Source organism: Rhizobium mongolense USDA 1844 (assembly GCF_000419765.1).
GTDB lineage: Bacteria > Pseudomonadota > Alphaproteobacteria > Rhizobiales > Rhizobiaceae > Rhizobium > Rhizobium mongolense.
The window spans coordinates 55,470-105,365 of sequence record NZ_ATTQ01000021.1 but is presented as its reverse complement, the minus strand read 5'-3'; the positions used below and the strand labels follow the sequence as shown (position 1 = coordinate 105,365).

Here is a 49,896-nt window from a genome sequence, read left to right as displayed (position 1 = left end):
TCGATCGTCTGCAGGCCGCCATCGACTTCGCGGGTGACGGTCGCTTTGCCGTCGGTAATCTCGATCTTCGAGGCGAAGGTTGCCTGGGCAGTCCCTAGAAGGGCGGCGAGCATCTGGCCGGTCTGGTTCGAATCGTCGTCGATCGCCTGCTTGCCGACGATGATGAGGCCGGGCTGTTCGGCGTCAGCCACGCCCTTGAGGATCTTGGCAACGGCAAGCGGCTCGACCGTCTCGTCGGTCTCGACCAGGATCGCCCGGTCGGCGCCCATGGCGAGCGCGGTGCGCAGCGTCTCTTCGGCCTTGGCCGGACCGATCGACACGACGACCACTTCCTCAGCCTTGCCGGCTTCCTTGAGCCGCAGCGCCTCTTCCACCGAGATCTCGTCGAACGGGTTCATCGACATCTTCACGTTGGCAAGCTCGACGCCCGTGCCATCCGGCTTGACGCGGATCTTCACATTGTAATCAACCACCCGCTTCACGGGGACCAGAATTTTCATGGGGTCCTTCCTTTTTCACGTCATCTCCGGCCGCTTGAGCGCGGAAAATATTGAAGAATTGAGCCGTGCGACCATGGCGCATTGGTGAGCGATCAGATGCTGCAAACGGCGTATCCACAACCATCCAGGCTTCGACGGCCCTGCCCGACGGCACTGCGTGAAGGTTGGCCGTCCGACATTTCGGACCGCCTTTTCGTCAGATATCCTTGGCGATCCGCAACCCATCGTAGATGGCAGCATGGGTGTTGCGAGCGGCCACAGCATCACCAATCCGGAAGAGCTGGAACTTCCCTTCAGGATTGCGCACGACAGTCTGGGGTTCGCCGGCGACCAATTGCTGCTGCGAAATTTCGCCGAGATTGGTGGAAAAGGGTTTCAGCTCGAAATAAAGCTCATCGAGCGGGATTGTCCCGTGGTTGATGACGACCTGGTCGACTCTGCGCTGCTTCGCAACACCGCCGTAATCGCTGCCGACGTGGGCAATAAGCTGATTGCCGTTCTTTTCGACCGCTTCAAGCCTGAAGGTTACGGTGAAGGTGACGTCGAGGTTCTGCAGCGAACGCATATAGGGCACGAGGTTCATCGCCATGACTTCCGGGGCGAAGGAACGGTCAGGTGTCATGATTTCCACCTTGGCGCCCGCCTTGGCAATGAACTCGGCAGCCTGCAGCCCTGCGTGGTCGCCCGCGTCATCGAAGATAAGAACGTTCGTTCCTGGTTTCACGTCACCTGAAATGATGTCCCAGGCCGAGACGACCAGTTCATTACCCGTGGAGAGGACGTCTGTATGCGGCATGCCACCGGTGGCGATGATCACCACGTCGGGCCTCTCCGCCTCCACCGTGTCGGCTTCCGCCCAGGTGTTGAAACGGAAGCCCACACCGTACTTTTCGCACTGGTTCATCCGCCAGTCGATGATGCTGATCATTTCCCTCCGGCGCTCGCTTTGGGCCGTCAAGCGGATTTGGCCGCCGGGATCGTTGGCCGCCTCGAATACAACGACGTCATGTCCGCGCTCGGCTGCAACCCTTGCGGCTTCGAGCCCTCCTGGGCCTGCGCCGACGACGACAACTTTCTTACGAATGTCCGCCTTTTTGACCACATGTGGCATCGTCAGCTCGCGGCCGGTCGCGGCATTGTGGATGCAATAAGCCGCCCCACCCTGGTAAATGCGGTCCAAACAGTAGTTGGCGCCGACGCAGGGACGGATGTCCTCTTCGCGCTTCTCCATGATTTTGCGAACGATGTGCGGGTCCGTCATATGAGCGCGGGTCATACCGACCATGTCGACCTTGCCCGACGCAATCGCATGGCGGGCAGTTGCAACATCCGGGATTTTCGCTGCGTGGAAGGTGGGGAAATTCGTCGCGGCGCGAATTTCACCTGCAAAATCGAGATGCGGGGAGTTCGCCATACCCTGGATCGGGATGACATCTGTGAGGCCGGCGTCGGTGTCGATATGACCGCGGATCACATTCAAGTAGTCAATGAGGCCGCTTTCTTTGAGGCGCTTGGAGATTTCGAGGCCGTCAGCCTTGCCGGTGCCGCCGGGAAGACATTCATCAGCGGTATAGCGTATTCCCAGAATGAAGTCCTCTCCGACCCGTTTCCGGATCGCCTTCAGAACATCCAGACAGAAACGCATGCGATTGTCGAGCGAACCACCGTAAGGACCTTCGAGTTCGTTTGTCAGCGGGGACGCGAACTGGTCAAGAAGGTGTCCATAGGCCTCCAGTTCGACGCCATCCATGCCCCCGGCCTTCATGCGTTCTGCAGCGTCGGCAAAGTCCTTTATGATGCGCTCGATGTCCCAATCTTCGATCTTCTTGGGGAAAGTCCGGTGTGAGGCCTCGCGCTGATGCGACGGTGCGACAACGGGAAGCCAGTCGCCCTTGTCCCAGCGCGTGCGACGGCCGAGGTGAGTGAGCTGGATCATGATCGCCGCCCCTTCCTCATGGACCGCATCGGTCATTGCCTTCAGCCACGGCACGATCTCGTCCTTGTAGGCGAGCAGGTTGTTGAAGACGGGCGGACTGTCTTTCGAAACAGCCGCGGAGCCGGCCGTCATCGTCATGGCGACACCGCCCTTTGCCCTTTCCACGGTGTAGGCAAGATAGCGCTCCTTGGGCATACCATCTTCAGGGTATGCCGGCTCGTGCGACGTTACGATGATGCGGTTGCGAAGCTTCAGGTGCTTGAGCTGATACGGCTGAAGGAGAGGATCGTTCGACATCTGTCGGGCTCCGGACTAGGACAGTTGTGCTAGACGCTACGCGAAAATGTACATATGTGTCAACAGACAAAACACTAAAGTCGTTTTTGTCGACACATGTGTACATTTTTCTTGTGTCGGGTTTCATTTTTTGTTAGGAGGTCAATCATGGAGCAGGCTTTGAACGATACCGGTTGGCGCGGATCGCACGAGGGATGGCTGGAAGCGGCCTACGAAACTCTGCTCGAGTCGGGCGTTGATTCAGTGAAAATTCTCCCCTTGGCCAAGAAACTCAACCTCTCTCGGACGAGCTTCTATTGGTTCTTCAAGGATCGCGAAGAATTGCTTGCCGGCCTGATTGGGCGCTGGCGAGAAAAAAACACAGGAAACATAATAAAGCAGAGCGAAGCCTACGCGGAATCACTTGCCGAGGCCATGCTTAACGTTTTTGATTGCTGGCTCGATCAGAACTTGTTTGACTCCAAGTTCGAATTTGCAGTGCGCAGTTGGGCGCTGCAATCCGAAGAGATCCTTTTGGAAGTCCAGAAGGCAGATCAAGTTCGGCTTGAGGCGCTCAAGCGAATGTTCGTGCGCTTTGGATACGAGGAAACACCAGCCGACGTCCGAGCCCGGACGACCTATCTCGTTCAGATTGGCTACATCTCGATGCAGTCCCGCGAAGAGATCGCGGTGCGAATGAAGCGTATTCCCGAATATATCGCGATCTACACCGGCCAGATACCCCAGCAAAGAGAGCTTGACCGCTTCTTTGCCAGGCATGGCTACAAACCGAAATGAGAAGAAGCGGATGCAGGACTCACGAAGGATCGGCGTGATCGGTGGCGGAGGGTGGCTTGGGAAGGCCCTTGCCAGTGCGATACTCAACAAGGGCGTTGTTGAGCACGAAGCACTCACGCTCTCCTGTCGGCATGAGAGGCCCGCGTCTTTTCCGACCGTTCACTGCACGCAAGACAACCAGGAGCTTGCGGATCGATCGGACGTGATCATCGTTTCTGTCCGTCCGGCCGATTGGCCCTCTCTGTCGGTCGACGCCAACGGCAAACTCGTCATCTCTGTTATGGCGGGCATCCGCCTGGACCAGCTTGCGACACATCATCAAACGAGCCGCGTTGTCCGCGCCATACCCAACGCCGCCGCTGAGGTTGGCAGATCCTATACGCCCTGGATTGCATCAGGTGGCATGGACGAGGCCGATCGAAGCATCGCACGTCGTATCTTTCATGCTTTTGGCGTCGAAGACGAAGTGAATGGCGAAAGCGATATTGACTATTTGACTGGCTTGTCCGGGTCGGGGCCTGCCTTTCCGGCGCTGTTCGCTGCCGCGATGATGAAAGATGCCGTCGACCACGGCCTTCCCACAGATATCGCACGGCGCGCCGTGAACACGGTGCTGATAGGGGCCGGGGCTTTGCTTGAGCATCGAGATGACTGTCCAAACAACGTCGTTAATTCGTTTCTCGATTATCGGGGTACGACCGCAGCGGCGATCGAGGCGATGCGCGCTTTTGGCCTGGAAGCCACCGTTGCGGAACGACTTTCGGCAGCATCCAAAAAATCGGTGAGTATGGGAGACGCCTCCTGACGACCGCATGAGCGGGCTAACGCAGCGCCCCGCTTCAAAAAAGCGCCGCTCAACAAAGGGAACGATAATGAACAAACTCCTTGCATCAACATGCCTGATGTTCGGCCTTCTTGGCGGAACATCGCTTGTCAGCGCCGCAGAATGTGGAAGCGTGACGATTGCCAGCATGAATTGGCAAAGCGCAGAGGTTCTTTCAAACCTCGACAAGATTATTCTGAATGAAGGCTATGGATGTAGCGCTGACATCACCGTTGGTGACACGGTTCCGACCATCACTTCGATGGCGGAGAAGGGCCAGCCGGATATCGCGCCCGAAGCTTGGATCGACCTTCTGCCGGATGTCGTGAAGAAAGGAACGGAAGAGGGTCAGATCATTCAAGTCGGCTCCCCTCTTCCCGATGGCGGCGTTCAAGGCTGGTGGATACCCAAGTATCTTGCCGAGGCTCATCCCGACCTCAAGACAATCCCCGATATGCTGAAACACCCCGACCTTGTCCCCGATGCGGAGGATTCGAAGAAGGGCGCGATTTTCAACGGGCCTCAGGGTTGGGGAGGAACGATCGTCACTTCGCAACTCTACAAGGCTTTCGACGCTGACAAGGCGGGCTTCACCCTTGTTGACACTGGTTCGGCTGCCGGCCTCGATGGGGCGATTGCAAAAGCCTATGAGCGCCAGCAGGGCTTTGCGACGTATTACTGGGCTCCCACTGCGCTTCTGGGCAAGTATGAGATGGTAAAGCTCGATGCCGGTGTGCCCCATGATGCGGTCGAGTGGAAGCGCTGCAACACCGTGGCCGATTGCCCTGATCCGAAGCCGAATGCCTGGCCTGTCGACAAGGTCGTAACCCTGGTGGCGAAACCATTCTCGGAAAAGGTCGGTCCTGAGGTCATGAGCTATCTCGAAAAGCGCTCCTGGAGCAATGACACGGTCGGCAAGCTGATGGCCTGGATGACTGAAAATCAAGCGTCCGGCGAAGATGGTGCGAAACACTTCCTGAAAGAAAACAAGGACCTCTGGACCAAGTGGGTCTCGCCTGAAGCAGCAGAGAAAATCGAAGCTTCTCTGTAAGTCCTGTGTGCGGTGCGTATCCATGCGCACCGCACACGTAAACGCCGAAAATAAGAAGAATTTGGCCGACTCTTTTTAAGAAAAGGGGAACCGCATGGAATGGTTTTACGAATTCCCGCACATGGATGATGACGCTCTTCGCAATCTCAAGAAGGCGATAGACGACGGATTTAGATCGTTCACCCGCGCTTACGGTGAAGGTATCGAAAACATGTTCTCGCCGCTGCAGCACTTCCTGATGGCCGCAGAGCGTTTCATGACGCAGACGCCATGGCCGATTATTACGCTGATGATTCTAGCCATCGCGTGGGCCGGCAGCCGAAGCGTCAAGGTGGTCTTGGGCTGTCTTCCCACCTTGCTGGCAATCGGCTACCTCGACATGTGGGACGACACCATGCGGACCATCTCGATGATCCTGGTGTGCACCATCTTGTCCATCGCGATCGGAATCCCGATTGGAATCCTCATGTCGCGGTCGGACCGGGTCCAGAGAGTGATCAATCCCCTCCTTGACGTGATGCAGACGATGCCCAGCTTCGTATACCTGATACCCGTGGTCATGCTGCTTGGCATTGGACGCGTGCCAGGACTTATCGCAGTCGTGATCTATGCGATACCACCGATGATCCGGTTGACCAACCTTGGCATCCGCCTCGTTGACAAGGATGTCCTGGAGGCGGCCGATGCTTTTGGCTCCTCAAGCTGGCAAAAGCTGAGAAAAGTTCAACTCCCTCTGGCGCTCCCGACGATCATGGCCGGAATCAACCAGACGATCATGATGGCGCTTGCCATGGTGGTTATCGCCTCGATGATCGGTGTGCAGGGCCTCGGTCAGCCTGTTCTCAAGGCCATCGCCAATCAGTATTTTACATTGGGGATCTTCAATGGACTCGCCATCGTGGGCATCGCAATCATCTTCGACCGGGTCAGCCAGGCATACGGACACCGCCTGCAGAAGCACCGGGAGGTGGTCCATGGCTGATAACCGCTTCAAAGGGATAGAAATACGCAACCTTTACAAGATTTTCGGGCCTAACGGCGCTGCCTATGTCGACGCCGTCCGCAACGGTCTCTCCAAAGCCGAACTGAACGAAAAGCACGGACACGTGCTTGGTCTGAAAGATATCAACATCGAGATGCCGGCTGGTTGCATCCAGGTCATCATGGGCCTGTCGGGCTCCGGGAAGTCCACGCTGATCAGGCATATCAACCGTTTGATCGATCCGACCGCAGGCGAGGTCCTGGTGAAGGGTGTCGACGTAGTCAAGATGAACCCCGCGGAACTGCAGGAGTTTCGTCGCCACCAGACGGCAATGGTGTTTCAGAAATTTGCGCTGCTTCCGCATCGCAACGTGCTTGAAAACGCGATCTACGGATTGGAAGTCCAGGGTGTCCCTCGCGCCAGAGGCGTCGAGACCGCCATGCAATGGATCGAGCGCGTCGGACTGAAGGGATTCGAACGGAAATATCCCAATCAGCTTTCAGGTGGCATGCAGCAACGCGTCGGCCTTGCCCGCGCGCTCGCCAACGACGCGCCGGTCCTGCTGATGGACGAAGCATACTCGGCACTCGATCCGCTGATCAGGATGGACATGCAGACCGTCCTGCTGGACCTTCAAAAGGAGATCAAAAAGACGATCGTATTCATCACTCACGATCTCGATGAGGCCCTCCGCCTGGGTGACCAGATAGCCATTCTCCGGGACGGCGAGGTCATTCAGCAAGGCACCAGCCAGGACATCGTCCTTAGACCGGCCGACGAATACATCGCCAACTTCGTGAAGGAGGTCAATCGGGGACGGGTCATCCACGTGGATGCGATTATGACGCCGGCCGAACCCGGACACCGGCTGAACGGCACGAACATAGCATCGGGAACGACGACCGAAGATGCAATGAGGATATTGACCGATCGACGCGCGGATGAGGACGCCGCCGTGACGGATTCGACGGGAGCGGCCATCGGCACCCTTAACCTTCGACAACTGGCCTCGGCGATAGTCACTCCTCATTGAACTGGCCGCGCCGGACGGCGCGGCCTCCAAATAGCGCAGATTGACGGCCTTGAACAAAGACACCTACCCCGGAACGGACCATCATCTTCGTCGCGAACTGCACGACGAGTTGCACGCTCGACCTTCGCTCTACTTCGATAGCGATACCAACGTTGGCACGTCGCGATCGCTGGCGCAAAGCCGCCTTCTCCAACGGCCATCGGATCCATGGACGATCTGTCGCGAGTCCTGACGGCAAGCATGGCATCGGAACCTACAGCAACGGTCGTCTGAAATGGGAAATCCACGCTGAATTCGTAACCTTGACCTATGCAGAGAGCGCATCTCCAGAAAATGCCCGCCCGTTTCCGATGCCTTCAACGAACTGTGCGCATCGTGCGGCGGCGAACCGGAGTTGACCCGCTTTGAAGGGCCACGGGTGGACTTCGTTGCATCCGAGGTCGGCGGCGGCGACGCCGTGGTCCACTAGACCTTCAGGCTTAACGGAGCAGGATTCGTAGAACTCCTCTTGATCAACAGAAATCTGAATGCTTACCGCGTCGGACGGATGGTCCGCAGGCTTCTGGAGGTAGAGACATATCGCATGATGGCGCTTCTGGCGCTCCCGGTGGCAAAGGAGAGATTGGGAAGCTTCAAGTGTTCGACAGCCGCCTGGATCACCTGATCGAACACATGCAGCGGTCGTCGAAGGTCGACAAGGAGCTGCTTGGCGAAGCCACGAAGCTTTCCTCTGACGTCATTCGGTTCGCCACCTCGGCTCGACGCCGCTTCGGCACCGCTGCAGCCTATGCCGAAATAGTGTCCGGCCGCCTGCAGGAACTGCGGGAGGAACGCGTCGAGCAACGACAGAGGATCGGCACTTTCATTGCCCGGCGACTTCAGCCGGCAATGCGTTCAATTGAAGCGGCAGAGCGGCGCTTGGACGAGCTCACAGGCAGGGTTGGACTGGCTGGGTATCTGCTAAGAACAACGATCCAGGTTCAGCTTGAAGATCAGAATGCGTCGCTGCTTAGCTCGATGGATGAACGGACCCGCGCTCAATTGCATATCCAGCAAGCAGTCGAAGGCTTCTCTGTGATCGCAATGATCGCAATCACTTACTATGCAGTCGCGCTCGCCAAGACCTGCCTAGACAATGTTACGGCGCTCGGACTGGACGTCCGCGTGTCGAAGTGGGCGATGTTGGTTCAAACGCCAATCAACCACTTGAACAACATATAAAATGAGGCAGCGTGGCTGCCCCATCCAATAATTAGCATGAGCCATGCCGCGTTTGTGTCGCGGGTCATTTGGGCGGCACCGCACCTAACAGCGCCCTTTCCGCCTCAGCTACCGCCTGCGAGTACATGCTTGGGAATAGATGGCGAGGCGTAGAAGTGCCGCAGAGCGTGGATGGGTCCTTGGCTTCGCCATGTTCATAAAGACTCCTCAAAAGCAGTGGGCCCACCGAAGCTAGCCCCTAGTGTTGTTGTGGTGATACATACCAGCCCATCAAACCCGCGCGGGATATGTGGCCTGTTGCCCCATGCCCTAATGCAATGTGCCCTACGTCTGGCTCGCGGATTTATACATCAGCGAGTCGTATTCTAAGTTATTGTTTTATCGCCGTTCTTTGGAGCATGTAACATCCATGTGGCAGCACATCGTCAGGCACATTCACAGCGTCCAGCATCATAACCAGCATCGACATCCACTTTTCGAGATGAAATTCCATCCATAGATGCATCATTTGCCAACTGCCGCACTGACGCAAATAGGCGCATCGCCTTACACTACAGGAGGCTGCGTCGCGCGATCCGGGCGGGGCTAGCGGGCTATCAAGAGGCATTGAAGACCAAGAATGTTCGTTCGAGTGCCTTCTAATCGGTGTCTTTTGATCCGACTACCGTTCAGTGCAGCGCTAGGGGACCGTTCAGGTCAACCAAAAGAGGTAATGAAGGGAACCGAGAAGCAACCAAGAGTGAACTAAAGGGGATAGTTTATTAGTCTCTACTAACTGACATAATGTCACAAAATGGCGAATCAGCTAGAATACGGCTTTATGTGTCGTCTGAGTTCAAGATAGGCGCGGCGATGAGATACGAAATTGAGCGGGAAAACAACGGAACCTACCGTATCATAGATCATCGAAGAAACGATCAGGTCGCGGTATGGGAGGACGCAGTTCAAGTTCGCTTATCGTTTGGCCTTGCAAGTGCCCTTGTGGGATATATGAACGCGAAGGACCGGCACGACACGGCTTTCGGTCGCGAACCTGAACGCGATCGGCTCCCCCAGGCAAGCTCTCACTGACCCAGTGACAAAAAATGACCCGGCGATTGGCTGGCGATTGCCCGCTAGATGTTCCGTGGGCGTCATTCTGGCGTGTTCATTAGGTGCAGCTGACCGTCTATCTTAGCGCCATGGGAGGGAAGGCTAAGGGGTTAAGCATGACAGACATAGCAGACAGGCAAAGGGCAAGCGCCGGCGTAACGCTCCGGCGGACTGGACCGGCGTCCTATCCATTCTATTCGTTGTGGCATTCATCGGCCTAGCGATCGCTGGATATGGCAAGAGCGCGCCGGGTGACGGTAACGCGGTCCTATCGATCGCACCGAAGGCGCACATAATGGCTCCCTAATATGGATTGGGAATTGGCAATTGAGAGGCTGATAGGGCTGGCTTGGCTTACCCTATGTGGCACTTGCATATTCATAGCGGCAAAGAAGCACGCTCAAGGCCATACGCTTGAGATGTGGGGAATGATCTTTGTCGCGCTCGTCATGGCTATTATGTTCGCCGAAGTGATCAAAGAAGATGGCGCAATAGCTCCATAAGCGCACCTGAAGGGGACTTTGAGTGGCTCAACAGTCGAGAAGGTTGAAGGTTCCTATCGGGAACTTGCGCGGCGTGCGAGAGAGATTGATTCAAAAAAAGCGCCCCGCTGTCGATCGGCGGGGCAAAGGGGAAGTGACGAATACCGCTCATAGGGGTGCGCGGCTCCTATAACATGGGTGAGGCGATCTACCGTTAAAACTCGCCCAAATGTATTAGTGCGGTTCCGCGCAAAAAAGCCGAATTCGGCAGCAGATGCCACCAGCCGAAGGGGCTCGTGGTCGCTTCGCGCCACCTGACCTCACCTCGGAAGATGCGATCGACGCGTCTCGACCCACAGCAGACAATCGGCGCGCTAGCCAGCCTGCGGCCCGTGCGGTACTTTAAGCGTTTCCCAGTATGTTGGCGGTTATCCATCCATGGAGAGTCGTAATGCCAGACGGTGAGGAACATTGGCAACTCGATGGCAGCGCGGCCGAGTTGTACGAGCGCTATCTCGTGCCCGCAATAACTTCACTATGGGCCGCCGACCTTATTGCTCGTGCGCAGCTAAAATCAGGAGACGCGGTGCTCGATGTCGCATGTGGTACAGGGGTCGTGACCCGTCTTGCGGCGCGGAATTTGGGAGCAGGCCGCCTTGTCGGCCTGGACTTGAACCCTTGTATGCTTGCGGTAGCTCGGGATGTGGCTAACACAGAATCACCGATCGAGTGGATCGAAGGCAGTGCTCTTGGCCTTCCGTTTCCAGACGCCTCCTTCGATATCGTCCTTTGCCAACTCGGACTTCAGTTCTTCCCGGATCGGTTCCAAGCGCTTCGCGAGATGAGGCGGGTACTGATAGCCTCGGGCCGACTTGCCCTCAGCGTCTACTCCGCCATCGAGCGTACACCTGCCGCCTTCGCGTTTGCGCAAGCCCTTGATGCGCATCTCGGCCCAGGAGCGTCAAACACGAAGCGCGCTGAACATATCTTTTCTGAGGCGGAGGAACTCCGCGCCATGATATCAGGCGCTGGTTTTGATCAGGTGGAAATTCACACTGTTACCCAACAGGTTACGTTCCCGTCTGTCTTCAATTATGTGCGGTTTCAATTGACAGCGACGCCGATGGCCGTGCTTTTGTCGGAGCGTTCTGAGTTCGACCGTGAAGCTGTGATAAGCGCTGTCGCTTCAGAGGCTCAGTCCGTGTTGCTGGACTCATACGTGCTAGCAGATGGCCGGCTGCGATTTCCCCAGGAAGGGTATGTGGCAACTGCTGTGAGCGGCTTAGTCGGCTGATTTGTCCGCTACCCCCGTTGGAGACATTGGCTGGTTTGGCACGAGCGGTCGCTTCGGGCCGAAGGGCGTCATTGGTGGCTGTTGCTGCATAAGACTGCAAAAAAGCGGCCCTGCATACGGGGTGTTGAACAGGGCCAGGTCGCCGGCTAGATGCGCGAGCGTAGTAGTGCCGCGCAATCCGTTTAATTCAACGACTTAATCGCCGAGAATGTTCCGCTAGTACATAAAAAGCCCCGCCGAACTAAGCGAGGAGGATTAGTCTTACCGGTTTCCGTTCGGTAGCGATGCACGGAGAATGGAGGCGGACCGCACAGCCGCGTGCAAGGGGCTAAAGCACGGTGACAGGAGAATTTGGCCGCACGATCCATTCCGCCGAACATCCGAGGCGGTTGAATGTTCCTAGTTGTTCTCTTCATATTCCTGATCGAGGATCTGAATGTCCTCGCGAATAATGCTGCTGAGGCTGCCTAGGAGATCGGCCAGCAAATCACAATCTTCGGTAGCCTTTGCGGCTCGCGCCTCGGCCTTCTCGACGTAAAATTGACAAATGTGCCGCTTTCCCTTCAGCACTTCTAAGCTCGGCATGATAATGGTCCTTTGCGTCGGCGTTGCGCATAGGCATACCCGCTGTATCGGAAGAGCAAAGCCCAGGATAAGGATGAGCGAGAGCTGACTATAAATGCTCCCGCATGAATAGAAGGAGGCTCGCGCTGGCCATCAATCAACGCGAGCCCATCGCACCACGTGACAAGAGGGGAAGGGGTTCACCTCCGTCACGCACGATCAGAATGCCAGACCATCAAACGACAGCAAATTAGTTAAAACGGCTTAGGGCCTCGTGCCGTCGTGCCGTCGCTCTTTCGGTGGAGGCGCCGGGTTCTCCGGAAGCCGAATGCCTCTCTCTCAGGGCATCGATAATCTCCATGGCGGTGGACTCATCTAGGCGTCTTAGCGGCAGAATTTCTGCGATGACAGCGACCTTTTGCGTCTGCGTATTGACGATCGACCAGCTGCCATCCCCGTCGCGTCTGGCATAATAATGCGGGCGTATATTCACGTCGGCCTCTGTCTTTGACTTTGGACGAAACTGATGGGGAGGAATAGCGGGCCTGGGGCGGGCCCGCAGTGCCTTCAAGTTATTCGATGACCTCGATCACCGCGCGGGTCTTCGGATTGACGAGCACGCGCTTTTTGTTGACGACCACATAACCGTAATCGGGCTGATCGGGGACCGTGTGGATCTCGACCGTGTCAGGAAGCGCCGTACCGATTGCAACATCACCTTCAAACGTGACCGATGGCGATTTCTGCTCAAGAACGTAGGTTCTGACTTCGCCGGGAACGACGACCGTCGCTGTCTGCGCGACCGCCGCCGCGCCGAGCGACAGAAACAGCGATACGGCGGAGATGACCAGTTTACTCATGTTATCCTCCAGGATTTTCAGTGTGCCGGTAAAACGCTACCGATAGGATATAGTTCCTCTGCTGCACGGAATGAGTGCGGCGCGACGCGACCTGTATTCCGTAAGCGTTGTTCTGACTCCACCTTCGTCGGCGCGGATGATGGGGAGACGATCCAATCTGACGATCCGGCTTAGGCGCTTCCGAAGGCATCGATCGCGAACTGCTTTGGTCGACCGGTCACAAGATCGAGCGGCTGTATCAGAAGGCCGTTGGCGGGCGCCGCGGTCCGTCGTTAATCGGCAACGCTTGAAGCATTCGCAAACGTCCCTATTGTCATACCGTGGGGTCTTTTCGAAGTTGAGCGTTGGGCCCTCGGCACCGAGAAGGTCAAGCAGACATGAAGCTCGTCCTCATCGCTCTCGCTGTCGCCCATAATTGGTATTCCGGCCACCATGATCCGGTCACCGGCTACGAATGCTGCGACAACAAGGACTGCCGGGTCATCAGCCCGCGCTATGTCGAGCCGCTGCCGGGCGGCAACTTCAACATCCGCACCGGGTCAAAGACAAGATACTTCATCCCGAAGAACCGGGTTTTGGAGAGCGAAGACAGCCAGTATCACATCTGCACGTCCGCCCCGCATATGACGATCCGCTGCTTCTTCGCGCCACGCGGGCTCAGTTGAGAGGTGGGCTGAACCTCCGGCCGGACATTGCCGTACAAGGAGCTGCCCGGCATCTGCAGTGTCCAGTAGCGTCCAGCGGGACAGCTTCCGCATATAGTTCATTTCCGGCATGGCTAGTCTCGGTCGAAACTCGGGCGCGCCAGCCGTCGACCAAGAGCTTAACATCTACCGACTCGGCGCGCGCGGTCGACGCTTGTTGAAGACGACGAGAACCGTCCACCATGCGACACATGATTGGGCTGATGCCTAGCGCCCTACCTCCAGACACATTCGCGGCAATTGGGACGGCCATCCAGCGGGCGCTCTCTGTACATACCGTGAGAGCCACGTCAAATACTCCGAGCTTACCGAGTCGCCTCATAATTGTCGATCGATATGGTGAGCGATCAGCTCTGTTGCATGCGCTTACCCGGACAGTGCAAGCCATGGAGGACGCACAGCAACTCGGAGAGAGCGAGAAGGATGTAGTTAAGGAGATGAGCTTGGCAGGATTTGCATGGCTGAGGAGATATTACACGACTGATCCTGCCGACCGCCCAGAAGAGGTGAAGATCGCCTGAATAGGGCAGCGAGCGCTCGCCTAAGTGGGGCTTTTTCTATGTGGAATAGGAGCTTTCGTAGGTGTGACATGTCGCATTTCATGTCGTGGTAACACTGGCATACGGCGGAAAACACTGCATTTTTTGGCATCCACATGGTAAAGCATATGCTCAGACTTTCCAATCCAAACCCACTGCAATATCGACTTTAATCAACCGCTTAGCCGCTCTACATGACCAACGGATCAACCGGACTGGACGTCCGCGTGTCGAAGTGGGCGATGTTGGCGGCCGCTCCATCGGCGCTTTTTGCTGTATGGAGCTCTGCATCGAGTTCGAGCAAGCGCAAGAGAGCGTGTGTCGCCACGCTAAAGCCAAGGCCGGTTTCGAACCGACCGACAACAAAGACCGATCCTTATAGTCCGTGAACGCTGGTCGGAGCCGGCACCCTTGGGCTGCCGAGGCCTGTGATCACGCTCGGCGGTCGTCGGCCTCGCAAAGAACCCGTTGGGCCGATTGCAGGTCCGATGTCGCGAACCCTTCGGTAAACTTGTGATAGAGGGGCGCGAGCAGGTCATGAGCTTCGCCGCCCCGATTCTCCCCGATCTGTAGCCGGCCGAGACTTGTCGCCGCGCGCAACTCCCACAAGTCGGCGTGTTGCCCTCGGGCGACATCAATCGCGTGCCGGAGCCGTGCCTCCACCCCGGCTCGATCAACCATCGGCAACTGCAGCATCAGTTCGCCTGACAGCCGATAGAGCTCCGCCTCGAACCACCGCTCACCAGTTTCGCGCACCCGGGCCAGCGCGTCGGTCAGCAAATCCAACCCCGTCTTCGCTTTGCCGGCTCGGGTTTCGAGGTGCGCGAGCAAGCTTAGAAAAAATGGAACCAGGAATCTCGCTCCAGTCGTCTGCCACGACCCCAAACCTTCTTGAACCTGTGTGATGGCCGCCTGTAACTCGCCTGCCTCTCCCAGCGCCCAGCCCCGGATGACCATGCCTGCCCCAAGAAAGTGTGGAGAGCCCTGCTCTCTCGCGAGCGTGATCAGCGAGTCTGCTCGTTCCCGCGCTTCTCGCCAGTCGCCGCGAAGCTGCGACAGAATGCAGCCATAAAGCAGGGCATAGCCGAGGGTGTTGCGGTGGGACAGTTCCCTTGCGTCCGTCAACGCCTCGTTGCTCTTCGTCTGGGCCTGAACGGGATAGCCAAGAGCGAACAGCGTCCAGGATAGGACGGACACCCCTGCTACCCGGGGGTCCTGGGCGAACAGGAAGGCGAGGGAGCGGTGTTGCTGCGGGTCATAAAGGGCGAGCGACCTCTCCAGATATTCGCGGGCGATGACCAGCTCGCCGCGAAGGAAGGCATCGGTTCCAACGATGCGGTGGCCGACAGTCTCAGCCGATACATCCCCTTCTTCTCGGGCGCGACGGAGCAGGTCCTCTCCTGCCTTTCGCCCCGCCTCCAACTCCGCGCGTACGACGTGAAAGACCCAGTCCCCGTAGAGGACAGGCAAGAGCCGATTTGAGCCACCGAGCTGCGCGCATAATTCGCGCGCTCGCGCGTTAGTACGCCCGACCTCCGGCGCTGCCCAACCCTTGGAAATCATCAGGGCGACGCCAAGAGCGACTTGCAGCTCGAGTTCCTGCCGCCGCCGTGCAGCATCATCAGGTAGGGGTGCAAGCAGTTCCAGCCCTCTGGTCAGATGGGTAATCGCTTCGGCCGTTGCGGAGCGTGCAATCGCGGCTTGCCCGGCCCTGAGCCAGTAATTGATCGCCAGTGCAGGCAGTCCCGCCTCCGAGTAGTGCTGGGCTAGAAGCTCGGGTTGCCCCTGGACGATTTCCGGGAAGCGGTGCTCGATCGCCCTGGCGATCCCGGCATGCAAGCGCAACCGTTTCGTCCGCACAAGCGTCGCATAGGCGGCATCGCGAACAAGCGCGTGCTTGAAGCTGTAGGTCGCCTGCGGAGAATTCCCGTGGCGGAACACCAATCCCGACGCAATAAGGGCGGCCAGCGCATCTTCTACCTCGCTCTTCGGTAACGCGGCGGCTGCCACGAGCAACTCGTGTGAGAATTCTCGTCCGATTGCGGCTGCAAGCTGCGCTACCTCTCTAGCAGAGGCCAGTCGGTCGAGGCGAGCCAATAGCGACTCCTGAAGCGTGGCTGGAATTGGGATAGCTGACAGCGGACTTGCGAGAGCGTAATGGTCGCCCTCGTCCTTTAGCAAGTTGGTCTCAATCACGGCCCGCGTCAGCTCTTCCACGAATAGAGGCACGCCGTCTGTCTTTGCGACGATGTTGTCTAGTACTTCGGCGGGCAGCTCCCTGCCACCGGTCAGCCTCTCGACCATAGCTGTGCCCTGCCGTCGGCTCAAACGACTAAGCGTCAGCGCAGTGACATGAGCATAGCGCAGCCACGGTGGCAGGAACTCGGGACGGAACGTGATAAGCGCCAATACCCGCGAGCCCTGCACGCGGTCAATCACCAGATCCAGCAACTCCAGCGAGGTCGGATCCGCCCAATGGATGTCCTCATACACGGCCAAGACAGGCTTATGCGCCGCAAGCCCCATGAGTTGATCGACTAACACCTCCAGCGTCTGCTCCTTCTGCAGATGCGGACTCAACTCCAAGGGCGGATAGCGGTCGCCTGTTGGAATCGACAGCAGCGCCGCGAGCAAAGGGGCCACGCCGGCGACATCTTCAGTTGAAAGCGCGAGCAGCCCCTCGAGTTTGTCCAGTCTCGCTTCGGAGGGATCGCCTGCAGCGAACCCGGCCGCCCGCTCCAGGAGGCCGATCACCGGATGAAGCGGGCTGCTCTGATAATACGGCGAGCAATAGTGACTGACTGTCGTATGCGGTTCGCTTTCCACCCGCCGCCGCAAGGCCCGGACAAGGCGCGATTTGCCGATGCCGGGCTCGCCCGCAAGCAGCACCACCTGGCCTTCACCTTCCTTGATTGCTTCCCAGTGCTTGAGCAGGAGGCCAATCTCATGGTCGCGACCGACCAGCGGGGTCAGGACCGACCCGTGCAAGGCTTCGAAACGGCTTTCTGCAGCGCTTTCACCGAGCACGCGCCAAGCGCGTACGGATCCAGGAAAACCCTTCAGCGGCTGGAAACCGAGTTCGACAAGATCAAACAGAGCACCGATTAACTGCCGGGTACGGGATGCCACCACGACGGTTCCAGGTTCGGCCAGACTTTGCAGCCGCGCCGCCAGATTGGGCGTATCGCCGACGACCGTCTCCTCACGGGCTGCACCTTCACCAACCAGCTCGCCGACAACCACCAGGCCGGTGGCGATGCCGACCCGAGCTTGAAGCGTCCCACCGTGCGATGGTCGCAGATCCCGCACTGCCTCGGCTGCCGCCAACCCCGCCCGCACGGCCCGTTCGGCCTCATCCTCGTGAGCACGCGGATAACCGAAGTATGCAAGCACGCCATCGCCCATGTACTTGGCAACGTGGCCCTCGAACCGCGCAATCGCGCCCGCCACCGCACCCTGATAGTGCCGCAGCAATTCGCTCATCTCCTCTGGGTCAAGCCGTAACGAGAGCGCCGTCGACTCGACGAGGTCGACAAACATCACGGTGATCTGGCGGCGCTCCGCTCCGGTGGCGGCTGATCTATCCCCGGCCGGCCTGGACACCTGTTGAACGGTCTCGCGCAGCGCTGCTATCGCGGCGAGCAGTTTACGGCGGTGGCCTACTGAAATAACTCCAAGCCCAATCAGGTCTTCGGCGGTAAGATCCCGAAGTATTTCGGGATCGATGTCGTTTTGCCGGAACGCTTCCTCGTACTGTTCCAGGCCTTGATCGCGCAGCCAGGAACCGACCTTCATGGCTCCTCCTCCATCTGCTCGGACCGCATGTCCTATAGCATACGCCAGAAGGCTTTGAGCGGCACGGAGAAACTTTTTTGCGACGTTCGGATAAGTACGCAGACGACCTGATTGGGCCAAAACCTGCTGTTGGTGGCATTTGCACCCTTATGCCGCGAAACTGCGCTTCATATCCTTTTCAGGTAGCGCGGGGATTGAGAAATGCCGGTGGCGTCAGCTTCTTGCCTTCGACCTGGGGTCATCTTGCCGTCATGCTGGCGACCAGATCGCTGAACCTCTCGCCTTGTATTCCGACATGTACCCGCAATAGGCGGCGAGCCTCCTCGCCGTTTCCGGCGAAAATTGCATCGACAATGGTGCAATGTTCGGAAAAGGACGTCGACAGGCGGTTACGCACTCGCAGCTGAAGTCGCCGATAAGGGCGCAGACGCCGATGCAGTTGCAGGCACTGCTCCTCAAGGAACTCGCTGCGGCTCGCTGCGTAGATGGCCTTATGGAATTCCTCGTTATCGTAATAATAGGCGTCGCTGTCGCCGGCCCCGGCCGACAGCTCACAGCGCCTGTGGGCAGCCGTGATTGCCGCGCGAGATTCGTCATCCAGCCGGCGGGCGGCCAGCGATCCAGCCAAGCCTTCGAGCTCCGCCATGACCTCAAACATCTCGAAAATTCTGTGCGGCGCCGGATCGATGACGACAGCCCCCCGGCGCGGGCGAATCTCGATAAGCCCAATCGCATTGAGTTGCATCAGCGCTTCGCGGACGGGTGTCCGCGATACACCGAACCGGGTGGCGAGCACCATCTCGTCCAGCCGTTCGCCGGGCGCAAACTCATTGGAAAGAATAGCATTTTCAATCTCGTCTCGAAGCCACCTGCCAACGTTTTCAGACATGCGTTCCACCTTTATAATACCCAAATCAATTTCTTGTATACACAATCATTGACATTGTACGCGACATGCGCCAATCTAAATACTATACCGCGAAGCCTCAGAAATGAGAACGGTGGCGACCGGGGACGCCTTTGCCGCCGTAGAGCAGGAGGAGAATGGCATGCCTGGAACCTCATTTTTCAGCGACATGCTGCAAAACATTACGGACCGCGGACGCAAGCTTTTGTTTGCGGATTCGCGCACACCGGCGGATGCGACAAAAGTCGATTTCGAAACCCTCTGCGAAATGCTGATGTCGAGCCGGGGCGAGGCGTCCGGGATGGCCATTGCTGCCGAGATCCTCGAACGGTGGAGCAAACTCGAAGCCGACGGCGTGCGGCAGTTTCTGCAAATGCTCTATGACAGGTTCGGGCCAGACACGGCCAAACTCGATCAGGCGATCGAAACGTATCGTGCGGAAAAGAACTCCGCGACAATCACCGCGCTCCATGAGGCAGCTGAACCACGGCGCCAGGAACTCCTGCGCCGGTTGAACCAAGCGCCCAATGGTACGGCCAAGCTGGTCCAGATGCGTCAGCAACTTCTCGCTTTAGCCGCGCAAGCGGACGAATATCGCGCCATCGACACTGACTTTGCCCACCTGTTCGGCTCCTGGTTCAATCGCGGCTTTCTCACACTTCGGCCAATCGACTGGTCGACGCCAGCTCACATTCTCGAAAAGATCATCAAATACGAAGCCGTGCACGAGATCGCCAGTTGGGAGGAGTTGCGCCGCCGCCTGGCGCCAGCCGACCGTCGCTGCTTTGCCTTTTTCCATCCTCGCCTCGCAGACGAACCGCTTGTCTTCGTCGAGGTGGCACTCACGCGGTCGGTACCAAACACCATCGCGGACGTGCTCGACGAAGGCAGAGAACAGATCAACGCCGACGAGGCGACGACGGCGGTCTTCTATTCGATCTCCAATTGCCAGGACGGCCTCCGCGGAATCTCCTTCGGCAACTTTCTGATCAAGCAGGTCGTCGAGGACCTGCGGCGAGACCTGCCCGGATTGAAGAATTTTGTGACGCTCTCGCCCGTTCCAGGCTTTGCCCGCTGGCTTGCCAAAGCGCGTGCCTCGACAGCCAGCCCGGCGCCGTCGGATGCCGATCGCACGGCCCTGGCACTACTTGACGACCCGAGATGGGCAGACGACAAGGCCAAGGCGGCTGAGGTGGAGCGCGTGTTGCTGCCGCTTGCGGCGCGCTATTTTTTACTCGAACGCACGCCGCAGGGTCGCCCGCTTGATCCCGTCGCCCGTTTCCATCTGGGCAACGGGGCGCGACTGGAAAGATTGAATTTTCTCGGCGACCACTCGGCCAGGGCGATGGCGCAGGCGCACGGCCTGATGGTCAACTATCTCTACAAGCTCGACGACATCGTAGCCAACCACGAGGCCCTGGCGCAGCGTGGCGAAGTTGCAGCCTCACCGGCTGTCAAAAATCTCCTCGGCCGGAACGGGGACGCCACAAAAGTTGTCAGGCTTCGCGGACTTTCGCGCGAGTTGTAAAACAGCAATTGGAGGAGGGCGACATGAGCAACCATCTTTTCGACGCCATACGGGCCGCCGCACCCGGCAATGCGCCATTCATCCGCATCAATGGCGGACGGATCTGGACCTACGACGAGGCGCTCGACCTTTCAGGCCGCATCGCCAGTGCGATCGGCGCCCTCGGTATTCGTCCCGGCGACCGGGTTGCCGTGCAGGTGGAAAAGAGCGCCCAAGCCTTGATCCTCTACCTGGCCTGCCTTCGCTGTGGCGCTGTCTATCTGCCACTGAATACAGCCTACACGCTCGCCGAACTCGACTACTTTATTGGCGATGCCGAGCCGCGCCTGGTTGTGGTCTCGCCGGCTCAGCGTGAGGCAGTCGCAACGATTGCAAAGGCTCATGGCGCAATCGTCGAAACGCTCGATGCAGATGGTACGGGCTCGTTGCTCGATCTTGCGAGGGACGAACCACTTGATTTCGTGGATGCGTCATGTTCGCCAGATGATCTGGCGGCGATCCTTTACACCTCAGGAACCACGGGCCGCTCCAAGGGGGCGATGCTCACGCATGGAAATCTCCTTTCTAACGCCACGACCTTGCGCGATTGCTGGCGCGTTTCATCTGGCGATCGGCTGATCCACGCATTGCCCATCTTCCACACGCACGGGCTGTTCGTTGCCACCAACGTCACTTTACTTGCCGGTGCCTCGATGTTCCTGCTGTCGAAATTCGATGCAGACGAGGTCGTTGCGCTGATGCCGCAGGCGACCATGCTGATGGGTGTCCCGACCTTTTACGTGCGCCTCCTGCAGAGCCGCCGCCTCGACAAGCAGGCGGTCGCGAATATGCGCCTCTTCGTTTCTGGTTCGGCACCCCTGCTTGCCGAAACCCATGTCGAGTTCGAAAAGCGCACCGGTCATGCCATCCTTGAGCGCTACGGGATGACCGAAACCAACATGAATACGTCCAATCCCTATGACGGAGCGCGGATCGCCGGAACAGTCGGCTTGCCCCTTCCCGGAGTGACGGTGCGCGTTACGGATCCGGCCACCGGCGCCGTGCTGCCGCCCGATGAAACCGGGATGATCGAAATCAAGGGGCCGAACGTCTTCAAGGGCTACTGGCGAATGCCGGAAAAGACGGCAGCCGAGTTCACCTCCGACGGGTTCTTCATCAGCGGCGACCTCGGCAAGATCGACACGGACGGCTATGTCCACATTGTCGGTCGCAGCAAGGACCTGGTGATTTCCGGCGGATACAACATCTACCCCAAGGAGGTCGAAGGCGAGATCGACCAACTCGATGGCGTCGTCGAAAGTGCCGTCATCGGAGTTCCTCATCCCGATTTCGGAGAGGGCGTCACGGCCATCGTGGTGCGCAAACCCAATACGGTGCTTGACGAAGGCGCCATTCTTCATGCGCTCCACGACCGGCTCGCACGATACAAGCAGCCGAAGCGCATCATCTTCGCCGAGGACTTGCCGCGCAATGCCATGGGCAAGGTGCAGAAGAACGTTCTTCGGCAGAAATACGCCGACCTTTACGCAAGGACCTGATCCGCCTGTGCGCCTTCTGGGAGGACGGCGCGCAGACATTTTCAATTGCTGCAAACGAGAAGCTGCCGGCACGAGAGCGCCGGAGGGAGGGGAATCATGAGCATCGAAATACTGTCCATACTCTTGTTGATCGGCATGTTTGTCGTCGCAACGATCCAGCCAATCAACATGGGCGCACTTGCTTTCGCCTGCACGTTCCTGCTCGGCACGCTCATCATCGGTATGAAAGCCACCGATATCTTCGCAGGTTTTCCGAGCGATCTATTCCTGACTCTGGTTGCCGTGACCTACCTTTTTGCGATCGCGCAGATCAACGGCACCATCGACTGGCTGGTTGAATGCGCCGTCCGTCTGGTCCGAGGGCATGTCGCATGGATTCCCTGGGTTATGTTCCTGGTCGCTGCGGTCATCACCGGCTTTGGAGCGCTAGGGCCGGCAGCCGTGGCCATCCTTGCGCCGGTGGCGCTGAGCTTTGCCGTGCAATACAGGATCCACCCGGTGATGATGGGCCTGATGGTCATCCATGGCGCACAAGCCGGCGGCTTTTCGCCGATCAGTGTCTATGGCGGCATTACCAATCAGATCGTCGCGAAGGCGGGCCTGCCTTTGGCTCCGACATCGCTGTTCCTTTCCAGCTTCTTCTTCAATCTGGCGATTGCCGTACTGGTGTTCTTCGTTTTTGGCGGTGCGCGCGTAATGAAGCAGCAATCGGTATTGTTCGGCCCCTTGCCCGAACTGCACCCTGAAGGCGTATCGGCATCGATCAGAGGCCATGGGGGTACACCCGCAAAGCCGATGAGAGAGCATGCCTACGGCACGGCCGCCGACACAGCTGCAACATTCCGCCTCACCAGCGAGCGGATATCCACCTTGATCGGCTTGACGGCTCTCGGCATCGGTGCACTGGTCTTCAAATTCAATGTGGGTCTGGTCGCCATGACTGTCGCAGTCGCTCTCGCGCTGCTCTCACCGAAAACTCAAAAGGCGGCAATCGACAAGGTAAGCTGGTCGACCGTGCTGCTGATTGCCGGCATCATTACCTATGTCGGCGTCATGGAAAAGGCCGGGACGGTCGACTATGTCGCGCACGGCATTTCAAGTCTCGGCATGCCGCTCTTGGTTGCGCTGCTGCTCTGCTTCACGGGCGCCATCGTCTCGGCCTTTGCATCCTCGACAGCGCTCCTTGGCGCCATCATTCCCTTGGCGGTACCATTCCTGCTGCAAGGTCATATCAGCGCCGTCGGCGTGGTAGCGGCAATCGCGATCTCGACAACGATCGTCGATACCAGCCCGTTTTCCACCAATGGCGCACTCGTCGTTGCCAACGCCCCAGATGACAAACGCGAGAAGGTGCTGCGTCAACTGCTGATTTACAGCGCCCTGATCGCGATCATCGGGCCGCTGGTTGCCTGGTTGGTCTTCGTCGTGCCCGGGCTCGTCTGACGCAGCGTGCCGCAGCCGAAAGCAACCGCCTGCCGACGATGAAACACCGGCGCCCGTCAGATCCCATGGGCGCCGGCAAAAGCGTGCCTGGTGTATGACTATGGCCTCCAGCCGGCCGCAATTCGGCTGAGCAGCCCACTCCCCTCGCAGTTCCATGCGCGAAGCAAGTCGCGGTTTGGATGAAGACCCACGGCAACGCCGCTGGACAGCAACGCCACGCGGGTTCTCGATTATTCAGCTGCGTCGCGCCTTACACGGAATGCGGCTCGGTCAGATCGCACGGATCGTAGACCATGCGCCGAAATACAAAGTCGGCAACGCAAGCCGCCGGCTACTTTGATGAGGCGAAGCACAACTTGAGACGGACAGCCAGATCAGTGATCCAAAGACAGCGTGTGAGACACACAGCCACCACGAAACGCCTGTCCGGAGCTACTGCGGCCCGCGTCCGGAATTACGCACCAAACAATCGGCGGTCCCAATAGACCGGCTGATGCAGGCTTGCCCGAATTTGTGGGAACTCCGGATGAGCTGGATTAATCAGGACATTATGATCGAGACGCGCTACGACGCTAGGCACCTGGAGGATGGCACTTCGCCTTTCCAAGCACCATTGTTCGCCGAACTTCTTACTTACGGTCGCCGGCATCGCATCCCAATCAGAAAGTGTTGGCGGCGAGAAGACTTCATACGTTAGTCCGTGCGGGCTTATGATCTCGACATAGTGCTGGCTGGGTGGCAAACGGCCGCTGCCATGCACCAACTTTTCGAGCACGGCCGTAGAACAGTGCTGGCTGCTGTAAATCATCGGACTTCCGGGCGTATTCCATCGGCCGGGGGCGATAGTCGAGCCGGTAGCGTCAAAAATGGGATGGGCCCCATTAGGATCACCGACCCGGAAGGACGACAAGGTCCGATCAAGAACCTGTGCCGTCACGCAGCACTGCCGTATTTCAGGCTTGCGAGAATTTCCAGCACCAACTCGGCGCCGATTTCGTTTTGGATGATGACATCGATCGGGCGCCTGTCCTCGAGCATCGGATGAGCTCTGAAGAGGAATTCCCGCGCAGCCTCCTCGCTCTGCCAGACGTCGAGCGCAAGATTCCAAACCCTGGCGTCACGCGCAATCCGCATTCCCTCGTCCGAAGACAAGCGAAGCGAAGCCTTCCGCCGGTCATAAGTGGCTTTCGGTACAAAGCGATATTTGAACTGACTGTCGTTTGGCGCAAGCAGATGGGCCACCCGCTCCAGTGCGGCGATCGGCAGCCCACCCTCGATGCGCGATATCAACCCGAACGGCGACCGAAGAGCCGCCTCCTTGGCAGGAAGGCCGAGCACGTTCGCAACGTCTTCAAAGGCCAACATAATTAAATCCTCGTTCCAGATGAGGCTACATACAGCCTCAGATGGCACACACCACAAGACCACTCTTGCGGATATTGGCACTCCGGCCGCGGAGCCATAACGACACCTTGGCCAGGCCTCAAATGCGCCCATGTGCGGTCAGATCAAGATACGATCGAGTGCGTCTTTCACTCTTGGCATGTCTGATGGCGGCAAGGGCAGGATTGGCCGTGGTGGCGCGGCGCGGCAAAGGCCAAGGGCGTCAGCTATCGCGTACATTACGCGGAAGCTGCCAAACTCCTTGAAGAGCCTCCACAAGGGTTGAAAGGCCTGATCGAGGCGCTCGACCTCGCAGGCGTCTCCTGCTTGGGCTGCTCGCGTGAGAGCAACGGCTTCGGACGGCAACAAGCCAGCGATCACGCTGTACCAGGCGTCGCAGCCCGCCAGCAGTGCGTCGGCCGCGCCCCAATCGCCACTGTAGCCGATTGCGAAGCCCTTCGGCGTGCGCCTTCGCAAACGCGTAAGTTCAGCCTTAACATCCCCGTGGGTGGGAAGCGGCATTTTCACGGCGACAATGTTCGGTGCGCTCGCCAGACGGACGATCAGATCGTCGGTGAAGGTGAAGCGGGTGGTGCTCGGGTTGTTGTAGATGCACAAGGGCAGCTCACCCGCTTCCGCAACGGCCAAAATATGCTGAAACACCTCCTCTTCCGTCAGGGGAGTATAGGACATGGGAGCCAACAGAAGACCATTCGCTCCCACCTTCCTGGCATCACGGGCATGCGCCTGAGCCTCGTCGGTTCTCAGCGCGCCGACACCGACGATGACAGGTATCTTCCCGCCAACGCACGCCATTGCCGCCTCGACGGCACGCTGTCGCTCGTGTCTCGAAAGAAATGCGTAACCGCCGGTGCTTCCCAGCAGTCCGATGGAGTCGGCGCGGGCCGCAGAAATGCGTTCGAGGAGGCGTGCAAGCGCGGCCGTGTCGACACATCCGGAGGCATCCGTGGGCGTGATGGAAAAGGCCGAGAGGCCAGCGAAGAGCTTCATGATGCTTCCCCCATAGCTTACGCGCGCGCCAGTAGCAGCCGGAGACCGGCAACGCTGAAAAACAGGGCCAATACTCCTTCGATCCATCGCCTCGCGCGACGGTACAGGCGCACCATAGGTGCGGTCGAGAAAATAACCGCATAGCCGCAAAAGATGGTCACGCTCAACACCGCGCAACCGCCAAGGATCGCCGCAAGCGTGTGCCATGACGAGTTCGGGCCAAGACCCAGCGTCACCAAGGCGATCCACGCAAGGATCGATTTCGGATTGCTGAGGTGCATCAGTAAGCCGCGCCGGTAGAGTTCTGCTCCCGACACTAGGGCACCATTCGGCCCCCTATGCGACACAGCCTGATCGCCCGAAGCAAGTGCGGCTTTGCCCGCCTTGAAGGCGAGATAAAGAAGATAAAGACCACCGAAGATTTTGAGTACGATCAGCGCTTCCGCATAGCGGGTCAGGACAGCTGAGACGCCCGTTGCAGCCATCGCACCCCAGAAGATCGAACCGCTGACCACGCCGGCAGCGACTATGAGGGCCGCACGCCGCCCGTTATGCATCGCCACCCCCATGATCCGCATATTGCTGGGGCCGGGGCTTCCGGCGGCGATCACATAGGCGGTGTAGACAATCAGGAGATGGTGGAATTCGGCAGACAATCTGAGGCCTAATCATGCTGTTGGTTGTTATAGAAGGTCGATCGAAGCGTAACGTGCAACCGCGCGCCTGTCTCTATCTTTGGGCGCCACGATCAAGTTTTTTATGACGTCGCCGAAAGCGGGGGTCGCGGGCGGTGCACTCCCGACCCCCATGCGGACATCCCGGCAGATCGGCGGCTACATTTCCCTCAATAGGTTAAAGGCAATCATCCACATCGTAAAAGTAATGAGCGTTTCCAGAATTCGCCACGATGCCGGCTTCGAGAAGATCGGCCGTAGCCAGGTTGCACCGTAGCCAAGCGAAAAGAAGAAAAGAAACGAGCCGGTTGCGGCTCCCGCCGCGAACGATACCTCGTATCCTGGAAACCGGGTCGAGATGGTGCCAAGCAGCACGACCGTATCGAGGTAGACGTGCGGGTTGAGCCAGGTAAGAGCAAGACAGGTCGCAAGGGTCGCTCGAAAATTCGATAGACCCGCCTCCTGCACCGCCAGCGCTCCCGACAAGCGGAAGGCGGAATACAGGCTTTTTGCGCCATACCAGATCAAGAACGCCGCTCCTCCATAACGCATTGCCGGATCGAGCCAGGGCAGCAACGCGCTGATCTGCCGGAAACTGGTCACGCCCAGCGTGATGAGCACCGCGTCCGACAAACCACATGCGAGGCAGACGGCGAATACATGCTCGTTGCGCAGGCCCTGGCGCAGCACGAACGCGTTCTGCGCGCCAATCGCAACAATCAGGCTGAGCCCCATCATGAGGCCGGTCCCAAAAACCGGAAAATTCACCTTAATCCGCTCCCTAAATATCGGGACTTTCCGCTATCGCATCCCGTCAATTTAGTATAATTAATGCTGCTAATGCTGATTAAGCAAAACTAACTCATGATCGATTATTCCGCTCTCCGCGCCGTATCCGCAGTCGTTCAAACAGGCAGCTTCGAAAAGGCCGCAGGCATTCTCAACGTGACGCCCTCGGCTGTCTCGCAGCGGGTGAAACAGCTTGAGGAACGTCTTGGCATCGTTCTGATCGCGCGGGGCACTCCCTGCACTGCAACAGAGAAGGGAGAATGGCTCTGCCGGCACATGGAGAATGTCGGAATGCTCGAAGCAGACCTGTTCAAGTATCTGCCCGCCCTTGTCGATCCGGCCAAACCAGAGCCGAGGGTGACGCTGCACATTGCGACGAATGCCGACAGTCTTGGAACATGGTTCCTGACGGCCATGTCCAGTTTCGCCAGACGCTCTGCGTATCTCTTCAATATTGCGATCGATGACGAGGATCATACCGCCGAATGGCTGCGGCGTGGGCAGGTGGTCGCTGCCGTCTCCAGCCTGGAAAAGCCGGTTCAGGGCTGCCGGCGCATGTTTCTCGGCGCGCTCCGCTATCATGCAACGGCGAGCCCCGATTTCGTTGCCCGGCATTTTTCTCAGGGCGTAACGGCAGGGGCCATCGGCAATGCGCCCGCATTGACCTTCAATCAAAAGGACAGGCTCCAGAGCCGTTGGATACGTCAGGTGCTCGGAGAAGACCTCAGCCCTCCGACCCATTGGCTGCCTTCGACGCAGGCTTTCATCGAGGCCAGCCTGTCCGGCATGGGATGGGGCATGAACCCGGCCCCCCTCGTGCGCGAGCACTTGGACTCCGGGCGTCTGGTGGAGCTGATCCCGGAAACGCCGCTGGACGTTCCTCTGTACTGGCAAATGAACCGTCTAGCGGCGGAACGGCTGGTTGACTTGACGCGAGAAGTCACGACCGTAGCCAAGCATCATCTGCTGGGCTGAACCGGGCGCCAATGTCATCCCTGATCGAAGACGACTATGGACTGGAAGATAAGTAGGCTTTTAACCGACTGCGACCGCGGCCTCGTCAGTCGAAAATATGCGGTCCTGCTCCTGTCGCAGCCTCAACAGCTCGGAACTTCCATCGATTTCGACGTCACCACATAGGATCGGATTTCCCGCCGATACCGGCCGAACCAGCCTGCGGTTGGCGGCGAGATAAAAAGGCACCGGACTTTCGACCGACATTGCCTGCGCCGGCACCATCCTGCCCGAAACATTGGTGATCGAATGATGATGACCGCTTGCCGCAAGCAGCGTTCCCGCCGGTAGGTCGGCATCGGCATGGGCGATGAGGTCAACGACCGGCTTCGGCGCTTCGGCCCCGCTCGACACCCCCTTGAGGCCGACTTCCAGGATGCTGCTTGCCGCCTCGACACCCAGAAGGTGGCGCGGCAGGTAAAGCATTGCGGTACGGCCCGACCGGCTGACCACGTGGCCCTTTTCAGCAAGCATGGCCCATGTCTCAGCCTCGTTGCATTCGACTGTAACGAAGACGCCACCGGCGAAGCTGACGTCGCCAGGGAGCCGGAGGCAATGAAACACGTCTAGAGTTGATTTGCGAGTGAGCAGCCCACCCTCCTGCACCGGAGAGAAGAAGTCTGCCACTTCGCCGATCCGGGCGATGGGGGCGTGCAGATCCAACCGATCCACCGTGAAGCCGGTCGCATTGGCAACAAGGGTCAGTTCGCAAAGATCGGGCACCGTCCTCTGGGGCAACGCCGCTGCCGCCTGCGCCCTGCCCGCAGCGACATCCGGGGCCGCCAGGCTACCCAGCTCGAGCCATGCGGCAAATTCAGGAGCGTAGAGCGACGTGCCGTTGGAGGTCAGCGTGTTCTCGGCCGGATCAAAGACGAAGTCGTATTCGCTGGATTTGCCGGCAGCGATGATATTTAGACCGAGAACCTGGGCCCAGCTGATGAGCCCCATGAGAAGGCTTGGCTGGTCGCCATCGACAGGGGTTACCAGCACATTGTTGCGGCGTGCCCGCGCAGCGAGACCAGGGCCTACCACGCTGTCGACCTCCTTTGACACGAGCGCAACATGCTTGCTGGCATCGATGGCGAGGCGCGCGTGCCGCGCGCCGGCTTCGGGATGGCCAGTCGCCTCTACAACCACGGTAAACGGTAGAGCGAGCACTGTCTCGAGGTTGTCCGTTGCGATGAACCGATGCTCGGCCCAGGCAGCCACGGCCTCCTCTTTTGTCCGGCAAAGGGCGATTTCATCAGCAGGCACCCCGATCGAACGCAGTGCGGCCACTGCAGTTTTCGCGGAAAGATCGACCGCGACACGCGTGCTGACGAGCGGCGTTCTGCGGCTCTGAGCAAGGAAGCTGCGCCCGAAAGCACCGGTGCCGACGATGCAGCATTCAACGGGGGCGGCGCCTTTGGGGAAGTAGCTATGGTAGTTCATGATAACTCCAACCTCGTAAGAAAAAGCGGCGGCCGGCCCTAGTGGGCCGAGCCTGCCGCACCCCGCCGCCGCAGCCGGGAGAGCAGTTTGACGGCCTGGGGGACGACGACGAGCGCCAGCGCCAGCGTGGTGATGGTGCCGACAAGCGGATTAGAGAAGAAGACGCCAAGGGAGCCGTCCGAGATGATCATTGATTGATGGAAGGCATTTTCAGCCTTATGGCCAAGCACCATGGCAAGCACCAGCGGCGCAATCGGGAATTCAAGCTTGTTGAAGACGAAGCCTAGAACGCCGAAGACGAGCACCAGCCAGAGGTCGAACGTCTCGCTGGAGACAGTATAAGCGCCGACGAAGCAGATCGCGACGATGACTGGCCCGATGATCGAAAACGGAATGCGCAGAAGCGCTGCGAACATCGGCACCGTGGCAAGGACTAAAATTACGCCGACGATGTTCGACACATACATGCTGGCGATCAAGCCCCAGACGAAATCGGGCTTGGTTGTGAAGAGCATCGGTCCGGGCGTGAGGCCCCAGATCATCAGTCCTCCCATCATTACGGCAGCTGTCGCCGAACTCGGCAAGCCGAGCGCCAGCATCGGCAGCATTGCGCACGTTCCCGCCGAATGATCGGCCGTTTCTGGCGCGACGATACCTTCCGCACGCCCGCTGCCAAATGCCTGGCCCGGCTTGGAGCATTGCCGTGCGATGCCATAGCTCATGAATGACGCCGCCGTTGGCCCACCCGGAGTGATGCCCATCCAGATCCCGACCGCGCAGGAGCGGATGACTGTGGTGAGGTATCTGGGCAGTTCAGCGATCGTGCGGAGCACGTCGCGCAGATCGATCCTTGACGAGAGGCCGCGAAATTTGTGGCCGTCCTGGACCGTCGCGAGAATTTCTCCAATTCCGAAAAGTCCGATGACGACCACAAGGAAGCTGATGCCGCCAATGAGCACGTCGAGCCCGAATGTCAGACGGAGCGATCCGGTGACAGTATCCATGCCAACACTCGAGAAGAGAAGCCCAAGTCCCAACGAAACCACCGTTTTCAACGGAGCAGCGCTGCCCATCCCGACGAAAGCGCAGAAGGCAAGGAAATAGACGGCAAAATATTCCGGTGCGCCGAAACGCAAGGCGAAGCTTGCTGCCCACGAAGATAGAAGCGTAATGACAATGACCCCGGCAAGCGCACCGATGCCCGCCGACATGAAGGCAAGTGTCAGCGCGCGTGTGGGCTGGCCTGCGCGGGCCATCGGATAGCCATCGAACGTCGTGGCGACCGAACTCGGCTCACCGGGAATGTTGAAGAGGATGGAGGTAGTCGATCCCCCGAACAGGGCACCCCAGTACATCGACGCGAGCAGGATGATGGCCGACACCGGATCCATCGAGAACGTCAGCGGAATGAGCAACGACACGCCATTCGGCGCGCCAAGGCCCGGCAGTACGCCGACGATCAAGCCAAGCATCACGCCCACCACCATGAGCATGATGTGGTAGGGCGTCAAAGCGATCTGGAATCCGTCCAGCAGCAGCCCAAAATTTCCCATCGAAGCCTCCCTGTCGTTCAGTAGACGCCGAACATGTTTTCGAGCGGACCCTTGTGCAGCGGGATCTGGAAGACGATCTCGAAAATCAGATAAAGTGCCATGGCAAATCCGAGACCAAGGGAAACGGCTGCAAGGGGATGATATTTGCCCTGTCTCCACGAGACGTAGAAGAGATAGAGCGCGCTGCCGACGTAAAGGCCAAGCTGGATGGCAACGACTACGAAAACCGCCATCGGCAAGAAAAAGGAGGCCAGACGTCTGACCTGTTCGGCCTCCAGGAAGATCTCACGGCGCTTTTCTCCGTGCCGTCGGAGCGCAAATAGCGTCTGCGCGGCGGAGGCGACGCTCGCCAGGAGCACAATCAGCCCGACATAAAAGGGAAAATAACCAGGTTGCGGGCCGGAGCTTTCCCAACCTACTCCAAGATCGAGCGAGCCCGTCGCAGCAAGAAGTCCGATCCCTGCGGTCAGTGTCGCGGCGACCAGCTCCATGTGGATGCGTTTAATGTGCATTTGCTATCCTCCCTATGAGAAAGAACCGGTCCGGCGGCGCCCGCCGGACCGATCATCTCACTGGACGAGCCAGCCTTCGGTCTTGAAGACCTTGACGGCATTCGTCTCGCTGGTCGCGATGAATTCGCCGAGCGCCTTGCCGGTCAGGAAATCACCGGTCTGCGACGTCCTGCGCACATACTCTTTCCATTCGGAGGTTTCGCTCACCTTGCGAAGAACCCCGGTGTAGTAGGCGAGTGCATCCTCCGGAACATCGGCTGCAGTCCAGACAGTGCGCGGCATCTTGTAGGATTCGATCGGAATCCCGGCCTCGATGCAGGTCGGAATATCCTGCCAGCCCTTGCCGTCATGGATCGGCTCGCTTTTTGCCATTTGCGTGGACGAGAAGACACAGAGAGGTTTCACAGCGCCAGCTTGCCACTGGCCGACATTCTCGTTCGGGTTGTTGACGTTTGCAGCCACGTGACCACCCGCCAGCTGCACGCCGACTTCGCCGCCGCCGTTGAACGGCACGTACTTGAAGCTCGCGCCAGTCTGCTGTTCAATCAGGGCGACAAGCGTCTCGTCCGTATCCTTGGACTGGCTGCCGGCAAAGGCAACCGTTCCCGGCTTTGCCTTGGCGGCATCAACAAGGTCCGTAGGCTTCCCATATGGGGAATCGGACTTTACCCAGATCAGGAATTCGTCAAACGCAAGAGCTGCAACGGGCGTCAGATCCTCGGTCGAGTAAGCCATCTTCGCCACATGGGGCAGCAGATAGGCGTTGTTCGTTCCGAAATAGAGCTTGTTCGCGTCGCCCTTGTTCTGCCTTGCATAGAGAAACGCTTCCGCGCCGCTGCCGCCACCCTTGTTCAGGACGACCATCGACTGATCCATCAACTTGTACTTCGTAATGATGGACTGGACGGTTCGTGCGAAGTTGTCGGTCCCGCCGCCGGCGCCCGAGGCGACGACGAACTCGACCGGGCGGTTCGGCTCGAATGCGAATGCCTGGGTAGCCGCGCTTAGCGCCGCCAGGATAGTGCATGCAATGGGAAAAGGCTTCTTCATCGTTACTCCTCCTTTGAACTCATCCGGCACGAACCCTCCTCCATGCCGGGGCGATGCTGCAGATTTCTGAAAGTCAGGCTGCAGCAGACAGTGCTGCAGCCCTCCTGGCCATGCGCGCCGCCAGAAGCAACGCCTCGCGGCTAGCGCCGACATCGGCGATGCCCTTTCCAGCGATGTCATAGGCCGTGCCATGGGCCGGCGTGCACAGCGGGAACGGCAGGCCACCTATCATGGTCACGCCCTTGTCGAAACCGATCAGTTTCATCGCGATCTGACCCTGATCGTGATACATGGTCAGGACGGCGTGAAACTCTTCCTTGAGTGCGCGCAGAAAGACGGTATCGGCAGGGAACGGCCCTGCGACGTCGAGACCGGCCTTTTGCGCGGCTGCCACGGCCGGCTCGATGATATCAATCTCTTCCGTCCCGAAGTTGCCGCCATCACCAGCATGCGGATTGAGGCCCGCGACGATGATCCTCGGATTTTCGTGACCGGCGCTCTTCAGGCATGCCTGCGTCAGAGCCAGCTCGGCGACAATCCCCTCCACCGACAGAGCCGACGCAACCTCCGCCAGTGGTATGTGCGAAGTCACACGTGCGTTCCAGACGCGTTCGAGAACATTGAACTCGCGCGCCTTGCCAGTGAAACCGATGACGTCGGCGACAAAACGGATTTCGTCGTCGTAGCCCGAATAAGCGTAACGCATCGCCTTCTTGTTGAAGGGGGTAAAGCACACGGCGTGCGCCCGGCCGCCGTCAGCAAGCTTCAGCGCAGTGCGGAAGTTCGTCGTGGCGAAAGTGCCGCCTGCAAGTGTCGCCTCGCCGCGTACCACGTCGGCGGGATTGAGATGAGCAAGGTCGATGAAGACATGGCGATCCTTACCCGCCAGCTCGAAACTGTCGAGCGGCGCGCTGGCAAGGTTCAAGTCGAGGCCGGCTTCCTTGGCTCCGCCCTCGAGAATACGACGGTCGCCGATCACGACAAGATGCGCCGCCTCGCGGATTTCCGGAAGGGCGATGATGCGCGCGGTAAGTTCGGGACTGATGCCGGCCGGATCACCCATCGCAAGGGCGATTACTGGACGCGTTTCGGTTGCGCCGTCTTTGATCATGAACCTCTCCACATGTTCTCCTCGAGAAGCAGATACACCGGTTTGGCATTCAATATCAAGAGCACTGCATGCTGTATGCAGAATATTTCATTGACTTGATCGCTGCGGAGTTTCATTAGGTGGCTTCAGCGAGCACCCTCATATGGAGAATCAGCGTGGTCCGGATGAACTCAGTCAACGTGGGTGCGGGTGATGTCAGCAGCGTTGCGCCGCTGCAACGGACAGCCTTGCACGACACGCTTGTGAACCACCTGCGCGACATGATCATCGAGGGTAATCTCGCGCCGGGAAGCCGTATCCATGAAGGCCAGCTCGGTGAGCAGCTTGGCGTTTCAAGGACCCCGTTGCGTGAGGCAATCAAGTATCTGGCGAGCGAAGGGCTCGTCGAGCTCGTCCCCAGTCGCGGAGCAGTCGTGAAGCGCTTCAGTCCGAAGGACGTCGAGGACATGCTGACGGTGTTGCAGTCAATGGAGGAGCTGGCCGGACGGCTCGCATGCGAGGTCGGCTCCGCCGAGGAAATCGCCCATGTTCGCGCCCTTCACGATGAAATGCTGGACAAATACAGGTCGGGCGACCGGCTGAACTACTACAAGCTTAACCAGGCGATCCATACTGCGATCGTCCAGATGGCGCACAACGCAACACTCTCAAACATGCATACGACGTTGCAAACGAGGCTGAAGCGCATCCGTTTCGTCGGTCATGAGGGCCCTGAGAAATGGGCTGCCGCAGTTGCCGAGCACGAAGAGATGATCGTCGCCCTGGAACAGCGCAATAAGCCGGCGTTGTCGGAGGCGCTTGGGCGGCATCTGAAAAACGCCTGGGAGCGCGTCAAGGACGGTGTGTGAGCCACGTTATGCCGGCGCTCCAGGATCGTCATGACGCACCATGAGAGCCAGAAGTGAGATAAAGATCGTCGCGAAGCATGCTTGAGACGTGAGCAAGGTTGCAGGTCGTATCGAGTGAGCTGCCCCTGTTGCGTTGCAGACGCGCAGTCGCTGCGAACCGAAAATCTCGGTCCCAGATCGTTCACAATCGCCGGTATCAAGTCCGCTGCCGTGGCGCCGCGCGGCATTGCGGACACATCAGTTGATCTTTCGGGCGGCCCGATGCGCTGGAAGTGTCACGACGAAGCAGGCGCCGCCACCCGACGGGGATTCGTAACGGACTGCGCCACCATGGCGCTCGGCGATCTGGCGCACCAGCGCCAATCCCAAGCCCCAGCCGCCCGTGGCTTCGCTTCGCCCCGAGGGCCGGTAAAACGGCTCGAAAACGCGGACGCTCTCGCTATCCGGTACGCCCGGGCCCTGGTCACGGATTTTGAGTTCCACCGCACTGTCTACCTGCGCAACACTCGCCGTGACGGGAGGGACGCCGTGGCGCAACGCGTTCTGCATGAGATTGCGCACGAGCCTGCCGAGCAGGCGCGCATCGCCTATGACGGTCGTGGGCGTGCCAAAAACCTCGACGCCGTGGCGCGCCCCTTCTTCCGAGACAAGAGCCAAGAGGTCGATCGGTTCGGGCGCATCGAGCTTTTCGACATGGTCGAGCCTGCTTGCCAGCAGAATCTCCTCGACGAGCGTGTCCAGTTCGGCGAGATTGCGCACGATCTCCTCCTTGCGGTTCTCGTCCGGCGCCTGCTCATAGAGATCGATCGCCATGCGAAGGCGCGCAAGCGGCGAGCGCAATTCGTGGCTGGCATTGGCGAGCAGAGCACGGTTTGACTTGATCAATCGCTCGACATGATCGGCGGCCTTGTTGAAGCTCTTCGCGACCGCCGCGACCTCATCGCTGCCGTCCGCTGGTACACGCGCCACGAAGTCGCCCCTCCCCCAGGCATCCACGCCTTTGCGTAACCGCTCCAATCGGCTGGTCAGGTGGCGCACCACCGGATAGGCGGCAAGCCCAATGACGCCGGCGATCAACGCCAGATAGGTTAGCGGATTGCGTCCGGACGGACGGAAGGGCCGCGCCATGCGCGCTGCCACCGTGCGACCGTCGGGCAATTCCGTCACCATGGTGTGAAGGCTGCCTCTGCCGTGGCGCCAGCGCCCCTTGAGAACGTCGCGCGGGAGCGGCTGGCCGGCGCTCGCGATCAGCCTACCGCGCGGATCGTAAACTGCAATGTCGGCGTCGAATGCGCCTGAAAACCGCGCCAGCGTCGACTCGATCGACTGCAGGTCCATGTCGGGCGGAATCAGTGCGGCGACGAACCGCGCGCGTTGGCTCTGCCAGCTGGACTCCTCCTCTCCCTGCCCCAGCCACACGAAGGCCGCACTGGCGAGCGCGACCGCTGCAAGGCTCGCCAGCAGCGTCAGGTAGATTTTTAGGAACAGCCGGCTGCGCATCGCTATCTCTCTTCGTCCTGGAAACGGGCGAAGACATAGCCGGCGCCGCGCACGGTGATGATGCGCCTCGGATGCTTGGGATCGCTTTCGATGGCCGCCCTGATGCGCGATATATGGACGTCGATCGAGCGGTCGAACGCATCCAACTCCTCGCCCTTGACCGTGTCCATCAGCCGTTCGCGCGACAGCGTGCGGCCGGCATTTTCGGCAAGCGCCACAAGCAGGTCGAACTGGTAGCTGGTCAGGACACATTCATCTCCGTCGATCCTGACCGAGCGGGATCCCGGATCGATCTCCAACCGTCCGAAGCGCAGGACGCGCGAAACCGCTGCGCTGCCGTTGCGGCGGCGCAGGATCGCCTTCAAACGCGCCAGCAATTCGCGCGGATTGAAAGGCTTGGGCAAATAGTCGTCGGCCCCAAGCTCCAGCCCGACGATACGGTCTGTCTCTTCACCTTTGGCCGTGAGCATCAGGATCGGCACGTCCGATACCGCGCGCATGCGCCGGCAGGTCTCGAAGCCGTCAAGGTCCGGCAGCATGACATCGAGGATCACGACATCCGGCATACGGCGGCCAAGGTCGGCAAGGCCCGCCGCGGCCGTCGCCGCGGCGTGGACGGTGTAACCATTGCCGGAGAGATAGTCAGCGAGCATGGCGGAGAGGCGCGTATCGTCGTCAACAATCAAGACCCGTTGCGCCATGACTTCCCTCCGTTCAGTCGCCCGGCCCACTTAGCATTACCACCGGCCGCGACCCCTGCGCACTTTCAAATGCTCGACGAGCTTAACGCGCTGCTCCGGCGTCAAAACTGCGGCAGCGTCGAGCAGAGCAGTCGTCATCTTGCGCGAGGCCGCGTCGATGGCCGCGACGCGCTCACTGCGTAGCTTCTCGGCGGCGGCCCGGTCTATAGAAGGAGCACCCAGGAGTTCGATAACCTGCTCACGCGTCTCGCGGAAGTCCCGGAAAGTCGGCCCGATCTCATCGCGCGCCTTGTCGATGATCTCCCAAATCTTGTCTTCCTGCTCGGATGTCACATCGATCTCGTCAAGCACGGAGCCGATTCGGTGTTCCATAAAGCCGCCACCTCCCATATGTGCGTGCATCATGTGGCCGCCCATGCCGAAGCTGAAAACATCGCTCCGCGCGGCTGCAAAACCGGCCGCGCCGACTACAGCGACGGCTACCACGCCACCAATCGCGGCGCGCCGCCCCCATCCTTTCGAGGCTGGTTCGCGGAAAGTCGGGCTCGCCAAATTCTTGTCCTCGTTTTCCATCGTTAGTCTCCTTTCACTCCGCAGCACCTGCTGCAATGAAGGAACGCTAACAGGGCAACGTTTCGAGTGTTCTTTGCAAATGTAAAGGAATGTAAAGCCGGAGTGCGCCGTCGCGGACAGGCTATGCCGCATCAATGAGATTACCTTGACTGTCATGCCACTCGGTAAAAAATTCCTGCGCCCAAACAGACAGTTACAGCGTCAAAACGTTAAAGTATGCCGAAGTGTATTTTCGAGAAAGAAACATTAGACTAAAGTCATACGCGCTGGGGTCAACAGCAGGTAAAAGTACTATTTTTGGGAGGAAATAGAATGTCACACAAAGTGGCCTTGAAGAAACGCGTGCTGTCTTCGAACGATCTAGACATGCTGGACGGTTTGCTCAAGGAATGGTGCGACAGTCGCCACTACGACATTTTGAACCTGGAGGCCCAAGAGGCTGCAAGGGAGCTGGTGATGTGGTTTGAGTTCGGCGTCGATAAACCCCATCAACTTCGGGAGTTGCTTGCGACGCGTTAGTCGAGATGCCCGTCTGGCATTAAGCGCCAGATGGGCACATCACTGCGGCGCATGGCGTAATTCCGGTTTCCATCTCGCAGATACTGACTGAATGCCTGTCGTCGGCGGATCCCGTGCGCCATCGGCCCGTAATTGATCCAACAGGCGTCTTCCATGCTGCTCCAATTAAGCGGGGGAGTTTTGTGGCAGCTAACGGTTCAACAAATGTTCGGCTTCATCGAGCCGGACGATCCTGCAAGATCGACCGCCGAGATCGTCGTCTTCCGGGAACCTACGCGTCCTCTGCGGCATTAGAAGCAGGTTGGTCGCAATTTGTTTCAAGGGAGGCCGAGACGTCAGGAAAGAAGAAGAGCGTCCGCCCCAGCGTCGCTCCCGTTCGGCTACATCGCCCTCGCCCGAAGCGAGGGGCGAGATTCCGCGTGTTCGAAAAAGCCAATCGCCAAGCCATGCAGATTGCCTGGCTCGTCGTTATCACTTTTGTTGCCGCCATCGCACTGCATGCCTTGTTGACATAATCAACATTGGTTGCACGTGCCATCGAGCCGGTATGCTGGTAACACGTCCATCCCAGATCAAAGAAGTGCCCCGATGCCGGTGGATGTGCGGTGGAATAGCGTCACGCGCAAGTGCCTCGACTACAGTCCTAAACCTTCTCAGATAAGTGATTGAGATCGGAATATTTGGTCGGATCAGGTCGGTGCAAGAAGCGCGGCCAAGTTCCCCCATTCCGACGGTTCGGGTCTCATTGTACGAATGAAGGTCAGACTCCTCCAATTGGCGTTTTTATGGCAGTATTAGTGATGCCTTAAATGAAAGGGAGGAAACACTCGTGTCTCTGATAACAAAACTGCCAGCTGGCCAAACTGTCCTTGAGTTCGAGGGGCACAAGTTCTGGGTTGATATTACGGAGAAACCGAAATTTGAAATGAGAGTTGGGATGGTGCCAGAAGGTGATGATCCAGAACTGGTAGTGAAACTCATGGCCGCTCTGGAGGAAGGGAGTAAATGGAGGAAGAATAAAGACGGTTCTTGGAAGTGCGTCGATGAAAGTGGGTCGGCAACTGACGGCATGCACAGAACGAAGCACTGAAAAGGCAACCGCCCGCCTTGGTGAAACGGGCGTTCGAAAGTACGTCCTCGGCCAGAAGATCAGCAGCATCAAGGTGATGATCTCGGCGAATTATCGGCATTCCTATTGCATCAGAACCACTGCATGGCGTCCGTTCCTTCGATGATGCCGAAGGACGCGCCCGTTGTGATCCACGACATACGTTTTCCTTTTGGCGAAACCGTCGCGAGGCGTTCGAATGTCGCCTATTCGTAGCATTCTCGCCCGGGGCAGCAGGTGTTTACCCGACCTACAATGGTCCCGGTGGCTGGGGCAGATTGAAGTCAGTGTCGCGGTCGGACAACCCAAAATATCAGACAGGTCGAAGAGCTGCTGCGCGATCAGGCGCGACCGCGCTCTCCCTCTGGATGCGCCGTTGCGCGGGAGCTCCACCATGAAGTGCGCGAAGGCCGCATGAACGTGGAACTTCCGGACCTTCTTCTCATTTGATCGAGATGAACATCCGAGAACGAGATTCCGTGCGAGGCGACCAGCAGCAGAAGATGGCCTCCTGGTTGCGGTCACTAGCGCCTGTCCAACCAAAGGACATGATCGGGCTTTGGAAAGGCGTCGGCCTTCCGTCGGGTCATCCGCTGGACGGCGTCCTCGAGAACTTGCACTGGTTCGGAAAGCGCTTCCATGCCGACATGCGGGCGGACGCTTTGCTCTTCCAACGGTGGCCCGGACGGCTTGTGGCGATTGATCCCTGCTATATCCCCATCGGGCTCGCGATCAAGGCGGCACCGTTGGGACGAACGGCGGTTGCTCGGAAGCTGTTTTTGCACCTTCTGCAGGCGCTGCGCGCAAAAGGTACGACAGCTTCGATAACGCTCCAGACACTCGAACAAGTCGAGAGCGCGGCAATGATCTACGACAAGCAGCCCATCGTGGACCACTTCCGGCTTGTAAGTCATGACGAACTGGTCGGGATGATGTGCGTGCACGACGATCCGTGCCGGTATTTCTTCAGGCTTCGGAAAGTGAAGGAGGCAGGCATGTAGCGCACGATGGACTGCGCCGACCGGAACATTGTCGGGCTCGGACCGTTCGCAGGGAAGTGCAGCAATCGGAGGATCACATGAGCAATCTTTACAACGACAGTGCCCCCGCGGTCTCGGGCGAATTGGCAAAGAGCATCCTGACTGCGTTTTTTGACTCCCGAAGCGAAGCGGAGGATGCCGTCGAGCGCCTCAAAGAGGCGGGCGTCACCAACGTCCGGTTGATGCCGGGATACGAAGCCGACGCCGAAAAGGCTAGAGTCGAAAGCGACGATCGCGGCGGTTTCTGGCCTCACCTCGACGACTGGCTCCTTCCGGACGAGGACCGTGCCGTCTATGCTGAAGGACTTCGACGCGGTGGCTTCCTGGTGTCTGCTTCGGTGGACGAGGCCACCTACGACGCGGCCCACAACATACTCGACGATGAAGGAGCAATCGACATGGACGAGCGCGCCGATCTTTGGCGCAGCGAAGGCTGGAACGTCCTGAAGCCGAACGAGACATATCTCGAGGCGAGATATGATCGGAACCGTCTCGGAGAAACCGACCGCGACCAGCAGGTCTCCGCCTCTCGCGACGATGTGTTCGAAGCCGACGCCGCGGGGTCTGCTACAGGCCCAGGTCACTACATGAGAAGCGGCGGGTCTACACCTTCGCGCGTGCGTGCCTATGAGCTCGATGAGGAAGTTCCCGTGGACCAACATCTGCGCGACGACATCCTTCCGACCGGTCATCAGCGAACGGTCGCCGAGGGACAGGATCCTGCCGACCGCGAACTTCGTCAGAGCCAGGACTTGGACGGCCTGCGTCAGGAGCAAAGCTTCCCACGCAGCCGATAAGCGCAGACGAGATGATCGGCGCTGATCGGCGCAGGTCGGTGCCGTCGCAGACGAGAGGGGCAACCTTTGGATGCCGTCCCTCCTTCATTTTATGAGCTGGTCACTGGCGTTCATATGGAACGCTGGAATATCGGCATTAGGTGTCGACGGCTACGGGTATCGCGACCCCATGTGCAGCGGGTAGAACGCTTCAGCCACTGCCGAGACCTCGACATCCTTGAGGCGTTGATCACTATGCAGCTCGTTGAGGAGCGTGTTCGTGACGACCGACATAGACGGAACCCTCATTCTTCCAGGGAGAACCCAAATGAAGAGCAAGGAACTTGCCGAAAGTGATCCGTGGCGCGAGCGCAACTTCGTGCTGGTCCTGGACGACGGCGAAGAGGCGTTCGAAGCAATCACGCGCTTCGCCGAGGAGCAAAAGGTCGGCGGCGCGTCGCTAACCGCCATCGGGGCCTTCCGTAGCGCCACGCTCGGCTTCTTCGAGTTCGCGACGAAGGACTACAAGGAGATCCCGGTTGAGGAACAGACCGAGGTCCTAAGTGCCATTGGAGACATTGCTATCGGTGACGACGGCAAGGCCAGCCTCCACATGCATGTGGTCCTCGGCCTGTCAGACGGAGCCACCCGGGGCGGCCATTTTATCAAGGGCACCGTTCATCCTACCCTCGAGATCATCATCCGCGAAAGCGCCGTCGGCTTCCGCCGCAGAAAGCGCGAAGACCTCGGTATCGCGCTGATCGACCTGTAGACGGTGGTCTGGAGCAGGCGGTCACGAGCAGGGGCTTTTTCTTGTCTCTTCCCTGGATGTTTATGGCGATCGCTTTTCATCGTCCCACAGTCGCTGAATCTGCGTGATCTGCAGTGCTGCGCATGATCCCTTGGCACTCAGCTGGGCTCGCCTTCGCCCTCTCATTAGACGAGCCCTTGTCGCAATATGTTTCGTAAAATCCTTTGCTCCCGCTTCAGCGGGTTTTATTGTTGAGTCTCAGGGTGTTGACCGTGGCGAATGGTAGCTGGACACCCCCGCTACACCCTTGTCCGCTGAGCTTGATCGCAGGTGATGGAGACCAACCAGCTACCAAAAATGACCTCAATCAGACCAAAGTCTTGAGTGCTTCAGGCCAATGGTCTGACCGAGGGAACTGCTGCGTTGTGCTGTCGTTTGTTCACCTGTGAGGCTGCCAAGACAGCCACGAAAATGGAGAAGAAAATGTTCAGCAAGATTCTCGTCTCTTCCACTGCGATCGCCCTCATGTCGGGTGCTGCCTTTGCAGGATCCTCGACGGTTAACGGCGCGGTTGGCGGTGCAGCCACAGGCGCAATCGTCGGCGGCCCGGCCGGTGCCGCAATAGGGGGCGCAGCAGGTGCCGTCGTTGGGACCCTACTCGATCCGCCGCCGCCGAAGGTCGTGACCTATGTACGCGAAGCGCCGCCTCCGTCGGGCACCGTCGTCATAAAGGAGAAGGTTGTCGTCGGACAGCCTCTGCCTGAGGCCGTCGTAGTCACTCCAGTGCCCGATGACCCGACATACGCCTACGCTGTGGTCAACGAACAGCGTGTGATCGTGGAGCCTTCCTCGCGCAAGGTCATCCAGATCGTCAACTAAGACAAGGTTGGGACCCGGCATGCCGGGTCCCAACCTGCAAACTCAAACCAAATCGACACCACAAGGACGTCGTGGGCGACGCCCTCTGGCGCAGCACGTCCTCGGCCAGGGAGTCAAAGCTATGAACCAAAAGAACCTACCTGTCCTGATCGCCTCGCTCGCGCTCGGCGCGTCGCCAGTTGGTCTGCTTTCCGCAGCCGCGCAGGATGCAACTCCGATATTGCCCAAGAAGGGCACGACGCAAGCCGAGCAGCCGCAATCCGGCACATCGCAGCAGCCGTCAGGCGCAGAAGCGCCAAGCAACGGCTCGGGTCAAGAAGCCCCGTCCGGAGGAACGGGCGACGCCACAACCGTCAAACCCGATAGCGGAGGAACGGGAACATCCGGCTCATCTTCGCAAGGTACTGATCAGCCTACCACTCAACAGCAAGACACAACGAAACCTGCCGACGGATCCACTTCGCAGCAGGCGCCTGCATCCGACAGCGAGCGCGGAAAGAGCTCGACGAAGAGCTCCGGAGAAACAACTTCGCCTGATGGAAAAGCCGCATCCGATAAGCCGTCTGACGCCACAGGATCGGGCGACACTGGCACGACGGGTGGAAGCCCATCGACGGGAACGTCCGATCAATCCACTTCCACCAAGACTGAGACCGATGTCAACATCTCTGTCGAACAGAAGACTGAAATCCAGCAGGTCGTGAAGGAAGTCAATGTCGAGCCGGTTCGCGAAGTCGACTTCACGGTTGAGGTTGGCACAGCCATACCAAAGACGATCCGACTTGAGCCGCTGCCGCCGCGGATCGTCAAGATCGTCCCGCAATATGAAGGCTATCGCTTCTTCATCCTGGCAGATGGCAGGATCATCATCGTCGAACCCTCGACGTTCAAGATCGTCTACATCATTGTCTAAATGGCCCCGACTACCCCGGCGGCAAGTCCGCCGGGGGCAAGAGAAGACCATCTTGTGAGACGAAATAAAGGCTAGTGATATGGGATTTCCACTCGCGATGATCGCAGCGGCCATCGCAGGTATCGTTCTTGCACTGATGGTGCTCGATGATCCGGCGGAGAAGGCGCCGAGCCGTGTCTTTGTGCAACAGGCTCTACTTCATCAAGTGGCACGCTCTCCGTGACGCTCTGGGGCTTGGACGCCTCAGCTTCTGCTGCTCGCAGGGCCATCGAGAACTTATACGCGAGGTCGGCCAGAGTCCTAAAACGGGGTCGCGCCGCCTGGATTGAGTCCGCATCCGCCAGTTCGGCTTCGGCATCAATGGCGAAAGGGCGAACTGCCCTCAGCGGCAACATCAGGATAGAGCCGGCGCCGGAGCGACTCCAGTGATCTGACCTTTCGAAGCTCGCTCTTCAAAGCCTGGGCCTTAGTGCAGCACGGTCGGCGGCAGGCGAACGATGTTCGTAATCGTCTCGAGCAACTCAGCGAACTGGTCGAGGACCATTCCAAAATTCCTGTCATCCATCCGCGCTATCTCGGGGATCGTGTCGTAAGTGCGTGCAACAAGGTGGTCGAGGCCCGTGCTGTTGGCAAACGGGCTGTCGGAAAAGTCGCTACTTCGAACCGCGTGCAGTTCATCGACAATCCGGCGAACAAGACGCTCGCGATCCCTGATCGAAAGGCTCAACAGTTCTTTCCGCGCATCGCGAATTTCGGTGATGATGCCGTGGGACATGAGCCTCCCCGATCTAAACGTGGCGGCAGCGCGCCTTGCGTGTAACCGTACTTTAGCATTTCCTTCGCGAGTAGACGTCGGACCTTGGTCTGATCGCACTCTTCGACAAAGGCCCATTCCTGGCTCGAATTCATTTCTCGACCGATTACCCCCATCCTTCAGGCCGCGGTCGCCCATCAAATGGCAGTCGATCGTACTGAGATGCCCACGCGTGACGCCAGCGCCTCTTGGAGATACGAATGCGTCTCCACTCCAATTGAGCGACCGGCTGTTGGGCCTGCGAATCCTCAAGATATTGGGCGATATTGGTTTTCCCGCGCACAGAATCGAACTGGAAGTGACCGAGAGTGCCCTCATACAGGACGCTGTCACTGCTCGAATTGTCCTCGACGATTTGGTGAACGCGGGGGTTCGGATTGCTCTCGACGACTTTGGGACAGGCTATTCCAGCCTCTCCCAACTGTCCAACTACCAGTTCGACAAGATCAAGATCGACCGGAGTTTCGTCACTTCGTTCGAAGCCACTGATAAGCAGGACAAGGTGGTTAAGGCCATCATCGCGCTCGGTGCCGGACTTGGGGTAACGATAACGGCCGAGGGCATCGAAGAGGAGAGCCAACTTCGGCGGCTGCAGGATCTGGGTTGTGACATCGGCCAAGGATATCTGCTTGGTAAACCAGTGCCGGTCGAGGAGCTTGCCGCAGATCACGCGAGCGCCAGAATTGTGCAACATCGCCGTTGATATGACGTTGTAGAGATATCTAGTGCGCGGAACACAAATGCTATTGATTCTAACGGTCCATAAGGGCGAGTATTCAATCTCCAGCTATCAATAGATCGAACAGATTGGCACCACATCAGAGTTCTCTTACGATGGGCGAAGGGTCGAGGGGACGCTTATTAACATCTTCCCCCGCTTTACCGAGGCTTAAGCCGTGCCATAGTTTGCGAGGGCCGGGAAAATCCAACCAAGCCTTAGGTAGTTGAGAATGACATGCTTTATCTGTACCGCCTGCGGCACGCAGTTCAACGAGAGTGCAGAGCCATCGCGAACCTGCCCTGTCTGTGAGGACGACCGCCAATTCGTGCCTCAGTCGGGGCAAGAGTGGACAGAAATGACGGCGCTCGGCCGGACGCATGATGTAGTCTGGAACAAGGAAGCTTTAGGCATACATAGTCTGCAGATCTCGCCCGACTTCGCAATTGGCCATCGCGCTTTCCTCATCGAAGGACCAGACGGCAATATTCTGTGGGACTGCCTCAGCCTTGTTGACAAGACCAGTATTGCCCGAATTGCCGCAATGGGTGGTCTATTAGCAATCGCCATTTCGCACCCGCACTTTTACTCTTCGATGATTGAATGGAGCGCGGCGTGCGGGGGCGTGCCAATCTATGTCCACGCCGATGATGGCGAATGGATTCAGAGATTTGGCCCGGCGCTGCGCCCATGGAAGGATGAAGCTCTCCAGCTGGGTCGGGCGACTTTGATCCGGTGCGGTGGTCATTTCGCAGGCAGCGCCGTGCTCCACTGTCCCTGGCTGGAGAATGGTCAAGGCGCACTGTTTGTGGGCGACACGATCCAAGTAACCCTCGATCGTCAATATGTAAGCTTCATGCGGAGCTATCCGAACCTTATCCCGCTCGGCGCCGGCACGGTAAGAGGAATATCCGAGGCGGTCCGGCCATATCGATTTGAGGCGATCTACGGTGCGTTCACCGGCAGAACGATCAAAAGAGACGGCTTTCGTATCGTCGAACGGTCTATCAAACGATATCTAGAAGCCATCGAAAGCTGACATCCGACGGATCGCCTGTCGTTGGCCAATTGCGGCAACCTGCGCTGCGGCAAGCGCCGGGATCTTGTGCGTCTTGATATGCGGACGGAAACGCAGGCCGTGTGCATCCATGTAGGATTGCACCCGGCTGATATTTGCCGCCATCCGGTCTTCATCGACGATCGGTTGCGGCGTGGAAAGATCCGCAATCCTGCTGCCTACCTCGGAGACAACGGCAAACCGGTTTTGCTGCATCTATGCGGCTCCAGGTTCATTTCCATGAGGATCGGCGACCATCGGCCAGATATTTCTCGGTGCCCGGCGATAGGGCGTCTTGGCCGGATTGTTCGGATAAGGGGTCCCCGCGGAACAATAGAGGATCTCGGCGGCGATCTTCGAAAACGACGCGAAGAAGTGGTTCGTAGATTTGATGACCAGGATCTTCTTCTTGGCCGGATCAATTCCCATGACCGTAAAGAGGCTGGCATCAAAGCTCTGGGCACGCGTTGAGTTCAAGATGATGTCGATGCCGTTGAGAACCACATGAGCGGCATCGCCGAAGGGTGCCAGGCTCTCACCGAACTGCATCTCGGCATCCTTCACAAGCTTGACGACCGTCACGGTACCATCGATCGGATTTCCGGTGCCAGGCGCCGATTTCGCGCCGAAGCGAAGCGGAATCTCAGCGCCCTCCCCTGCCGCAAAACAGATCTGCACCGCCATCGGGTCCCAGATCGTGCCGATCGCCGCATCCGTCGCCCCATGGCTCATCAGTTCTTCGAGGATGACCGTGGCATCGCCTGCGGTACCGCCGCCCGGATTGTCCCAGACATCGGCGATGACAACCGGCCAGGCGGTGGCGGCCAGAGCACGCGCGACCGCCTCCTTCTCGTTTATCTGAGGTGCCATGAAGGTTCCGCGCTTGGAGAACAGCTCAAGCCCCAGGTCGCGGGCAAGCGCTGCCCCCTTTTCCGGCTTGCCATCCGTCACCACCAGCATTTTCGTTCCCATTTCGGGAACGTCGCCGACCATGAAGCCATGAATCACGGAAATCGACAGGACATCCGGGTCGTCCCTTTCGATCTTAATGATCTTGTCGACGAAGGAGCGCATGGGTTCGCGCGACGTGGGGAAGACGTCGATCATGCGGCAATCGAAGACGGAAACGGCAGGCTTTACCCTGCCTTCAAGCGTATCGACGGCGATGCGCCACATATCTTCGGCGCGGTCGACGAAATCCGTGTGCGGGAATTCCTTGAAATAGACGGCGAAGTCGAGGGCCGCCACGCGCTTGGCGGTCAGATGGCTGTGCGGGTCGAGTTCGGCGCAGACGAGAATATCGGGGCCCACGATCTCGCGGATGCGCGCAAGGATGTCGCCTTCGGTGTCTTCGTAGCCCGCCGCCACCATGGCTCCGTGCAGCCCGAGGACCACCGCGTCAACCGGCATTGCAGCGTTAAGCTGAGCAAGTATCTCGTCGCGCAAATCTTCGTAGGTGGAACGGTTGACGAGCCCGGCCGGATCCGCCCAGGTTGCCGTTCCTTCAATCAGCTCCCAGCCCTTTGCAGCAGTGACCCGCCTGCCGACAGTGATCGGCGCGGTGCAAAGTGTCGGCGTTTCAGGATGCTGTCCCGGCGGTGCGTAAAGCGAAGCCTCGAAAGCTCGCCGGTCGACACAAATCGGCGAGAACGTGTTGGTCTCGGTCGCCAGAGCTGCCGTGAAAATGCGCAAATGATTGGCCTTTTATGTTGTCGACACCGCTTCAACCCATCGGATTCGGCAGATAGCCGGTGAACCCGCAGATCTTCCAGCATCCCTCGTGAAGCCGGCAGTAATAGAGCGTCTGCCACTGCATGACGTCGCGGCTGCCGTCGGTCTTGGCGATGCCGCCATCAAATTTCTTGCGCACCAGGGCCGTGTCGCCTTCGATCTCGATATCTTCCAGCGAGGTCGTCGAAAAGATCGCGGTGCGCGCGTCCTCCGCCAGGCTTTCCGTGGCAAATTCCTTGGCCTGCCGAAGCCATTCGTCGCGATAGGCGGCAAGCGTCGGAAAGGCAAGACGCCATTTGTCCGGGTTCACCTGCTTGCAACCATCGATCCCGATGAAACCATCTTCCACGAAGTCGTTTTCGACCATGGACCAATCGGCAGCCAAAAACGCGTCGATATCGCGCGGAACGAGCATCTCCCAGATGGAATGCCGGGCTGTGTCGGACGAAGGGAAGGGATTCTTGAAAGGATCGCGCATGCTCGCCCTTTATTTAAATTCTTTTCATAAATCGCGTTTTTCGCTAGCCAAATTCTGCTTTCTATGGTCACTTGTCAACTTATCAAGAAAATAATTTGCAAGGATCGAGAATGTCCATCAAGCGCTATGGCACTGTTCAAACCGGCGCCGGCGGCAAGTCTCTGCCGTTTGCGCGCGCCGTCGAAGCCGATGGCTGGCTTTATGTTTCCGGTCAGGTTGCAATGGAAAGCGGCGAGATCGTCGAGGGCAACATCATCGCCCAGACGCATAAGACAATTGCCAATGTTCTGGCGATCCTCAAAGAGGCCGGCTATGGCGTCGAGGATGTCGTGCGCGTCGGCGTCTGGCTCGACGACCCACGCGATTTCTGGACGTTCAATAAGATCTATCAGGAATATTTCGGCGAGCACCCCCCGGCACGCGCCTGCGTGCAATCTTCAATGATGGTGGATTGCAAGGTGGAGATCGACTGCGTCGCCTATAAGAAAAAAGCCCAGTAGGGGCGCCATCACCGGGAGGATCGGTTGGATATCTTTTCCACATTGCAGGAAGACAAGGGCCGCCTTTCTCCATCGGAGAACCGGATTGCCGAAATCATCGTCAACGATTTCGAATTTGCCGTGAACGCCTCCATCATCGAGCTTGCGGAGAAGGCCGAGGTTTCGCCGCCGACCGTCACGCGCTTCTGCCGCCGTCTCGGATGCGAGAGCTTCTCTGACTTCAAGGTTCAACTCGCCCGCACGGCGCATATCGGCGTCCGCTATCTGAAGCCCGAGTCCAAGAGCAGCGATCCCGCCGACGTTGCGCAGGACATCATCACCAAGGCCCAGAACGCGCTGTTCCTCCTGCACCGCTCGCTTGACATCGCCGCAATCGGACGCGCCGCCGACCGGATCGCCAAGGCGGATATGATCTATGCCTTCGGTTCGGGTGGCAACTCCTCGATGATCGCCGACGAATTCCAGAACCGCCTCTTCCGCCTAGGACTGCGCATCACGGCAAGTTCGGACCACAGCATGCAGCTGATGATGGCGGCGGCAGCGCGCGCGGGCGACGTGCTGATCGGCTCGTCCTTTTCGGGGCGCAATGCCGAGCTCGTTCGCGCTTTCGGGCTGGCGCGCGAAGCCAAAGTCACGACGATTGCACTGACGCAGAGCGGAAGCCCTGTGGCAACGGCGGCCGAGATCGTTGTGCCGATCGATCTGCCCGAAGGAAACAATATATTCCGCCCCACCTCGACCCGCATCGCCTATATCGCAACCGTCGACATCATCGCGAGCCTTGTCGCCTATGCCATCCAGCCGAAGGCGGCGGTAACGCTAAGACGCATTAAGCAACAATTGGTCGCCCACCGCGACGGCGACGACCGTCAGCTCCTCGGAGACTGAGAACGTGCAAAAGGAAGGATGAAGCATGACGCAATCGGTCGCTATCGTGACGGGAGCTGCTGGAGACATCGGCGCTGCGATCGCCGAGAGGCTCGCCGATGACCATGACATCGTCCTGCTTGCCGACATCGACCTGGAGGCGGCCGCAGCCGTTGCCGCCAAGCTTGGTCCGAAAAGCCGTTTTATTGCGGCTGGGTGCGACGTCACC

47 protein-coding genes and 3 pseudogenes (1 of these 50 cut by a window edge) are annotated in these 49,896 nt (G+C 58.8%); 27 read left to right on the top strand and 23 right to left on the bottom strand.

Annotated elements, in window-relative coordinates:
• On the bottom strand, window positions 1–500 hold a 500-nt coding region (locus tag A3C3_RS0129710; protein ID WP_022718215.1), incomplete at its 3' end, for an electron transfer flavoprotein subunit beta/FixA family protein.
• A gap of 196 nt (window positions 501–696) precedes the next feature.
• Window positions 697–2,733 carry an NADH:flavin oxidoreductase gene (locus A3C3_RS0129705; protein WP_022718213.1) on the bottom strand — a complete coding sequence of 679 codons (2,037 nt, stop codon included), beginning with the start codon at window positions 2,731–2,733 and terminating at the stop codon, window positions 697–699.
• Window positions 2,734–2,880: 147 nt separating this feature from the next.
• Here A3C3_RS0129705 and A3C3_RS0129700 point away from each other — a divergent pair, with 147 nt between their 5' ends.
• The 7 genes and pseudogenes from A3C3_RS0129700 (at window position 2,881) to A3C3_RS0129660 (ending at window position 11,488) form a co-directional block, all read left to right on the top strand.
• Window positions 2,881–3,510 (top strand): TetR/AcrR family transcriptional regulator, encoded by a 630-nt coding sequence (locus A3C3_RS0129700; protein ID WP_022718212.1) that lies wholly within the window; start codon window positions 2,881–2,883, stop codon window positions 3,508–3,510.
• A gap of 10 nt (window positions 3,511–3,520) precedes the next feature.
• Window positions 3,521–4,315 (top strand): pyrroline-5-carboxylate reductase family protein, encoded by a 795-nt coding sequence (locus A3C3_RS0129695; protein ID WP_022718211.1) that lies wholly within the window; start codon window positions 3,521–3,523, stop codon window positions 4,313–4,315.
• Window positions 4,316–4,382: 67 nt separating this feature from the next.
• Window positions 4,383–5,384 (top strand): ABC transporter substrate-binding protein, encoded by a 1,002-nt coding sequence (locus A3C3_RS0129690; RefSeq protein ID WP_022718210.1) that lies wholly within the window; start codon window positions 4,383–4,385, stop codon window positions 5,382–5,384.
• Window positions 5,385–5,478: 94 nt separating this feature from the next.
• The gene (locus tag A3C3_RS0129685; RefSeq protein WP_022718209.1) at window positions 5,479–6,366 is read left to right on the top strand and encodes an ABC transporter permease; all 888 of its coding nucleotides are present in this window, start codon (window positions 5,479–5,481) and stop codon (window positions 6,364–6,366) included.
• Window positions 6,359–7,399, top strand: a complete 1,041-nt coding sequence (locus A3C3_RS0129680) for a quaternary amine ABC transporter ATP-binding protein (protein WP_022718208.1) — start codon at window positions 6,359–6,361, stop codon at window positions 7,397–7,399. Before A3C3_RS0129685 ends, A3C3_RS0129680 begins: the two co-directional genes overlap by 8 nt.
• A gap of 508 nt (window positions 7,400–7,907) precedes the next feature.
• Window positions 7,908–8,620 (top strand): annotated as a pseudogene (locus A3C3_RS48685) (DUF3422 family protein).
• A 2,025-nt stretch (window positions 8,621–10,645) separates the two neighbouring features.
• On the top strand, window positions 10,646–11,488 hold the full coding sequence (locus A3C3_RS0129660) for a class I SAM-dependent methyltransferase (RefSeq protein WP_022718205.1): 843 nt from the start codon (window positions 10,646–10,648) through the stop codon (window positions 11,486–11,488).
• Window positions 11,489–11,887: 399 nt separating this feature from the next.
• Here A3C3_RS0129660 and A3C3_RS0129655 read toward each other — a convergent pair whose 3' ends face one another.
• Both A3C3_RS0129655 and A3C3_RS0129650 read right to left on the bottom strand, forming a co-directional pair.
• Window positions 11,888–12,073: a hypothetical protein gene (locus A3C3_RS0129655; protein WP_022718204.1), complete on the bottom strand. Its 186-nt coding sequence runs from the start codon at window positions 12,071–12,073 to the stop codon at window positions 11,888–11,890.
• A gap of 551 nt (window positions 12,074–12,624) precedes the next feature.
• A complete protein-coding gene (locus A3C3_RS0129650) occupies window positions 12,625–12,912 on the bottom strand; it encodes a DUF1236 domain-containing protein (protein ID WP_022718203.1) in 288 nt (95 codons plus the stop codon).
• 377 nt (window positions 12,913–13,289) lie between these two features.
• Here A3C3_RS0129650 and A3C3_RS0129645 point away from each other — a divergent pair, with 377 nt between their 5' ends.
• Both A3C3_RS0129645 and A3C3_RS47990 read left to right on the top strand, forming a co-directional pair.
• Window positions 13,290–13,577 (top strand): hypothetical protein, encoded by a 288-nt coding sequence (locus A3C3_RS0129645; RefSeq protein ID WP_022718202.1) that lies wholly within the window; start codon window positions 13,290–13,292, stop codon window positions 13,575–13,577.
• 425 nt (window positions 13,578–14,002) lie between these two features.
• Window positions 14,003–14,137: a hypothetical protein gene (locus tag A3C3_RS47990; RefSeq protein ID WP_267903790.1), complete on the top strand. Its 135-nt coding sequence runs from the start codon at window positions 14,003–14,005 to the stop codon at window positions 14,135–14,137.
• A gap of 450 nt (window positions 14,138–14,587) precedes the next feature.
• Here the strand turns inward: A3C3_RS47990 and A3C3_RS0129630 are convergent, their stop codons facing one another.
• Window positions 14,588–17,950: an AAA family ATPase gene (locus A3C3_RS0129630; protein WP_022718199.1), complete on the bottom strand. Its 3,363-nt coding sequence runs from the start codon at window positions 17,948–17,950 to the stop codon at window positions 14,588–14,590.
• Between the two features lie 238 nt (window positions 17,951–18,188).
• Window positions 18,189–18,839 carry a GntR family transcriptional regulator gene (locus A3C3_RS0129625; RefSeq protein WP_022718198.1) on the bottom strand — a complete coding sequence of 217 codons (651 nt, stop codon included), beginning with the start codon at window positions 18,837–18,839 and terminating at the stop codon, window positions 18,189–18,191.
• Between the two features lie 160 nt (window positions 18,840–18,999).
• Between A3C3_RS0129625 and A3C3_RS41830 the strand changes: the two genes are divergently transcribed.
• The 3 genes from A3C3_RS41830 to A3C3_RS0129610 all read left to right on the top strand — a co-directional run bounded on the left by A3C3_RS41830 (window position 19,000) and on the right by A3C3_RS0129610 (window position 23,366).
• Window positions 19,000–20,385 (top strand): malonyl-CoA decarboxylase, encoded by a 1,386-nt coding sequence (locus A3C3_RS41830; protein WP_051154534.1) that lies wholly within the window; start codon window positions 19,000–19,002, stop codon window positions 20,383–20,385.
• Window positions 20,386–20,408: 23 nt separating this feature from the next.
• Window positions 20,409–21,923 (top strand): malonate--CoA ligase, encoded by a 1,515-nt coding sequence (locus A3C3_RS0129615; RefSeq protein ID WP_028740116.1) that lies wholly within the window; start codon window positions 20,409–20,411, stop codon window positions 21,921–21,923.
• Window positions 21,924–22,019: 96 nt separating this feature from the next.
• Window positions 22,020–23,366: an SLC13 family permease gene (locus A3C3_RS0129610; RefSeq protein WP_022718197.1), complete on the top strand. Its 1,347-nt coding sequence runs from the start codon at window positions 22,020–22,022 to the stop codon at window positions 23,364–23,366.
• 454 nt (window positions 23,367–23,820) lie between these two features.
• On the opposite strand, the gene A3C3_RS0129605 is transcribed toward A3C3_RS0129610, so the two are convergent.
• The 5 genes from A3C3_RS0129605 to A3C3_RS0129580 all read right to left on the bottom strand — a co-directional run bounded on the left by A3C3_RS0129605 (window position 23,821) and on the right by A3C3_RS0129580 (window position 27,169).
• Window positions 23,821–24,303, bottom strand: coding sequence for an RES family NAD+ phosphorylase (locus A3C3_RS0129605; protein WP_022718196.1), 483 nt, complete (start codon window positions 24,301–24,303; stop codon window positions 23,821–23,823).
• Entirely contained in the window at window positions 24,300–24,731 is a 432-nt protein-coding gene (locus A3C3_RS0129600) for an antitoxin Xre/MbcA/ParS toxin-binding domain-containing protein (protein ID WP_022718195.1), read from the bottom strand. Before A3C3_RS0129600 ends, A3C3_RS0129605 begins: the two co-directional genes overlap by 4 nt.
• A 138-nt stretch (window positions 24,732–24,869) precedes the next feature.
• On the bottom strand, window positions 24,870–25,760 hold the full coding sequence (locus A3C3_RS0129595) for a dihydrodipicolinate synthase family protein (RefSeq protein ID WP_022718194.1): 891 nt from the start codon (window positions 25,758–25,760) through the stop codon (window positions 24,870–24,872).
• A gap of 17 nt (window positions 25,761–25,777) precedes the next feature.
• Entirely contained in the window at window positions 25,778–26,416 is a 639-nt protein-coding gene (locus A3C3_RS0129590; protein ID WP_022718193.1) for a LysE family translocator, read from the bottom strand.
• Between the two features lie 177 nt (window positions 26,417–26,593).
• The gene (locus A3C3_RS0129580; protein WP_411741248.1) at window positions 26,594–27,169 is read right to left on the bottom strand and encodes a LysE/ArgO family amino acid transporter; all 576 of its coding nucleotides are present in this window, start codon (window positions 27,167–27,169) and stop codon (window positions 26,594–26,596) included.
• A gap of 129 nt (window positions 27,170–27,298) precedes the next feature.
• Here A3C3_RS0129580 and A3C3_RS0129575 point away from each other — a divergent pair, with 129 nt between their 5' ends.
• Window positions 27,299–28,198, top strand: a complete 900-nt coding sequence (locus A3C3_RS0129575) for a LysR family transcriptional regulator ArgP (RefSeq protein ID WP_022718190.1) — start codon at window positions 27,299–27,301, stop codon at window positions 28,196–28,198.
• A gap of 60 nt (window positions 28,199–28,258) precedes the next feature.
• Here the strand turns inward: A3C3_RS0129575 and A3C3_RS39575 are convergent, their stop codons facing one another.
• The 5 genes from A3C3_RS39575 to A3C3_RS0129550 all read right to left on the bottom strand — a co-directional run bounded on the left by A3C3_RS39575 (window position 28,259) and on the right by A3C3_RS0129550 (window position 33,894).
• Window positions 28,259–29,668 carry an NAD(P)H-dependent oxidoreductase gene (locus A3C3_RS39575; protein WP_022718189.1) on the bottom strand — a complete coding sequence of 470 codons (1,410 nt, stop codon included), beginning with the start codon at window positions 29,666–29,668 and terminating at the stop codon, window positions 28,259–28,261.
• A 38-nt stretch (window positions 29,669–29,706) separates the two neighbouring features.
• Window positions 29,707–31,221, bottom strand: coding sequence for a tripartite tricarboxylate transporter permease (locus tag A3C3_RS0129565; protein WP_022718188.1), 1,515 nt, complete (start codon window positions 31,219–31,221; stop codon window positions 29,707–29,709).
• A 17-nt stretch (window positions 31,222–31,238) separates the two neighbouring features.
• Window positions 31,239–31,733: a tripartite tricarboxylate transporter TctB family protein gene (locus tag A3C3_RS0129560; RefSeq protein ID WP_022718187.1), complete on the bottom strand. Its 495-nt coding sequence runs from the start codon at window positions 31,731–31,733 to the stop codon at window positions 31,239–31,241.
• 57 nt (window positions 31,734–31,790) lie between these two features.
• On the bottom strand, window positions 31,791–32,783 hold the full coding sequence (locus A3C3_RS0129555; RefSeq protein ID WP_022718186.1) for a Bug family tripartite tricarboxylate transporter substrate binding protein: 993 nt from the start codon (window positions 32,781–32,783) through the stop codon (window positions 31,791–31,793).
• A gap of 73 nt (window positions 32,784–32,856) precedes the next feature.
• Complete coding sequence (locus A3C3_RS0129550; RefSeq protein ID WP_022718185.1) at window positions 32,857–33,894, bottom strand: 4-hydroxythreonine-4-phosphate dehydrogenase PdxA; 1,038 nt, start codon at window positions 33,892–33,894, stop codon at window positions 32,857–32,859.
• Between the two features lie 164 nt (window positions 33,895–34,058).
• Here A3C3_RS0129550 and A3C3_RS0129540 point away from each other — a divergent pair, with 164 nt between their 5' ends.
• On the top strand, window positions 34,059–34,742 hold the full coding sequence (locus A3C3_RS0129540; protein ID WP_022718183.1) for a GntR family transcriptional regulator: 684 nt from the start codon (window positions 34,059–34,061) through the stop codon (window positions 34,740–34,742).
• Window positions 34,743–34,979: 237 nt separating this feature from the next.
• Here A3C3_RS0129540 and A3C3_RS0129535 read toward each other — a convergent pair whose 3' ends face one another.
• From A3C3_RS0129535 to A3C3_RS0129525, 3 genes are read right to left on the bottom strand one after another with little or no spacing between them, the layout of a single operon-like run.
• Window positions 34,980–36,242 (bottom strand): sensor histidine kinase, encoded by a 1,263-nt coding sequence (locus A3C3_RS0129535; RefSeq protein ID WP_022718182.1) that lies wholly within the window; start codon window positions 36,240–36,242, stop codon window positions 34,980–34,982.
• Window positions 36,243–36,244: 2 nt separating this feature from the next.
• Complete coding sequence (locus A3C3_RS0129530; protein ID WP_022718181.1) at window positions 36,245–36,943, bottom strand: response regulator; 699 nt, start codon at window positions 36,941–36,943, stop codon at window positions 36,245–36,247.
• A 36-nt stretch (window positions 36,944–36,979) separates the two neighbouring features.
• Window positions 36,980–37,516 carry a Spy/CpxP family protein refolding chaperone gene (locus tag A3C3_RS0129525; RefSeq protein ID WP_022718180.1) on the bottom strand — a complete coding sequence of 179 codons (537 nt, stop codon included), beginning with the start codon at window positions 37,514–37,516 and terminating at the stop codon, window positions 36,980–36,982.
• Between the two features lie 312 nt (window positions 37,517–37,828).
• Between A3C3_RS0129525 and A3C3_RS0129520 the strand changes: the two genes are divergently transcribed.
• The 8 genes from A3C3_RS0129520 to A3C3_RS45570 all read left to right on the top strand — a co-directional run bounded on the left by A3C3_RS0129520 (window position 37,829) and on the right by A3C3_RS45570 (window position 43,725).
• A complete protein-coding gene (locus A3C3_RS0129520) occupies window positions 37,829–38,035 on the top strand; it encodes a hypothetical protein (RefSeq protein WP_051154531.1) in 207 nt (68 codons plus the stop codon).
• A gap of 829 nt (window positions 38,036–38,864) precedes the next feature.
• Window positions 38,865–39,125, top strand: a complete 261-nt coding sequence (locus A3C3_RS0129505; protein ID WP_022718176.1) for a hypothetical protein — start codon at window positions 38,865–38,867, stop codon at window positions 39,123–39,125.
• A 473-nt stretch (window positions 39,126–39,598) separates the two neighbouring features.
• The gene (locus tag A3C3_RS0129495; protein WP_028740110.1) at window positions 39,599–40,144 is read left to right on the top strand and encodes a GXWXG domain-containing protein; all 546 of its coding nucleotides are present in this window, start codon (window positions 39,599–39,601) and stop codon (window positions 40,142–40,144) included.
• Between the two features lie 77 nt (window positions 40,145–40,221).
• Window positions 40,222–40,980 carry a hypothetical protein gene (locus A3C3_RS0129490; protein WP_022718173.1) on the top strand — a complete coding sequence of 253 codons (759 nt, stop codon included), beginning with the start codon at window positions 40,222–40,224 and terminating at the stop codon, window positions 40,978–40,980.
• Window positions 40,981–41,287: 307 nt separating this feature from the next.
• On the top strand, window positions 41,288–41,731 hold the full coding sequence (locus A3C3_RS0129480; protein ID WP_022718171.1) for a PPC domain-containing DNA-binding protein: 444 nt from the start codon (window positions 41,288–41,290) through the stop codon (window positions 41,729–41,731).
• 462 nt (window positions 41,732–42,193) lie between these two features.
• Entirely contained in the window at window positions 42,194–42,589 is a 396-nt protein-coding gene (locus A3C3_RS0129475; protein WP_022718170.1) for a DUF1236 domain-containing protein, read from the top strand.
• A 121-nt stretch (window positions 42,590–42,710) separates the two neighbouring features.
• Window positions 42,711–43,502, top strand: coding sequence for a DUF1236 domain-containing protein (locus A3C3_RS0129470; RefSeq protein ID WP_022718169.1), 792 nt, complete (start codon window positions 42,711–42,713; stop codon window positions 43,500–43,502).
• Window positions 43,503–43,581: 79 nt separating this feature from the next.
• Complete coding sequence (locus tag A3C3_RS45570) at window positions 43,582–43,725, top strand: hypothetical protein (RefSeq protein WP_022718168.1); 144 nt, start codon at window positions 43,582–43,584, stop codon at window positions 43,723–43,725.
• 243 nt (window positions 43,726–43,968) lie between these two features.
• Here A3C3_RS45570 and A3C3_RS0129460 read toward each other — a convergent pair whose 3' ends face one another.
• Complete coding sequence (locus A3C3_RS0129460) at window positions 43,969–44,277, bottom strand: hypothetical protein (protein ID WP_022718167.1); 309 nt, start codon at window positions 44,275–44,277, stop codon at window positions 43,969–43,971.
• Between the two features lie 238 nt (window positions 44,278–44,515).
• Here A3C3_RS0129460 and A3C3_RS0129455 point away from each other — a divergent pair.
• A pseudogene (locus tag A3C3_RS0129455) lies at window positions 44,516–45,019 on the top strand (EAL domain-containing protein); the annotation flags it as partial.
• A gap of 247 nt (window positions 45,020–45,266) precedes the next feature.
• Window positions 45,267–46,073 carry an MBL fold metallo-hydrolase gene (locus tag A3C3_RS0129450; protein ID WP_022718165.1) on the top strand — a complete coding sequence of 269 codons (807 nt, stop codon included), beginning with the start codon at window positions 45,267–45,269 and terminating at the stop codon, window positions 46,071–46,073.
• Window positions 46,074–46,103: 30 nt separating this feature from the next.
• Here A3C3_RS0129450 and A3C3_RS0129445 read toward each other — a convergent pair.
• The 3 genes and pseudogenes from A3C3_RS0129445 to A3C3_RS0129435 all read right to left on the bottom strand — a co-directional run.
• Window positions 46,104–46,307 (bottom strand): annotated as a pseudogene (locus A3C3_RS0129445) (D-TA family PLP-dependent enzyme); the annotation flags it as partial.
• Window positions 46,308–47,783, bottom strand: coding sequence for a M81 family metallopeptidase (locus tag A3C3_RS0129440; RefSeq protein ID WP_022718163.1), 1,476 nt, complete (start codon window positions 47,781–47,783; stop codon window positions 46,308–46,310). It abuts the pseudogene before it with no gap.
• 31 nt (window positions 47,784–47,814) lie between these two features.
• The gene (locus A3C3_RS0129435) at window positions 47,815–48,300 is read right to left on the bottom strand and encodes a hypothetical protein (protein ID WP_022718162.1); all 486 of its coding nucleotides are present in this window, start codon (window positions 48,298–48,300) and stop codon (window positions 47,815–47,817) included.
• A gap of 110 nt (window positions 48,301–48,410) precedes the next feature.
• Between A3C3_RS0129435 and A3C3_RS0129430 the strand changes: the two genes are divergently transcribed.
• The 3 genes in view from A3C3_RS0129430 to A3C3_RS0129420 are tightly spaced (at most 25 nt apart) and all read left to right on the top strand, a layout consistent with a single transcriptional unit that may run on beyond the window.
• Entirely contained in the window at window positions 48,411–48,800 is a 390-nt protein-coding gene (locus tag A3C3_RS0129430; RefSeq protein ID WP_022718161.1) for a RidA family protein, read from the top strand.
• Between the two features lie 24 nt (window positions 48,801–48,824).
• Window positions 48,825–49,688: a MurR/RpiR family transcriptional regulator gene (locus A3C3_RS0129425; RefSeq protein WP_022718160.1), complete on the top strand. Its 864-nt coding sequence runs from the start codon at window positions 48,825–48,827 to the stop codon at window positions 49,686–49,688.
• A 25-nt stretch (window positions 49,689–49,713) separates the two neighbouring features.
• On the top strand, window positions 49,714–49,896 hold the beginning of the coding sequence (locus tag A3C3_RS0129420) for an SDR family oxidoreductase (RefSeq protein ID WP_022718159.1). 594 nt of this gene lie beyond the right edge of the window; 183 of the gene's 777 nt are visible here — the first part of the coding sequence; the start codon lies at window positions 49,714–49,716; its stop codon lies off the right edge, out of view.

Bases quoted from the DNA above. Each gene is read 5' to 3' on its own strand.
- A3C3_RS0129705 (WP_022718213.1), bottom strand. From the start codon at position 2,733: ATGTCGAACGATCCTCTCCTTCAGCCGTATCAGCTCAAGCACCTGAAG.
- A3C3_RS0129700 (WP_022718212.1), top strand. From the start codon at position 2,881: ATGGAGCAGGCTTTGAACGATACCGGTTGGCGCGGATCGCACGAGGGA.
- A3C3_RS0129695 (WP_022718211.1), top strand. From the start codon at position 3,521: ATGCAGGACTCACGAAGGATCGGCGTGATCGGTGGCGGAGGGTGGCTT.
- A3C3_RS0129690 (WP_022718210.1), top strand. From the start codon at position 4,383: ATGAACAAACTCCTTGCATCAACATGCCTGATGTTCGGCCTTCTTGGC.
- A3C3_RS0129685 (WP_022718209.1), top strand. From the start codon at position 5,479: ATGGAATGGTTTTACGAATTCCCGCACATGGATGATGACGCTCTTCGC.
- A3C3_RS0129680 (WP_022718208.1), top strand. From the start codon at position 6,359: ATGGCTGATAACCGCTTCAAAGGGATAGAAATACGCAACCTTTACAAG.
- A3C3_RS0129660 (WP_022718205.1), top strand. From the start codon at position 10,646: ATGCCAGACGGTGAGGAACATTGGCAACTCGATGGCAGCGCGGCCGAG.
- A3C3_RS0129655 (WP_022718204.1), bottom strand. From the start codon at position 12,073: ATGCCGAGCTTAGAAGTGCTGAAGGGAAAGCGGCACATTTGTCAATTT.
- A3C3_RS0129650 (WP_022718203.1), bottom strand. From the start codon at position 12,912: ATGAGTAAACTGGTCATCTCCGCCGTATCGCTGTTTCTGTCGCTCGGC.
- A3C3_RS0129645 (WP_022718202.1), top strand. From the start codon at position 13,290: ATGAAGCTCGTCCTCATCGCTCTCGCTGTCGCCCATAATTGGTATTCC.
- A3C3_RS47990 (WP_267903790.1), top strand. From the start codon at position 14,003: ATGGAGGACGCACAGCAACTCGGAGAGAGCGAGAAGGATGTAGTTAAG.
- A3C3_RS0129630 (WP_022718199.1), bottom strand. From the start codon at position 17,950: ATGAAGGTCGGTTCCTGGCTGCGCGATCAAGGCCTGGAACAGTACGAG.
- A3C3_RS0129625 (WP_022718198.1), bottom strand. From the start codon at position 18,839: ATGTCTGAAAACGTTGGCAGGTGGCTTCGAGACGAGATTGAAAATGCT.
- A3C3_RS41830 (WP_051154534.1), top strand. From the start codon at position 19,000: ATGCCTGGAACCTCATTTTTCAGCGACATGCTGCAAAACATTACGGAC.
- A3C3_RS0129615 (WP_028740116.1), top strand. From the start codon at position 20,409: ATGAGCAACCATCTTTTCGACGCCATACGGGCCGCCGCACCCGGCAAT.
- A3C3_RS0129610 (WP_022718197.1), top strand. From the start codon at position 22,020: ATGAGCATCGAAATACTGTCCATACTCTTGTTGATCGGCATGTTTGTC.
- A3C3_RS0129600 (WP_022718195.1), bottom strand. From the start codon at position 24,731: ATGTTGGCCTTTGAAGACGTTGCGAACGTGCTCGGCCTTCCTGCCAAG.
- A3C3_RS0129595 (WP_022718194.1), bottom strand. From the start codon at position 25,760: ATGAAGCTCTTCGCTGGCCTCTCGGCCTTTTCCATCACGCCCACGGAT.
- A3C3_RS0129580 (WP_411741248.1), bottom strand. From the start codon at position 27,169: ATGGGGCTCAGCCTGATTGTTGCGATTGGCGCGCAGAACGCGTTCGTG.
- A3C3_RS0129575 (WP_022718190.1), top strand. From the start codon at position 27,299: ATGATCGATTATTCCGCTCTCCGCGCCGTATCCGCAGTCGTTCAAACA.
- A3C3_RS39575 (WP_022718189.1), bottom strand. From the start codon at position 29,668: ATGAACTACCATAGCTACTTCCCCAAAGGCGCCGCCCCCGTTGAATGC.
- A3C3_RS0129565 (WP_022718188.1), bottom strand. From the start codon at position 31,221: ATGGGAAATTTTGGGCTGCTGCTGGACGGATTCCAGATCGCTTTGACG.
- A3C3_RS0129560 (WP_022718187.1), bottom strand. From the start codon at position 31,733: ATGCACATTAAACGCATCCACATGGAGCTGGTCGCCGCGACACTGACC.
- A3C3_RS0129555 (WP_022718186.1), bottom strand. From the start codon at position 32,783: ATGAAGAAGCCTTTTCCCATTGCATGCACTATCCTGGCGGCGCTAAGC.
- A3C3_RS0129550 (WP_022718185.1), bottom strand. From the start codon at position 33,894: ATGATCAAAGACGGCGCAACCGAAACGCGTCCAGTAATCGCCCTTGCG.
- A3C3_RS0129540 (WP_022718183.1), top strand. From the start codon at position 34,059: ATGAACTCAGTCAACGTGGGTGCGGGTGATGTCAGCAGCGTTGCGCCG.
- A3C3_RS0129535 (WP_022718182.1), bottom strand. From the start codon at position 36,242: ATGCGCAGCCGGCTGTTCCTAAAAATCTACCTGACGCTGCTGGCGAGC.
- A3C3_RS0129530 (WP_022718181.1), bottom strand. From the start codon at position 36,943: ATGGCGCAACGGGTCTTGATTGTTGACGACGATACGCGCCTCTCCGCC.
- A3C3_RS0129525 (WP_022718180.1), bottom strand. From the start codon at position 37,516: ATGGAAAACGAGGACAAGAATTTGGCGAGCCCGACTTTCCGCGAACCA.
- A3C3_RS0129520 (WP_051154531.1), top strand. From the start codon at position 37,829: ATGTCACACAAAGTGGCCTTGAAGAAACGCGTGCTGTCTTCGAACGAT.
- A3C3_RS0129495 (WP_028740110.1), top strand. From the start codon at position 39,599: ATGAACATCCGAGAACGAGATTCCGTGCGAGGCGACCAGCAGCAGAAG.
- A3C3_RS0129490 (WP_022718173.1), top strand. From the start codon at position 40,222: ATGAGCAATCTTTACAACGACAGTGCCCCCGCGGTCTCGGGCGAATTG.
- A3C3_RS0129480 (WP_022718171.1), top strand. From the start codon at position 41,288: ATGAAGAGCAAGGAACTTGCCGAAAGTGATCCGTGGCGCGAGCGCAAC.
- A3C3_RS0129475 (WP_022718170.1), top strand. From the start codon at position 42,194: ATGTTCAGCAAGATTCTCGTCTCTTCCACTGCGATCGCCCTCATGTCG.
- A3C3_RS0129470 (WP_022718169.1), top strand. From the start codon at position 42,711: ATGAACCAAAAGAACCTACCTGTCCTGATCGCCTCGCTCGCGCTCGGC.
- A3C3_RS45570 (WP_022718168.1), top strand. From the start codon at position 43,582: ATGGGATTTCCACTCGCGATGATCGCAGCGGCCATCGCAGGTATCGTT.
- A3C3_RS0129460 (WP_022718167.1), bottom strand. From the start codon at position 44,277: ATGTCCCACGGCATCATCACCGAAATTCGCGATGCGCGGAAAGAACTG.
- A3C3_RS0129450 (WP_022718165.1), top strand. From the start codon at position 45,267: ATGACATGCTTTATCTGTACCGCCTGCGGCACGCAGTTCAACGAGAGT.
- A3C3_RS0129435 (WP_022718162.1), bottom strand. From the start codon at position 48,300: ATGCGCGATCCTTTCAAGAATCCCTTCCCTTCGTCCGACACAGCCCGG.
- A3C3_RS0129430 (WP_022718161.1), top strand. From the start codon at position 48,411: ATGTCCATCAAGCGCTATGGCACTGTTCAAACCGGCGCCGGCGGCAAG.